The organism is Saprospiraceae bacterium, from assembly GCA_016709995.1.
GTDB lineage: Bacteria > Bacteroidota > Bacteroidia > Chitinophagales > Saprospiraceae > JADJLQ01.
The window spans coordinates 1,153,432-1,211,102 of sequence record JADJLQ010000002.1 but is presented as its reverse complement, the minus strand read 5'-3'; the positions used below and the strand labels follow the sequence as shown (position 1 = coordinate 1,211,102).

Below are 57,671 nucleotides of genomic sequence, written 5' to 3'. Positions count from 1 at the left end.
TGAGCGAAACTTCGCTGCCTAAGTCCAGGTATGAAGAGCAGAAATCAATGTTGTAGTAATTTTGGGGTTTATAACAAAAGCCGGCTAGAACAAAATTAGTTATGCCGGCTTTTTTGCTTCGATAAACCAGGAAACCCTAAAACATTCAAATTACCCTATCTTTGGAACCATGTCAAATTCTATAAAAGTGCTACCCCACTATACCTATGATGAATATCGCAAGTGGGAGGGACGATGGGAGTTATTAGAAGGCATTCCTTATGCCATGAGCCCTACGCCTGCGCCAAAACATCAGCGAATCGTGGCCAAATTGCACCAGACTTTTTTAAATGCACTGGATGTAGCTGCATGTTTGGATTGCACTGTGTATGATTTTATTGATGTCAAGGTAGAAGAAGACACCATTGTTCAGCCCGATTTATTAATTGTTTGCAATGAAATCAGTAAACCCTATCTTGATTTTCCTCCAAATTTAGTGATTGAAGTCCTCTCCCCCGCCACTGCTTTAAAAGACAGAAATAATAAGTTTTACATTTACCAAAACTTTGGAATACAATATTATGTAATCGTAGATATAGACTCGCATGAAGTTGAAGTCTATGTCTTAAATAAGAATGGAAAATATACCTTAGCACTCCCTGGTGATGGAACAAATTCTGAAATTGAATTAACCCAGAATTACCGCATCAGGGTGGATTGGAGTAAGCTTTGGAATTAAGAAAAAAAAGGCAGGGCACACACAATACAACAAAACGTTTAATAGTCAGTTACCTCAAATAAATAGGATCTTATCTTGAATCCAAGATTGTTCTTACCACCCTCCAATCGTACTATTTATTTAGTGATTTTCCTTATCACAAAATAAATCAAAGCGATAGCCAGTAAACCGATCAATAAAAGCCAAGACTGTGGGTAAGAAGCATGGTCAATAACGGCTTCCTCTATGGTTATCATTTGATTGGCCTTTTGGTTGGCCAACACTTGTCGATGGTGTTTGTTCCAAATGACGATCACAGAATCGACGATCGCAGCAGTACCCAATCCAAAATGGACGATCGTGGAATTTTGGGATAAATGGCTGGAACTACCTCCATCCACCTCACGGATCATTCTTTGGTGACCAGCTACGATCTCTACCCGGGAGCCGATGCCGCTGGTCTCAGATTGGGTACCATGCAATTTTATCTGAAACCAATTGCCTTGAGTGGAGTCATTGCGATAAAGGTGGGTGTTTGAATTGACCGGATAGTCCAATACTGGTTTTTGATTGATCACCAGAATATCCAGATCGCCATCATGATCATAGTCAAAGGTGACGGAGCCTCTGCCAATACCATAATCGTTGAGACCCACGAGTCCTGCAATATCAGCAAATCTTCCTCCTGCATTGATATCATTTTTAAAATAAAAGTCAGCCATTGGCACACAATTAGGATTGAGGTCACCGTTGGCTACATAAAGATCCAGGTCACCGTCCTGATCAAAATCGGCGAAGTTTGCTCCCCAACTGATCGAAACAAAATTCATCCCAAAATCAGTCAATTTGTTGATAAAAGGCAGTCCTTCGTTGATATGATTGACCATAAAATAATTGAATCGGATATTGGTCACATAATAATCCATATCCCCATCGTTGTCATAATCGCCTACGGCGGTACCCATGGAATTGATCTTGAGATCCATATGAGTCGTATCGCTTACATCGACGAATTTTTTTTGTGGATATTGATTCTGGTATAAATAATCGGGTATGGCTTTATATCCAAAATCCTGGTTGATAAAAAGGTCCTGGTCACCATCATTGTCATAATCTGTAAATATTCCTCCAAACCCAAATCCTTTGTGATGCATACCGTATTGATCATATACATTTGAAAAGTATTTGCCTTTGTGGTTGAGCAACAAGTATCCCCTGGCCGTCTGATTGGCATTGACGATGGTGGCATCACTGATGGTGCTGAGTTCACCCTGGTATTCATGAAAATAATTTCCAATATACATATCCGGATAGCCATCCTGATTGATATCGCTCACACTGGCTCCGGTAGAGAATGAATTCATTTTATCCAATCTGAATGCGGAGGTAGCGTCTCTAAAAGTACCATCGTGATTGTTCAAAAATAATAGGTTGATGGCACGGGGGATCTGTTTGACACTGTCCCTGGAAGTAATGGTCGTGATGAATAAATCTTCCCAGCCATCTTTGTCAAAATCTGCACTGACCACACCCTGGGTGACAAAATGTTTGGTCAGAGTCAACCCGGATTGTTCGAATATATTTTTAAAGGTCCCATCCCGCTGATTGAGATATAATGCATCATTATTCATACCACTCGTGAGATAGACATCTTCCCAATCGTCATGATTAACATCCAATACACAAGCTCCACCACCAAACATACCTTCGTATACTTTAAACTGATGATCGATACCTGCCTGGTGGGTCACATCCGTGAAAGGTTTTTGTGCCTGTGTCAGAGAGAAATTGATCAGAGTTGTAATCAAGAATAAATAAACCCGCCTCATTGTGCTTTCTTCCACTTTAGTGCTATTATGTTTTGAGCTATTCGAGCACCTTCCTGCAATCCAATATCATTGTCCTGATGCGTATGGATGCCTCCATAAAACCTAGAATCTGCTACCGCCCGGGCAAGCTGAGACAAGGATGTAAAAGACTGAGGGACAAAATCCACGTTCCTCACTTCATCCCTATGACGACCAGCATGGGAGCTATCGACCACCGTGATCTGCTCACCATACAGTTCTTGTAATATAGTAGTGGCAGCTCCTGCATTGATAGCATGACCAGAAGGGAAAGCAGGAAAGGGAGGATCTGGCCAAAACGAAACCCAGTCCTTGTCTATATGCGCCGGTATATAAGTATTAGGACGCTCTGAGAAAAAATGATATTTCCATTTCCAGCAATTGATGAAAGCATCTGCCACAGCCAGTCCAACGCGGGCATAAGTCATAGTTGCAAGTATAAAATCAGGATGAGTTTGATCCATCACTTTCATCGCCAGGTAAAAAGAATGCCCAGGAGGTGTAAAAGTTACATCAGGGTCATCTCCCCACCAGATGGCAGCTTCTTTCTCAGCTTGGGTAAGTGTTTTTTCCTTTTGATAGACTTCGAGATATTGGTGGTAGTAAGCAGAATTTTTGTCCTCACTATAAGGAATCATATCAGGCGTCTTGAGATCAGCATTGGCTTTGACAAAAGTTCTGTTTTTACCCCAATATGGATGTAAAGGAAAATGACTGATCGATTGAGAATACAACGGCGGTTTCCATGAACCCGGAAATTCGGGATGAACCATGGTCTTATCGAAATTGTGCAAATAACCTCGATGACCTCCATCACTCATGGACCAATGAAAAATAGAATCTGCAACTGCGGAGCCAAAATCAACAGATCGCTGAATAGTTTTACGATCAAGCATTGAAGAATACATCTTCAAAACAGCTTTTTCTAAAGAATCGATTCTCAATTTGTTGCTATCTGAAGTCTGGATATAAATGGATCTCAAAATCTGGGCCTGGCCGGCATTGAGTGCCAGCACCCAATCGTAATGCTGATCAGTTGTGCCAGGCAAGACCAATGTACCATTCAATTGATCGGCCACGGAACGGTAATCGGAGAATCCAGGTACTACAGATTCGTACATGGTCAGTCCAATATATCCCATCGCCCGAGAAGCAAACGTAGGAGAGTTAGCAGGGGTGTTTTTGGTGATAAAAAGAGTCATCTCAGCCCATCTGCGCACAATTTCTTCCGGGGCATATTTGGGAGCATGAGATCTGGAACACGATATAGCCAACACACAAAACACTAACCACGAGCCGATATGAAGAGACTTAGTTTTCATCAATTGTTGATTTTATATACAATAGATGGCAGATGATTGATACCAAAGAAAAATGCTCCATCCTGCAAAGGTATGACACATCGCACATCTCCTTTGACCTGCAGGCCGGATTGGATCTGAGGTATATACCTAAAATTACCATCACCATTACCTTTGAGCAAAACACCATAATTGGCATCAGACTTACCGAGCCGGATCTTCATCTGACTGTCATTGCCGCAGAGCAATACATCATCGGAACCATCCTGATCGACATCATAAATCGTGACCGTGTGTACAGGAGCAAACTGGGCTTGCACAGGAAGCTGCCCAAGTTTGTATTTGCCATTGGGTTGACTCAAAAAGCAAGAAGTCTCCAGGTAAGATGCTTGTAAGGTATGCGCATCAGCCAGTTCACCTTTTTTAAACAAATCATTGATATTGACATCACTGTAACTCTCGAAAGAATTAAATCGCGGTTTTAAATAAGTCAATTGTTTTACCAGCTCATCTCGGGTGACATAGGGATACTGTTTGCCCTGGATAAAAGAATTGAGCAAAGGGTCAACCGATCCATTTTGATCAAAATCTTTATACACTAAAGAAATTGGTTGCGAGGCGCTAGCCTTTAATTGAGCATTGGTACCCAGATTGCCAATGATGAAATCAGGTTTTTGATCTCCATTAAAGTCAGCAGTACCAATGGTATTCCACAAGCCTGTATAATTTGAATCAAAATAATCGTTTGTTTTGTTGACAAGTTTACCTTGCTCCTGTATAAAAATAGTGACAGGCATCCACTCACCGACTACGATCAAGTCCTGGATTTTATCTCCGTTGATATCACAAGCCAGCGCATCTGTGACCATACCCAGGTTATTGATTTCTGCAGCGAATTGATTCGTCTGGTCATTAAATTTTCCATGACCATCATTGATCAAAATATAGCTAGCCGGGCACTCCGGATATCTTCCCGGTATCAAACGCCCACCGACAAAAAGATCAAGATGACCATCGCCGGTGAGATCCATCGTTACCACACAACCTTTACTTACAGGCATGGCTGGTAGTGCGTCTGCATGATATTCATACTTCCCTTTACCGTCATTGATATATAACCGATCATTCAATAATGTGTCCTGTGCAGCATATCCATGATATCCACCGGAGGCTATATAGATATCGGGTAGTTGATCTCCATTGGCATCGAATATACAGACATCGGTACCGGTCTGATTTCGGGATGCCTCAAACGAAGAAATGGGATCGGAAATATAAGTATGGTTTTTTTGTTGTAAAAAATGGCAGCAGGCTGGCCCTCTGACCCGGCATACACGATATCATCCAGGCCATCGTGATTGAGATCACCAGAAGTAAAACAGGGTGCAGAGTAGGATGCCTTAGACATCAATAAAGGCTGGCGGTCAAAGTCATTATGCTGGATTTGAAGATGGTCGAATACCAGCGGACTGGGTATTCTTTTAAATATAGTGCTGGAACTCAACGCCACCGGTTTGAAAGGCTTTGCGTTTTTTTCTTCTACAGCGAAAAGTTGGTTGACCGGTACATTAAATAGTTGCTGCATTTTTCCACCCGGCCATAGTATAACCATGGTATCGATGATGGCATTTCTACCTAACCCAAAATGTAAAATGGAAGACACAGAAGATTCGTAGCCCCTGGTGGGATATTGCTCCAGTACTTGTACTCTTCCTTCAGTATATATGGACACCCTGGTGCCGATACCGAAGGTATTAGGTGCATCGCCCCGAAGCAAAATGTTGATATAGTGTATATCCTTTCGGTTATTGCTCTCATTGCGATACACAAAAGCAGGCTCATTGATATTATTGACTACGAGATCGAGATCACCGTCCTGGTCCAGATCGGCATAGACAGCGCCATTGCTGTTGGAAGGTCGGTTCAGACCCCAGTCAGTGGTGAGATTTTTAAAACTAAGATCTCCCTGGTTGGCAAATATATAATTGGACACATTAGATGCCGGCATATGACCGATGATGTCCATCACATCTTCTCTGACCAGTCGACCTTTAGTCTTGACATAGTCATCCATATAATTGATAAAGTCCAGGTTGGTATAGTCTCTTTTATATCCATTGGTCACATGAAGGTCTTTATAACCGTCTTCGTCAAAGTCTGCTAACAAAGCGGACCAACTCCAATCGGTATTGGAGATTCCAGCTAACTGGCCTATCTCAGAAAAACTGCCATTACCATTGTTGAGCTGCAGCATATTGCGCATATATTGGTAATAAAAACCACTACGCACATGCAAGTCAAACTTGGCATAATTATCCGGTGCTAATAATAATTTTTGCCGGTGATTGTCTTCGGGCAACATGTCCAAAGTAAAAATATCCTGCCAGCCATCATTATTGAAATCGACGATATCATTGCCCATAGAAAATTCGCTGATATGTCCCAGGCTAGAGATTTGATTGGTAAAGGTTCCGTCCTGGTTATTGATATATAAATAGTCTGGTACGGCATAATCATTGGAAATATAAAAATCAGGCCAGCCATCGGCATTGAGATCGGAGATGCCGAGACCTAGTCCGTAAGAGAGTGGTGATCCATTGATCCCGGACTGAATCGTGACATCTTCAAACCGCCCATTGGTTTGACGGTACAGGCGTGTACTGCGCAGGGGGTCATCCTGCTTCATCATTTCAGCAGTGCTTTCTTCATTGAGGATAGGTAGATTTTTTGGATTATGATTGAGAAGTAACATATCCAGATCATGATCGTGATCATAATCAAAAAAATAAGCCTGAGTAGAGTGTGCCGGGCTGGCCAACCCATATTTTTCCGCTTCATCTTCAAACAGCGGGATGCCTCTTACATTATTTCCTTTATTGATAAAAAGTTGGTTGGTTCTTTTTGCCTCCGGCAAAGCCCCTGAATAACATATATACAAATCGAGCAGATGATCTCCATTGATATCAACTGCTGTGACCCCGGTCTTCCAGGGACCAGGACGGCCCTGAGCACCTGTCAGAAGGGTGACATCTTCAAACTGTAGATTGCCTTTATTGAGATACATTTTGTTGTCCTCCATATTGGCTGTGAAATACAAGTCTTCCAAGCCATCACCATTAAAGTCACCGACCGCTACTCCGCCACCATTATAGAAGTATTCATACATGAGGATATTGGTGTTCAACCCTTCTGTCAAAGTGTTTTGAAAGTTGATCTTCGTTTGTGCAGCTGGCAGGAGGGTAAACAATGGAGCGGTACTCTGACTATTACTTACCTTTTTTTCTTCAAGATCTGTAGCACAACCTAGCAATTGGACTATGACTCCAAAGAACACCAGTAGCCTTAAATCAGCTTTTATTGCATACATACTTCGTAAAAGTAAGAAATCTACCCCCATCGCTGAGAGTAGACTTCTTTTAGAACAAAAATATTTGATATGATTAAGTACTAATAACCTGGATTTTGAACAAGCAGATTGTTTCGACTGATTTCATCACGATTAATTACACGGAAATACATTTTGTCGTTCCACTTTCGAGTCTCATTTTCGGTATTGTCGACCACAGTATAAGTATAGTCGTATTTAGTCCGGTCAAATTTATAAGGTACGTTTGGAGAGGCTCCTGCTTTTAATTTTGCTTCAATGTTGATCGCTTTGATCCCTCTACCCACGGTACCAGGCGCTATCAACCATCTTCTGGCATCATGATATCGGTGCTCTTCATACACGAGCTCAATGCGTCGTTCATTGCGTATAATCTGTCTCAAGGCATCGCCGGAGGCGGTGACTGCAGGCATACCAGCTCTAAATCGAATTTTATTGATCCATGCTCTGGCTTCAGCATCATTATTGGTCTCATTGCAAGCCTCTGCATAACTTAGTGCCATCTCTGTGACACGGATAAAAGGCCATGGAATCACCTGAGCACTTGATTGATTGTCAGGCAAAGCTGGGTTAGGATCTATGAATTTCCTCACATAATAATGGGTACGACTGCCATTCCAGTTTTCTACCGGACTTTCCCTGGTATCTAAACCATTGATTTTGCCCCCTTTACCATCATCATAATAGCCTGATTGAATCTGATTGGCTGGATCCATACCAGTTACATCAGAAGGTCTGGGCTTCCAGCCGGCTCCGTCATACATTACTGTAGCATAAAATCTGGGGTCACGACCAGCGTAGGGAGCTGCCTTCTGAGCTGGTTTGCTCCAATCAAATTTAGTCCCATCCATCATTTCGTAATCATCTACCAATAATTGGATAGGGGTATTACCGGCCCAATTGTGATAACCATTAGGACCATTATTGATACCATTATGGATACCGCCCAAAGGCCAGTTGTCCTCTTCAGTATACAGTGCAGTATGTGTGCGTTGAAACAACAGTTCTGAACTAGCAGCGGCATCACCAATAGCGCTTTTTCCACCCATGGCGATCGACAGATAATTGGCAGTACCTTCCTCCGGACTAGCAGGAGCAGACAAATTTAATTTATAACCGGCAGCAGCATCTAGCACCGCTTTGGCAGCGTTCTTGGCTGCAGTCCATTTGGCAGCACGATCTCCTGAAGAGGCGAATAAATTTAAATTGGCAAAACCTCCGATGACTGAAGAAGCAGCTTTGACTGCAGTGGCGTCATGCAAATCACTTGCAGCATACAGGAGTTGTCTTGCCTTCAAAGCCATGGCTGCCACCTTAGAGGCCCTACCATCTGTTACTGTTTTGCCGTCGAGAAGGGCAATAGCTTTATCCAAATCAGCTATGATAAAGGTATTACACTCTTCATAGGTATTGCGGGCGATATTGTAATCGTCTGTAAGTCCATAAGGTTTGTCAATGAGAGGTACACCCCCATAAAACCTCACCAACTGATGATAGTAATAAGCTCTTAAAAAATATGCTTCTCCCAGCAATCGATCACGTAAAGTGGTATTGGTAAATGTGGCTATTGGCAATTGTTGTATTGCTGTATTAGCTTGTCTGATAGCCAGGTACATGCGACCCCATTCATAGGTTGAGCTTTGCCAGGCCACATTGCTAGGGCTTTCATTACCTTCTGTAAAGGTGTTGATATTTCTGCCGGCATGAGTGAACATAGCTTCGTCTGTCAGTGTCGCCAGACCCTGCTCTTCAAATCCACCATATCCTAAGAAAGAGTAGACATTGAAGATAAATGCTTCTGCAAGCGGACCATCGGCCCAAGTAGCATCACTGGAGATTTTGTCGAGAGGTCTTGTATTCAAAAAGTCTTCACTACAGGCAAATATACCCAGGAGGACAATAGTTATCGAACCAAGAATTAATTTAAAATTTTTCATTTTCAATTGATTTTTTAGAATGTTATGCTAAGGCCTGTGTTGATCACCCGAGCTTGAGGATAAAATGTGCCACCAGCGTTGGTAGATTCAGGATCGTATACTTCAAGTTTGTCCAAAGTGAGTAAGTTCAGTGCATTTACATAAATCCTTGCATTTCCTAATTTAACCTTATCAACGATATTTTTCGAAAGATTGTAGCCTAACTCGACATTTTTTAATCGAATATAGTCTTTGCTAAACAGGTAATAGGTATTGTTGCCATAGTTACCACCTGTAAAATATGTGTCACCACGGCTAGCCAACCTGGGGTGAACATCCGAAGGATTGTCAATAGACCACCTATTGTCATAGCTATATTTAAGGAAGTTTCCAATATCACCAGACTCTGTCTGCACTCTCAAAGAAGCACCGGTAGCTCCCTGGAACAACATAGAGAAATCAAAACCTTTGTAGCGCATGTCTATGGTAGCTCCAAAATTGAATTTGGGTGTGATACTTTCTTCAAGTCTTACACGGTCATCTCCATTGATCTTACCATCTCCATTGACATCCTGAAATTTCATGTCGCCTGGAATAAGCTGGCCTGTAACTGCAGAATAATCCAGTTTATTGGCATCTACAGCAGCAGCATCTTTAAATACTCCATCTGATTTATAGACCAGGTAAGAACCAATGGGCTTGCCTTCCTGTAATTGGTATTCGGGAGCTCCAGGGATCTCATCCATGAAGACTACTTGATTTTTAGCATAACCTCCATTGATACCTGCTCTGAATTGTAAAACATTGGATGCCTTACCATTGTATCCAATATTGAATTCAAAACCTTTATTGTCCACTTTTCCGGCATTCACAGGAGGAAGTAAAGCATTGATACCAGAAGAAGCCGGTGTAGAACCTGTCTTTTGGATCAAAATCTGATCACGTTTATTTAAGAAATACTCCAGGGTCACATCAAATTTGCCATTTAAAACCGAAGCATCCAGACCAAAATTGTAGTTATTGGCTCTTTCCCAGGTAAAATCAGGATTAGCTAACCTGGTTTCATTTAAAGTGGTCGCTACTGCACCATTGATAGGGTATGAACCGAAACCGTAGGTTGATAAATAGGCATATTCCTGAAGGCTACCATTAAAGGTGACCTGGTCATTACCCATTTGACCATAAGATGCTCTTAATTTAAGGTTGTCTATGCCTGGAACTTTGAAGAAAGATTCGTCAGAGATATTCCAACCCAATAACAAACCTGGGAAAAATCCAAATCTTCCAGATTTAGGGAAAATATAAGAACCATCATACCTCCAGATAAATTCTGCAAGATATTTTTCTTTGTAGTTGTAATTGACACGACCATAATAGCCCAGTCTTGCTCTTTCATAAGCGCTACCTCCTGTGTTTTGAGATAAGGACCCACCGGCAAATAGTTGATCAACTGCCCCAGAGATATAATTTCTCCGGAAGGCAAAGTAGTTTTCACCGGAAAACTCCTCTCGGGTCACCCCAGCCAAAAAGTTAAAAGTATTGCTAGTGCCTAATTTAAAATCATAATTGAGCATAGCTGTCAAATTGGTATTCAAATAGTTTTCGGATCCTTGAGTCAATCGTGGATCACTGAAATTTGATCGCACAGCACCTACCAATTTAGGGGTTTTTCCATCGGCTTCAAAACTAACACGATCCCAGGTATACAGCATCCAGGGTGTCTGCCATACTTTATTTGTTTCGTTGGTTTTATCTACGGCTCCACTCAAAGTAAGCTTAAGCCCACTGATCCAAGGATTGGTGATATCGATGCCGCCATTGGCTTGAAGAAAATCGGTCGGATTGTCCTGATAGCCGGTAGCCTGGGTGGTGATTACATATGGATTTTGACCATTTTCGATGTCAGGTCCAGGTAATCCATTTGGCCAAACTTCTGGTTCAGTAGGTCGACCTCTCATCAGCATCCTGAATATGGAACCTGCAGATTCTGTAGGGAAGTTTCGGTCTTCTCTCCTGGCCAATAAGCCTAAATTGACATTTACATAAGGACTGATTTTGGAGTCTAGATTGACCCTCATATTGTATTGGTTGTATTTGGTCGCTGAGTTTTTATAGTAGGCATCCTGGTGAATGAATCCAAGAGAAGCCATATACCGCATACTTTCTGTTCCACCTGAGATCTGAAGATTGTGCCGGTTTTGAGGGGACCAGGTTTTGAAAGCATCACCAAACCAATCCGTGTTAGGATATCCCCAGGGATCACTACCATCAGTATATTTTTGTACAGCCTGGGGGCTATAGTTGGCATTTAAAGTACTGACACCGGCTGTCGGTGAGTCGTAAGTGCCGGCAGTCTTTATACCACTCCATGCAGCTCCCCATTCGTTGACCGGTATAGTCTTATATATAGGTAGCTCATTCATGATCGCAGCGTACTCAGGAGCACTGGACATATTGGGGATCTTGGTAGGCTGAGCCCAACCATTGTTAAAGTCATAAGTTAAGGTTGGCTTACCGGTTTTACCTCTTTTGGTGGTGACCAGGATCGCTCCATTGGCTGCTCTTGCACCATAGATGGCGGCAGAAGCATCTTTCAGAACAGAGATAGACTCGATGTCCTGTGGGCTGAGTCGACCCAATCCACCTGCACGGTCAGGTATACCATCTATTACAATCAATGGGCTGCTGTTACCAAGGGTATTGGTACCCCTGATGGAGATAGAGGCACCATCATATCCAGGCTCACCACTTTGTTGGATGACCACCAGACCAGGTAAACGACCCGCAAGAGAGTTGGTGATATCTACTGCAGGGGATTTGACAAGTTTGTCTCCCTGAAGTGCCGTCACAGCTCCAGTCACAGTCACTTTTTTCTGGGATCCGTAAGCTACCACGACGACTTCGTCTAAAGCAGCACCCTCATCCAGCGTTATATTCATAACAGGATTGGATCCTACTACTACCTCTTTAGAAGTAAATCCAGTAAAAGAAAATACAAGGGTTTCTCCTTGATTTGCCTGGAGAGCGTATTTTCCATCCAAATCTGTTACAGTACCTCTCCCGGTGTTTTTGACCAGGATATTTACCCCTATCAGAGGTTCCGATTTTCCGTCCAACACAGTACCTGAAATGGACTGTTGGCTGTAAGCACTGGAACAAATTAATGTCCCTAGCAGCAACATCAAATAATTGCAGAATTTTTTAAACATATCAATAAGGTTTTATTTAATACAAATTCAAATCAAACAAACAATTTGCGCAAAATGCGTAATCGTTTGCATAATAATTTTGATGAAAATAGACATTTTTTAATATTATGGAAACGTTTGCTAAAATATTATGTGAAATTTTGTGAAAAAATATTAAAAACTTAGAATTTATCTGATTTTATTAACTTTTTTGACTCAAAGTCAATATCATTGTTTGTAAAATTTGAATCTACCACTGCTATATTCGTTGGGCAAATATTTTTATCAGCCACCAACTTTTAAAGGCAAATAACCGTTTAAAAGGACAATGAAAATAATTCCTGCCTTTTTGTTTTTGATTATATTCTCTTGCGGGGACAAAGGCACCGATCTGAGCGATGAGTTTGTCACTGTCGAAGCTAAACTGGTCAATCAACTACCAGTCGATGGCTGCGGATGGCACTTTACCGTGCCCTTGGGAGATGAATGGGGGCAATATGTAGCTGATGACCATTCTGAAGCAAAAGTCGACAATATTATATCTCAAGTTGCATCCAATAATGGCATCTTTGAGATCAAGGTGAATATTACCTTCCGGTTAACAGGCAAAACCAAAGAGGTTCAGTGTGGTTGGGGGAAAAAGGCTGCAATGGACGAAATAGAGGTCAAGGAACTCAAAGCACTGTAGATCAATGATCATGCTGAGCCCCGACAGCAATACTATTTGTCAGACGGCTTAATTTTTTTTCGATTTGAATTTTATCTGTCTGAGTTTTAGCAAGATTATAAGCCTTCAGTAAGTATTGTTTGGCAATTAAAGGCGCTGCCTCATGGTTTAGTTCTGCTAACAACACAAAATAAAAATGGTTTTTGGTCATTGACAATTTTTCGGCTTCTTCCAACGCTGCCTGACTACCCTTCAATTTATAGAGCGCATAAATTCGGTTAAGGGCCACAACAGGAGAATGGTCAATATTTAGCAGTTGATCGTATAAGTTCAGAATGTTTGACCATTTTAAAAAACTATCCTCTTTAATGGTATGCCAATAAGCGATACTTGCTTCAAGATGGTATTTTGACAAATCTTCCCCACTAGCAGATCTATGCAAATGGAACATTCCTTTGAAAATCATTGATTGATCCCAAAGCGAATGATCCTGGTCATCGTACAAGATCATTTCACCCTGGTCATTTTTCCGTGCCGGAAATCTTGAAGCTTGAAAGCACATCAAAGCATATAGTGCATGAACAACCGGCCTGGAACAACGATCATTTTCAATCAACAAATACGTTAATCGCATGGCTTCATGACATAGATCCTCCCGGAGCACTCCATCGACACTCTCAGAGCTATATCCCTCATTAAATAATAAATAAAGGGTGATCATGACCGTACCCAATCTGCCATTGATAGATTCGACACCCGGGAATTTCAAAGACACCTTTTCTGACTTCAACTTTTCTTTAGCCCTGAGCAATCGTTTGTTAATGGTCTCCTTATTGGTCAAAAAAGCATTGGCTATCTCTTCTATGCCAAAACCACATAAAATGCGCAAAGAAAGCGCTACTTGAGATTGAACAGGAATAGATGGATGACACAAAGCAAATAACATTTGAAGTTGGCTATCCATGATATTTTCTGCTGACCAATCGAAATCTGTATCATCAGACCATTCATCTGATCCTTGCAATTGAGGCGCTATCTTTTGAAGAAAAAGATGATGCCTTTTGATATAATTTTTGGCTTTGTTTTTAGCTACCGCATACAACCAGGCCCTGGGGTTTTCAGGTATTCCCTGATAGGTCCAACTCTCCAGCGCAGCCACAAAAGTATCACTGGCAAGATCTTCAGCAGCTTCGATTTGATCTATGCCAAATCGATTACACAGGACCGCGGTAATCCTGGCAAACTCTGTCCTGAATAAATGGGGTACCCATTCCTGATATTTCATTGATTGGAAGTATTCCCTGCTTCACTACAGGTTTGATTTTTTTTGGATCAAAACGAAATCAGCTATTACCATGATCCTGAGCAATTTTCCTTACTTCAACTGAATTTCCTTCCCCTTGTAGCACAGGGCATCCCATGGCAAACCCGACTGCTTCCTCCATCGTCTCCGCCCGAACTTTGATAAAACCGCCGATAGTCTCCTTAATATCACCAAACGGACCATTGGTCACCATTTTGTTCGATTTGACCACGCACGCATCCTGCATCGGCAATCCTGTACCACCTACAAATTTGTTTTGGGCCGCAATCGTTGAGATCCAGTCCATAGTCTGTTTCATCCATGCTTGCATTTGCTCAGGTGAAGCTATCTTGCTACCATCCTCATGCCGCATAATCAATAAAAATTCATCCATTACATTAAGTTTTAAAAGTGATTTGAATATATGATTGTATACCTATATCAAATGAGTTTGACGAGATAGGACAATTATAATATTAATTTATTCCGAAGTCTACTTTTCAAAAAAGGTTTGGCTGAATTTATGGGAGGTGGTCAAGCTTTTGGCGACCTACTTATTTTCAAGATGGCCTCCCGCAACCTGTCGATATCATCATATGTATTGTAAAAAGCTAAAGAGGGTCGCACACTACTCTCATAACCAAAATGTCTCAAAGCAGGCTGGGCACAGTGGTGGCCGGACCTAACAGCAATACCTTCCCGATTCAGCATTTGCCCCATTGAAATAGTTCGAATTTTGTCCATTACAAAAGATAAGGCACCTGCGCGATGAGTAGGGTGTCCGATGATATGAAGGCCGGGAATGTCGATTAATTTATCGACCATATACTGCATCAAATCTGTTTCATATCTCTGAATGTTCTCAAGACCGATCTTCATAATATAATCTACCGCAGCACCCAAGCCTATAGCATCTCCAATATTAGGCGTGCCGGCCTCAAATTTGGCAGGAACAGGTTTGTAGGTGGTTTCTTCAAAAGTAACCCTGTCAATCATATTACCACCGCCTTGCCACGGGGGCATATCATCCAAAATATGTTTTTTGCCATATACAATCCCAATACCCGTAGGAGCAAATATTTTATGACCTGAAAAAACAAAAAAATCAGCGTCGAGTGCCTGTACATCTATGGGCATATGCTGTACAGACTGAGCGCCGTCAACCATGACCGGCACTCCGTGTCGATGTGCCGTATCGATCATTTCGGCCATTGGGAGCACAGTGCCAATGGCATTGGATACTTGTCCAATAGCGACTATCCTGGTCTTGTGATTAAACAGCTTTTGGTATTCCTCCATCATGATATCACCATGAGAATCGATCGGGATCACGCGCAAAGAAGCCCCTTTATCCTGAGCCAACATTTGCCAGGGCACAATATTGGCGTGATGTTCCAATTCACTGACGATGATCTCATCTCCCCGGCCCACCTGCTGTTTACCAAAAGTATTGGAGATCAAGTTGATACCTTCGGTAGTGCCCCGGATATAGATGATTTCATCTTTGGAGCTTGCATTGATCAGTCGTCGTACTTTTTCCCGGGCATTTTCATAAGCCTCCGTAGCATGTGCGGCAAGTGTATGTGCTCCTCTATGTATATTGGAATTATAATTTTCGTAAAAGTCTGATATACTGTCAATAACGGATTGGGGTTTTTGAGTGGTCGCTGCATTGTCCAACCATACTAAAGGTTTGCCATTGACCGTCTGCCGAAGTACAGGAAAATCTTTTCGTACCGCCTCGACTTGAAAAATCCGGGATTCAGACCTTTCCAGATTTGTTTTTTTATTTTGACTGTTTTCTTCAGTAAAAAGTGATTTTTTTGAATGCAGTGAATCGCTCATTGAATGATAAGTTTACAAAAATTAAACGTTTATTTTCACGCTGAGAATGTATTGAATGTGGTCAAAATATATGGTTGCACTTCTAAATCCTAAAGCTAATACATAGATGACTCATAGCCAAACAAACAAAACCACAATACCATCTCAAACTAGGGAGCAAACGAACAAATTTTCAGTCAAGATCTGCTTAAACCTCTCCAAATAAATCCTGGATGCATCTTGGGTACCATCAGATAGTTTGGGGTCTTCATAAGTGGTTGTAAAACGATGATCTGCTCCAGGTATGTAAGGGCAGTTTGCGTCAGCATCACCACAAGTCATGATCGCGGCAAAACTGACCTTTGGATTTATAACATCATCATATACTTTTGAAAAACAAATACTAAAATTGGAGGGTCCAAAACTCACTTTGTATTTTGGATTTAAAGTGTAATCCAGCTGTTCTACTTTGAACCCAAATTGGTTAAGGGCTGCAATAGCCTGAGGATTGACCGCTGTAGTTTCTGTGCCACCTGAATAAGTAAATACCTGATCTATAGCATAATAATGTGCAGCCAAAGCACCTGCTACCTGGCCAAAATGACTTCGGCGAGAATTGTGCGTACAGATATAATTTAAATGTATAACCTCTTCCCTTTTGTATTTTTGACGAATATAATCTGCCAGATGAGACAAAATCGTTTTTCTAGCAAGGGGAATAGCATCAAATTGACCAACGCAAAGCTGAACAGGGAGTCTTAAATCAAAATACATGAACAAGTTTAGTAATAATGCACCTAAGAGAAAAGCAGATTTTCAAAAAAATCGTGCTTAGCTGCCCTTTTGATTTATTTAACGCTGAACAAGCTGCGTTCAACGATTTTGTAGCCCATAGCAACCTGGAATTCGGGTACATTGCAGGTCTACAACTAATAATATCCATGTATTTATTATTCTTTTCTTTCAAAATTGCATCCTATTTTTTATTATCTGATCCAGGCAAACCTGTTAATGAAGTTTTTGGTTTTGGTGATTTAGTATATACTTTTTCTAACCTGCCCTCTACAAAAGGGTTACTCAGAGTGGTACTATACAATGATGACAAACAGTTTTTAAGTGAAAACGGATGGGCCAGGGCAGATAGTGCTTATATCAGGCCCGATGGCACCGCAGAAGTCCGATTGAAGCAAGTCGCATTCGGTGAGTATGCTGCGGCCCTCTATCTGGATGAAAATCAAAATGGGGTAATCGATCGCAATGTAGTCGGGCTACCTACTGAAGCCTATGGATTTAGCAATAATGTCAGGGCAAAATGGAGTGTCCCGAGCTTTCGGAAGGTTCTTTTTACTTTTAATCAAGCTGCAGAAACTGTACCATCGAGAGTTGCTTATTGGTCAAAACAATAAACAATATTGGCGCATTTGATTGACCGATTTGTTGGACGAGACATTAGAAGCCGGCCCTTCGGGGGCAATACAACGGCAGTTTATATTTTTTTTGCCAGGTCCATCCGCTGGGCCACATTGTCCCAATTGATGATACCAAATAAATTGTCCACAAACTCAGCCCTTCGGTTGCGATATTTGAGATAATAAGAATGTTCCCACACATCGATGACGAGTATTGGTATTACACCCCACTGGGTGAGTTTTTCGTGGTTTTCACATTGCATCACTGTCAATTTGGTTGTAGAAGGATGATAACCAACTATACCCCAACCATTGCCATCAACACCCTTAGCTGTTTTAGCAATAAGTGATTTAAGCTTGTCGTAGGTACCAAAATCTTTTTCTATTTGTTTGAGCAGGTCACCTTGAGGATCTGTTTTTTTATTGGTCAGGTTGGTCCAAAATATGGTATGAAGTATATGAGAAGAAAGATGATAAGCTAATTTTTTTGTCCAATAATCTACGGTATCGAGCTGGCCTTCATCCAGCGCCTTTTGCACCATTTGCAGATCTTTATTGGCTGCTTTTGCTGCATCCCCATGATGAAAAGTATAATGAAGGTGCAAGGTCTCCTGATCCATATGTGGCTCTAAAAAATTCTCGTTATAGGGTAAGGGTTGCAAAGCAAAATTGCCATTAACATCCGTGAGGCGATCCATGCCTGACTTTTTAAGACTTTCTGTAAATACACTTTCAGCGGGCAAGATGGTGGCTCCGCCCAAAATAGCAGATGACCTTAAAAATTCTTTTCGATTCATGACAAATTAAATTTAAGCGTACAAATTACAGGGAATCTCTACCAGCGACAGAAATAATAAAATATGAAGCCAAGAGCTAACTTTTTGAAGTCCAGGTTTTTTTATCTATTTTATACTCAAAATTAGGTTGACTTTGTTCGCCATAGTATTCTACAGGGATTTCTCTCTGTTTTACAGCGCCAAATTTTTCAATCGCCCGTTGCGACCGAATATTGAAAGCTCCGATATGAAAATAGACCTGATCTACAAATTCTAAAGCATATTCCACCATCAATTTTTTGAGAGCCTGGTTGTAAGTACTGCCCCAATGATCTCTTGAAATAAAGGTATAACCGATCAACACGGAGCTAGTGGCAGGATCATAATCATAATATCTTGAACTGCCGATCACAGCTCCGGTATCTGCATCATATATGACAAATGCTCCTTTAGACTCTAAAGCTCCTTTAAAAAAATTCTCAAATACCGCTCGCTGATATCTTTCTTTGTTAGGGTGTTGTTCCCACAGCAAAGGATCTGAAGCCACCGTGTACAACAACTCGAAATCATCTGACTGAAGTGGCCGGATTTTTACGAATTGATTTTCAAGGGTAGGTTGGAGGTCAAATTCGGGCATAGTCAAAAATACGAGTTGGAGTTTAAAAATTCCAACAATGATCGAACAAGATCTGGAAGCCTGTCTGCCAAGTCAGGAATGGTTTTCTTGCGCGAACAAGACCTGGAAGGTTTAATATAGGTTACCGGTATGTAAACCTTCCAGGTCTCGTTGTCTCGTTTCACTCCATAATTTTTAATAGGAGAAAAGGGTAAAACTGTAATAACTGAATAGTCCATTGGTAAAAAAATTGTAAATTATTGTAAAGCCACCCATTTTTGGTGGTATTGCGCTTAGCTTTGCCCCTAATTTGTTATTTCAAACTAAATTTTTCAATATCATACTGATCCTGCTTTGGGGAGCAGGAATTGCTTGGATTGGCATCAATAAGGCTAATCCGGAAGGCCACAATGGGGTTATGGAGGTCAGGCTCCGCAGTATCGGACACGATATATTGTCCGCCATCGGGGATGATAGTTCCAGGGTCATGCCTATTGAAAAAAAATCAGCGTCTGAATATTTGATTCGATTTGAAAACGAATTGGCATTTACGCCTGATTCCATTGTCGATATCGTTAGAAAATATTTGGATGACTCTTTGACCAATAGTTCCTACCTTTTACAGGTCATGGAATGTAGCAATCAGGACATTGTATATAGCTTTTCCATAGCTGTCAATGAAAATAATAATTTAATACCCTGCATAGGCAGAAAGCTACCTACCGCTTGTTACTTCATGAGCATAAAATTTCTCACACCAGCTGCTTCAAAGGGATGGCAGGCGACCGCAATTATTTTACCAACTTTGTTTTTGATTGGATTCCTCTATTTCAAAAAAAGGTTACCACCAAAGAATGAATCCCCGACAGACCATGGTGCTATGGCCACGTTTGGAAAGTTTAAGATAGACTCGCGACAGCAATGCCTTTTTTACCAGGACGAAAAAATTCTTCTATCCGGTAAAGAATATGAACTACTGCAATTATTTATTCAATCGCCCAATCAATTGCTGGAGAGAAATTATTTACTCAAAACCATATGGGAAGATCAGGGAGTGATCGTAGGGCGAAGCCTTGATGTATTTGTCTCCAAACTGAGAAAAAAACTGTCGTTGGATGAAAATCTAAAATTAATCAGCGTCCATGGAAAAGGATATATGTTGGGGGTAGCCCCTCTCGAGTGAGTACTCATGGATATTAATTGACGATTAAAACCGGAATCGACATTCTATGCCTCACTTTGTCAACAGTCTCCCCATACAAGACATCTTTGAGTCCCCGATGTTGATGGGCACCCATAACGAGTAAGTCTGCATTTTCTTCTGTCACGAGCCTGACAATCTCCTCAACCCGGTTTTTATATCCTATTCGACTACTTGCCTGATATCCCAGGGAAATTAATTGCGCTACATAGAGTTCTATACGTTTTTTGTCATCCCGGGTTTCATAGTCATCTGTCGAGGAGCCCAGGAAGGTGGCTGTGGGAGTCTCAACAATATGCAATAAAAAATAGTGTGCCTCCTTTCTTCCCTGGGCCAACGCATAAGCAATGGCTTTTTCATCGCGATCACCAAAGTCCAGCGCAATAGCTATTTTCTGTGGAGGCGACACAAGATCTATGATCAAAGGCTTGTTTTTCATGTGCACCAAAACTTCCGTTTGGGTTTTCCTTTTATTAATCAATGGATACACGGTCATGATAATAAACAAAGCAGCAAAAGCAAGGACACCGACGCCAATGAGTAGCTTTATCCATACTGAAGGGTCCGACATCAGGATGATAGTAATCTCTTCATATAATAATTTCAGATTCAGCAGGACTAAAACAGTAGCAATCAGCCAGGACAAAATTTTAATAGGTAGTTTGATGGCAAAGCTGCCCATGGTTTTTTTATCGCTCACGAAATGGATCAATGGTATCATGGCAAAACCCAACTGCATACTCAATATAACCTGGCTGAATACTAAAAGGTCATCCAATTTATCATTGCCATAAATCAGAATGACTAATACAGCTGGTACAATGGCAATAAGCCGGGTGATAATCCTTCGGATCAGGGGTTGATACGCAAACGCAAATAACCTTCCATAACAATCTGCCCTGCCAGGGTACCTGTTATGGTGGAGCTTTGTCCTGCGGCAATCAGCGCTACAGCAAAAACGATTTGGGCAGTTTTAGTGCCCAAAGCTGCAGGCAATAATTTGTAAGCCTCTTCTATCCTGGCTACATCAGTCTGCCCAGTCGTATAAAAAGCAGCGGCTGCCAGAATAAGGATGGCGGCATTGACAAAAAAAGCTAGGTTGAGTGCTATGGTGGTATCAATAAAATTAAACTTTAAAGCCCGCCTGATGCCTGCCTCATCGTTTTTAATCTTGCGTGTCTGCACCAGAGCTGAATGCAAGTATAGGTTATGAGGCATTACGGTTGCCCCTATGATCCCGATGGCAATGTACAGGGCCTCTCCATGGAGCGGAGTAGGTATAAACCCTGCTGCAATATCACTCAGTACCGGCTGAGCTAATATAATTTCTATAATAAACGAAGCACCAATAGTGGCTACCAAAACAATGATGAATGCTTCCATCCTTCGGATACCATATCGTTGTAGTAGCAAGAGTAAGAAAGTGTCACCAACAGTAATACATACACCAGCTAAAATGGACATACCGGTCAATAAATGCAAACCAATCGCCATACCCAGCACTTCTGCAAGATCGCAGGCCGCTATAGCGAGTTCCGCCAGCACATAAAGACAAAAATTGACCACAGGGGGATAGGTCTCCCTATTGGCTTGTGCAAGGTCTCTCCTTCGGACTATGCCTAACCTTGCACTCAGACTCTGCAGCAAGAGTGCCATCAGATTACTCATCAATAAGACCCAAATAAGCTTGTATCCAAACTGGGCTCCACCCTGGAGGTCTGTAGCCCAATTGCCTGGATCCATATAGCCGACACTGACCAAATATGCAGGACCTATGTAAGGCAAAAACTTTCTTAAACCTTTTTTGGGCACCGTGACATCGACTGTTTGATGGACCTCATTTAAAGAATTGTCGAAATTGTGCTTATCGGACATAAGAGATTGAAGATACTTAAATATAGAAATTAAATATATATAATCAATTGTTAAAGTGTAATATATAATTAAATATTGATAGAATTCTACATCTTAATGATAGAACTCATCAACAAATTTGAATACGCTTTTAAAAATATTTAGACAAATCTAAATATTTATTTAATAGCGTCAAATATTTTTTAAATAAATCCTCTAAATCGATTAAAATAGATCCTACAAGCGCTTAAAATCAAGGTCTTTTACAATTCCAGTTTTTCTTTTAAAAAGACCAATTGTCCATGATGGTAGGATAAATGGTTGGTTCTGTTGAGCAGGAGATTAAGCTTGTTTCTGTGAGGCTCTTTGGCAAAATCTTCTTCAGAAACTGCGCTGTGTTTTTGGAGCCATTCCGCTGGGCTTAGGATGCGGAATTTTTCTTCCAGGAATTGATTGACAGAGCTCCAATATGCTCTCAATTCCTGGACAGAGGGCATAGCTACCGTAGGATCATCAGGATTTTTTAAAAAAGTATCATGCCATGAACCATACATTTGTTCTCCCAGGTACAAAGTGGGGATCATACGATCATGCACTGCGATTAAATGGCCGAGTATATATATTCCCCTGCTTCTGCCTGGAGCCATGGGGAGTAATAAGCGGTCATCACTTAGTGCATGAAGTAGCTGATTGAATCTGGTCAATTGCAAGTCCCAGCTATTCAGGACAAGTTGAGTTAAAGCGGAAGGCGTCTCCATATAGCAAATGATAAAATTTATTTCAAAAAAACGGTTTTGTTGGATTTGGAGGACTGCACAGCTGCATCCAATATTTTCATGGCGACCATATTTATCTTAAGTGAACCCAGTGCACCCTCAGGATTTATATTTCCTTTGACGACACCGGCAAAATAACTGAAAGCATCATTGTATGGATTGGTCAACGGTTTTACCTCTAAGAGTTCTTCCTGAGAATTTCGTTCTCCCACGCGTAGTTTCATTTTATTGGATTTATCTGCCATAATGGTTCCTGTCTGACCATAGATCTCTGTATCTTTTCTATCGAAGGGCCAATTCCATGAAGCCTGGATAATGGCCTGAGCTGAAGGATATTTGACAACGATAGTGGCTTCGTCATCGACTTTAGAATACACCTCGGGTTTGTTTGTCTGCACCGTTGCGGTTACTGATATCGGCTCTTCCCCTTTCATCAACCAGGTCATGATATCCGCACCATAACAGCCAAAATCCATGATAGCTCCTCCCCCATTCTTTATTGGGTCCGTAAGCCAGGACAAGAACTCTTTGGAGCAGCCGATTTCTTTAGGTCCCCGGTGACCATCCATGATCACGACTTTGCGGATATCGCCAATTTTATGTTGATTATAGATCAGGTCATAGGCCTGATGATGACTGCCGTACCAGGTGGTTTCGTAATTGGTGATCAGGTGGATGCCATATTTTTTAGCTAAGGATTCCATTTTCAAGGCATGAATCATATTTACTGCCAGGGGTTTTTCTACCATCACATGGATTTTGAGTGGAGCACATTTTTCAACCGTTTCAAGGTGCTCATAGGTACTGCGAAAATCACAGACAGCTTGAGGTTTGGCTTTGGCTATCATTTCTTCAAGGCTACTGTACCATAGTGATTCAGGCAAATGGTTCTTTTTAAGCAAGCGTATGGCTAATTCCTTGTTTGGCTCTGCAAAACCTACCAGGATCATACCTTCATGCTCCGGCCTGGACAATATACCGTTGACATGATCATGAGTCATGCCTACGATGCCCATCCGTACCAGATCAGATTGAGCAAAAACAGGAAGGGACATAGAACAAAAAATTCCGATAAATAAAATGAAGGCAAACCTTTTTTTCATGGGATAAAAATAGAATTAGATGGACTCATTGTTAGTAAAAATAAGACTAATGGCCTACAAGATATGGCTAAGACAGCAGGAAAGTATATACATTGGCCAGATAAATACAAATCCAGGATATGTCTAAAAAGCTAGTTTTCTTCCTATCTATTCTACTAAGCTACGGCAATTATATAACTGCCCAGACTTCGGACGATCAGGCTGTCGCCGAAGCCGTCGAAAAGCTCCGGAAAGTAATGATCACTCCGGATGAAGTCATCCTGAAAAGTCTCGCTGCTGATGATCTCGTCTATGTCCATTCCAGCGGGACAGTGAGGAATAAACAAGGGTTTGTAGATGAGTTTATGAAAGGATGGTCCGTTTTTAAATCGATCAAGTTGGAAAACCAATCGATCACATTAGCAGGCGATGCTGCCGTCGTAAGACACCGGCTCACTGGTGATTTTTTACATAATAATATCGATGAGAAGATAGATATTATCATCCTGATGGTGTGGCAAAAACAACAGGGTCAATGGAAGTTATTGGCGCGTCAAGCAGCCAAAATACCGAAATGATTTTGCTTAATTGATTTGCTTCAATATCCCTTGAACCGAGGCCAGTTTTAGCAAAATATCCTTCCTAAATCAGTATTGACCAGGCAATTGATCTAAATAGTTTTTGCTCCAAATCTTCAATTCTGTAGCCTGATCTACATTTCCCCCTGACAAGATGATGAGTACTTTTTTCTTGCCGACTTGTTTTTTCAACCATTGGTATGCCGCCTCCATTGGTAAGGCACTGGTAGGTTCAACTCTTATTTTCAACAGATGGCTGAGCCACTGCGTCCAGTACACGATGCGTTCTTCTTCGATCTCGTACATTTCATCCAGGAGTTTGAGATATTCAAAGGTGATATTTCCTACGAAAGGAGTCATCGCACCATCGGCCAGCGTATCGGGGGTAGCAGTCAAAGATTGGATACTACCCATACGAAGTGACTGAGCTGCATCATTGGCATTTAGAGGTTCTGCTCCAATCACCTTAGCTTTTGGCGAAGCTCCATGGGCTGCAATCAATGTACCGGACAACAGTCCTCCTCCCCCACAAGGCGCCAAAACAGCATCTACCTCACCTAGATCCTGAATTGCTTCCAGCGTAGCTGTACCCTGGCCGGTGATGACCTGTTCATGATTATAAGGATGTATCCAATAAGTATCTTTTGCTTCTGCGGCCAGCCTTACCTGTTCGTCTACCATAGCCCGGGTCTCGAGTAATACTGTTTTTGCACCGTAGGCAGCAGTGGCCTGAACTTTCACCTTAGAGGTATAAGCCGGCATATATATGGTAGAATCAATACCAAACCGGCTGGCGGCCCAAGCTACGGCCTGGGCATGATTGCCAGAGCTATTAGCTACGACTTGTTTCACAGGAATGTGTTGTTCTCTGAGCCAGGCAATGGCATTGCAAGCACCCCTTGCTTTGAATGCACCGATTTTTTGCACGCATTCCACTTTAAAAAAGATCTCATGTCCCAACCAGGAGTTTAATAACGAAGAAGACATCACCGGGGTGCGGTGAATGTATGAATCTATACGTTTTTTAGCCGATTCAATATCATGGATAGATAGCATAAGGTAAAATAAGTTAATGCTTAGTTTTTTTGCAAAGATTAGAAAAAATAACGGCAGGCAATCATCAAGCTTTTTCCAGGCTACCGTCAGGGTTATAGATCAGTTCTATAGTTTTACCACCTCGTCTGAATTCTACTTCGTAGTGAGTCCCTCCATCATAAGATTCGATTTTGGCGCTCTCTTTGACCTTGGCTCCAGGGTAAGATGCATTAAATGCCGCTTTGACTTTTTCAGGTAGCTGATCAAACTCAATGGCACTTTCAGTTTCTAACCATTTGCCTGTATGATCGAAATTGGCAGAATATTCCGCACCAGCTATTTTAAATGAAGCTTCGTATTCGTGATTGTTCTCTTTATGCCATTTTAAGTCAGAAATATTTGCAAACCTATGCTCAAAGGCAACCTTAACTTCTGATGGAGGTTGGACTGTAAAAACGAACATAGCAGGTATAAGACTGCCGGAGAAAAAAGCAATTAAACTCATGTTATTCAATTTAAATTAGGTCAAATTACCAATTAATTTACGAATGAATAGAATCCGGCCAACCCTCTTTATATTTATGAAATAAAATTATTTATGATGAAGCCTATCGTTCAAATATCTTTAGACATTATCGAACTGGACGAAGCTTTGAGCACTGCCTCCATGGCCTTGCGCGCGGGAGTTGATTGGTTAGAGGCCGGTACTCCCTTAATTCTGGCTGAAGGCTTGCATGGAGTCAGGGCATTGAGAGCTGCATTTCCTGCCATCCCGATTGTGGCCGATCTAAAAACGATGGATGGAGGATACCTCGAAGCAGAAATGATGGCCAGGGCTGGTGCTACTCATGTAGTCGTCATGGCACGCGCGCACGAGGAAACTATCCGATGTGTGGTCAAAGCCGGTCGCGATTTTGGAATAAAAGTGATGGGTGACAATCTGGGTTGCCCTGACATGGTAGAAGCTGCCATCATGCTTGAAGATCTCGGCTGCGATTTTATAGTACATCATATTGGATACGACGAACGAAGAGGTATTGCAGCCCGGGGCCATCGAATGCCTAGCCCACTCGATCAATTACGTGAAGTAGTGCAAGCGGTAAAAATTCCGGTCCAGGCAGTGGGCGGGCTGAGTATCGAGCAGGCCATTTTATGTCCTACTTATGGAGCGCCATTGGTGGTACTTGGTGCTCCACTTACCATCGACGCTGATACTTTCAAAACAGCCAAAGGTGATCTGGAGTCATCTCTTAGATTGATTTGCGAAAAAATCCATGCTTATTCTTAATCCTGGGCCATGAACCTGGAGTACTATTACTTATCTTGAATGATCAAAATCACCTATCATGAAGTCAGCGGCAGTAGTAAATTATTCACCTGAGCCCGGATCAGTCGAAATCAGAGATGTCGACCGGCCAACGATCGGACCGGAAGATGTGTTGCTCGAAGTTGCCAATGTAGGTGTCTGTGGCAGCGATCTCCATCAGTGGACCTCAGATCATAGCTGGCATGTAAATTATCCGATCATACTCGGTCATGAATTTGGTGGGCATATCATCCAGGTAGGTGACCAGGTGGTTGGTTGGAAAGAAGGTGATCGCGTGGTCAGCGAAACGGCTGCGGTAATTGATCATAATAATCCTATGTCCAGACAAGGGTATTATAATCTTGATCCTACCAGGAAAGGATTTGGATATGGAGTCAATGGGGCAATGACCCGATATGTCTGCACCCCTGCCAGATGTCTGCACAAGATACCGGATCAATTAAAATTTGAACAAGCCTGCCTGACCGAGCCTTGTTGTGTAGCTTATAATGCTGTGGTCGAGAACAGTCATATAAAACCGGGCGACCGTGTAGTGGTGTTGGGTCCCGGTACGATAGGCATTCTATGTGCGGTGATGGCCAAACTATGCGGGGCAGAAGTGGCTATCGTAGGTCTCGAGACCGATCATCATCGCCTGGCTATCGCTCGCCAACATTATGGCTGCGAGACCATCATTGGGGATGCAAGTCCTTGGGCCATGAGCAGGGATGGTATGGGCGTTGATTGTGTGGTCGACGCCGCTGGTGTGAGTGAGACATTGAAGATTGCCTTGCAACTCGTACGACCCAAAGGTCAGATCACCAAGGTAGGATGGGGACCAAAACCTCTTGATTTCTCCATCGACCCACTGGTGCAAAAAAACATCACTTTACAGGGTAGTTTTAGTCATCACTGGGCGATCTGGGAGCGGGTCATAGCCATGATGGCCAGTGGCCAGTTGGATGTAATGCCGATCATCGGTGGTGTATGGGGCGTATCTGATTGGCACGAAGCATTTGAAAAAATGCATCATCGGGAGATTATTAAAAGCGTATTAAAACCTAACTAGAACTTATGCGTCTTCAAGATAAAGTCATCCTCATCACAGGAAGCACTACGGGTATTGGCAAGGCTATCGCCCTTAAATGTGTTCAGGAAGGTGCCAAAGTAGTCATCCATGGACTTGAAGAAAACCTGGGAAATGAGGTATTAGCTATTTTAGGAAAAGACAATGCTACATTACTCATAGATGATCTGGCCAATGAAGAAGCTGCGGGTCATCTCGTGAGCCTGGCAATAGAACGATTTGGAAAACTGGATGCAGTCGTTAATAATGCTGCCCTGGTCATATCCTCCAATATTGATACCACAGATCTACCTTTGTTTAGAAAAGTGATGGAAGTCAATATGCTGGCCCCTTATCATCTTATTCAAACTGCGCTACCATATTTGATACAACAAAAAGGGTGTGTACTGAATATTGGCTCAGTCAATGCATATTCCGGGGAACCCAATCTTTTGGCTTATAGTGTGTCCAAAGGAGCGCTCATGACTTTGACCCGCAACCTTGGAGATACCCTCTATCGTGAAAATGGTGTCAGGGTCAATCAAATCAACCCTGGTTGGGTACTTACTGAAAATGAGATCTTACGCAAGCGGGCACACGGACTGGACGATGATTGGTACAGAAATATTCCATCGGTATATGCTCCCTCCGGCAGGATCATTTATCCATCTGAGATTGCTGCGGCGGCGATCTATTGGTTAGGCGATGAATCCGGACCCATCAGTGGCCAGGTAGTAGAGCTTGAACAACATCCCTTCATAGGTCGAAATCCCCCAAAAGACACTACTACGATTCCCCCTCCAAAATAAACCTGTCAGAAAGCTTCTAATTAATCAAATGTTTTTTCTATGCCTCGATTAGCTGTATTTCCCAAAGCATATATGCAAGCTTTATGCAAAGATGGGTCTATGACAGTATCTGAATGGATTAAGCTCGCCTGCGAGCTTGATGTAGATGGCCTCGAATGGTATGCTGGATTTTTAGAAATGAACGATGAAAATAATTGGGCTCGATTCAAATCAGAAGTTCAATCTATGGGCAAATGTATTCCCATGATGTGTTGCTCGCCTGATTTCACCCATCCTGATCCTGCTTTTCGTAAAAGTGAAATCCTAAAACAAAAAAAGTGGATAGATATGGCTCACGCATTAGGAGCTTCGTATTGCCGGGTTTTGTCCGGCCAGCGCAGACCAGAAATATCGGTGACCCATGGGATAGAATGGACTGTAGAATGTATTAAAACCTGCTTACCCTATGCTACAGAGCGGGGTATCACGCTCAATATAGAAAATCATTATAAAGACGATTTTTGGGTATATCCTGAATTCGCTCAGAAAATGGATATCTTCTGTCAAATCGTAGATGCTATAAATGAACCGGGATTTGGTGTAAACTTTGACCCGAGCAATACTTACCTGGCAGGTGAGGATCCCATGAGCTTATTATATCGTATTTCGCCACGGGTAGTGACCATGCATGCCAGCGACCGTTATCTTCTCTCAGGTACCTTAGAGGATTTGCGCAAAGAAGAAGCAGGGACAGTAGGTTATGCCGGCAGATTGAGTCATGGCGAAATAGGCAAAGGATTAAACGATTATGATGCTATTTTCACTGAACTCAAAAGAGTAGAATTTGATGGATGGATCAGTATAGAAGATGGCGTAGATGGGATGGATCAGCTGAGGCGCAGTGTTGAATTTTTGAGAAATAAAATGAATCAGTATTGGGGTTAAAAAGTAATTAGTCGACCACGCCCTTTGACTAATATTATAGACACTTAATTATTTGAATAAAAAAAGGGAAGCTTCGCTTCCCTTTTTTATATTAGTACAAGTAGAATTAAGCTTACATAGTTGGCATTGGCATGACTTCATTTATCTCAAGTGTACATCCTGCATTGGCTTTTAGGTGTGGGTGACCTTTAAGCAGTTTTTTTGCTTTGTCCATGCTGTCGGCCTGGAGGATAGAATAACCTGAAACATTCTTTCTGCTTTTTTTGCTGGTGCCATCTAAAGCAACTGCCAGTCCTCCTACCAGTGGGGCTCCCATATCCACTAACTGAGCTCCACATTTGGCACCCCATTTCATCCATGCATCCATTCCTTTAGCTTGTTGCTTTGGAGTAGCTGCAGCCATTTCTTTATTGGCTTCTGGTGTAGAGTGATAGATTACGATAAATTTTTTCATTTTATTTGCGTCAGTGATTTAAGTGCTGACTCCGCACTTCTTTGATTTTCTTGAATAATCCTGCAAAGATAATGATCGTAATGCAAATGGCTCATTTCGATTCAGATACGCATGCTCATATCCCAAATTGATTTTAATTTTTTGATCACTATTGTTTTAAAAAAAACGAAACAAAGAAGGGCCGATCAGAAAAAATCATACCCTTAATTTACCTTTTATCACGAGTATAGAAATATACAACTATCAATTAAAAACAATGAATACTTGCGTATACCTGACTTCGGTATTTTATTCTCCAGACTAAAAAATGCACATCGAAAATGCAAATTTTTAAGGCGTTTAATCTATTTATTTTAAAAAAATGCTCAAATCACGGAGCAATTGATTTTAAATAAATAAAAATATAATAATATGTGTTATCGTTTGATTTTTATATACTTAGCTAGCATTTTTATCAATTCCATGTACATATACAAACGGTTACAAACACTTACAATCGAAAGTAATTGATTAAAAAACGAATCCGCCTTGACACTGCCTACAAATTTGCACCGATGATTTGAAGCTGAGGCTAAAGAGTCCGGTAGTCAAATCGAAACAATCAAATAATTAAACAAAAAAAATTATGGAAAACGTAACGAACAAAGTCCTATTATCTGGACACCTGGGACAGGAACCGATCATCAAACAATTTGAGTCAAAAACGGCTTCTGGCAAAAACAATAAGATGGCCAGCTTTTCACTGGCTACTGACGAATCCTATCCGGGCACACATGGAAACAGGATTGAAAATACACAATGGCACAAACTGGTAGCATGGGGTGAGCAAGCGCAAAAGGTAGAATCTCTTTTACACAAAGGGATGAAGGTATCACTGGAAGGTAAGCTTAGTAACAGATCCTACACGGCCAAAGATGGTTCTACCCGTTATACGACAGAGATCATCTTGACACAATTTGAGGTCATAACCAAAACGGAAAAAAACAATTCCCATGATGATGCCAACCAATCAAATTAAAATTCTTCAAGCAAGATTTATGAACACTCCGATTAATACTCAAGTCGAACTCAGCGGATATATGGGTAAAGCTCCACTGCTTAAAATATACGACAGTGGAGTTAAAAGGGCCACCCTTATTTTGTACACCTATTTTTATCACACCGACCCTGCAGGCAAGCAAAAAAGCACCATCAAATGGCAAAGAATCATTGCCTGGGGCAGGACTGCGGATCAAGTCTCCAGGATGTTACACAAAGGGGATAAAGTCCGCATACAGGGGAAACTACAATTCTACACGGTCAACCTCAAAAATGGCAAAACGAGGGAGCAGGAAGAGATCATTTTGGATCAATTTTCCATTGAATTAAAATCTTCCGAAACCACAAGCCTCCGAGCCTGAGACCAGGCGCAGTGTCTGCCGGTAAGGACCTCGCAACAACAGGAGAAAACTGCTGCGAAGTCCTTACCTTTGACAAACATTTAATAACACAATCAATAAAATTTATAACAGCATGATCAATAAAGTAACCCTCATAGGAAATCTTGGTCGAGATCCTGAAATCAAACATTTTGAAGGCGGTTCTTCTGTCGCAAAATTTTCTTTAGCTACCAATGAAAATTATAGAGATAAAAATGGCGAATGGAAAACTGAAACAGAATGGCACGATATCGTAGCATGGAGGCATCTGGCTGAAAGAGCAGTCAAGGATCTTCACAAAGGGAGTATGGTATACATTGAAGGCAAGCTCACCCATAGAAAATGGCAAGATAAGGATGGCCAGGATAGGTATTCCACAGAAATAGTAGCCAATGTGCTTAGATCCCTTGAAAAAAGAGAAGGCGGCCCAAACAGAGGCTTTGGAGAGAATTTCCCTTCCTCTGAATCTGCACCCGCTCACAGAGCTGAAGGAGATAGTTATCAACAAAGTTCTAAAGATGCTCCCGCAAGTGACAACGATGATTTGCCTTTCTAATATTTCCAACCAATCATTGAACCATTGAGAAACTCAAAAATTATCCTCCTATCTATTATTGTTCTTGGTTGGACATTCGGTTGCAAAAGAGAGGTGCTTATACCAAAACCGCATGCTTATCCCCGACTTGATTTTCCTAAAGGCGAAAACAGATTGGTATCAGAAAACTATTGTCCTCTTCAATTTGAATTTCCCACTTATGGCGAAATCAAACAGGAGCAGTCATTTTTTGATGAAAAGCCGTCTGACCCCTGTTGGTTTACTATCTCCGTGCCTGCACTCAATGCCGCTGTGTATTGCAGTTATGGTAAGATCAATGCTCAAAAAGGTTTTGACCAGTATATTGACGACGCCTTCAAACTAGTTGCCAAACATGATATCAAAGCCGAATACCGGGAAGAGCGAAAGATTACAAACGCAGCAAATCAGGTGTATGGTATGGCTTTCGAATTGGACGGTCCCGTCGCTACCCCTTATCAATTTTACCTGACTGACAGCCTCCATCACTTTTTTAGAGCAGCCTTATATTTTAATGCACAGGTCAATCCTGATTCGACCAGGCCAGTCCTTGAATTTATGAGGAGAGACCTGCAGCATATGCAGTCGACCTTTGAATGGAAGAAAGATATTTCCGTAAGGTAGTATCCTGTCTCATAATGGAGTTACAGTCAATACCATTACCAAGCGCTTTGCAGCGGATTGATTTTGATTTTCCCTTTTCATTAATGGTGAAGCGGGATGATCTGATCCATCCGCAAGTATCAGGTAATAAATACCGGAAACTCCAGGGCATTCTGGATCATGTACAATCAAATAACATAAAAGGCGTCCTCACTTTCGGTGGAGCATTTAGCAATCATATCTATGCCACTGCAGCCGCTGCGGCTGCCTATGGACTGGAAAGTATAGGTATCATCCGAGGGGAAGATGATGACGCAAATCCTACATTGAGATTCGTCAGAGCTAATGGGATGAAGTTATTTTTTGTGCCACGGTCAGAGTATAGTCTTAAACTTGATTCAATCCTAGTCAGGTCGATTATAAATCAATACCGACATCTTCAAGTCATCCCGGAAGGTGGTGATGACCCTCTGGCTTATGATGGATTAGGGATGGTGATAACAGAAATGATTGATCAAGGGCATAATCCGGATTATCTTGTAGTAGCAGCAGGAACCGGGACTACCGCCGTTGGGCTGCTCAAAGCCCTTAAAAAGTATCAGCTGGATACCAAACTTTTGATTTTTCCAGCTTTAAAACATCAGGGTCTTCATAAGGACATCATAAAGAAAGCTGGTGTAGATTCAAGTCAGGCTATTTATTGTGATCAATACCATTTCGGAGGATATGCCCGGGCTACAGAGGAGCTGATTGAATTTATGAATAATTTTTTAAAAGTCACCGGCATTCCACTAGATCCGGTCTACAATGCAAAACTCGTATATGGACTCTATCAAATGGGGAAAGAAAAATGGTTTAAGCCAGCAGATCGGGTGATCTGGTTGCATACAGGTGGTATCCAGGGAAGCGTAGCTTATAATTATCTTGCATTGAAGAAAAACAGGATTGCCCCTTTAATGATCGATCTTTAACAGGAGGTCAATGGATAACCAGCTCATCCCCAATTTTGATGGTGCCTGGATTTTTGATTAATACATTCTGACCAAAAAGAATTTTTTTATCAACCAACCGATACGTGGCCAAAGTAGCTGTAGGTTCAGATTTGGAGATGCCGGTATCTTGGTTGATGGTAGGGATATTACATCTGGCACATAATTTTACACCCTTCATTTGGACCTTGTCGATGGTAAAAGATTCGATATCATCTTCCTGGTAGGGTGCGCCTCCGGTAAAAACAAGATTGGGTCGGAATCTATTGATTGGAATGGGATCGGCCATTCTTTGATTTAAATCGTCCAGGGATGCTTGGCCCAAAAGCAAAATTGGATATCCGTCGCTGAATGAAGTGATCTCGCCATCCGCGGCATACCTGGGGTCCACTTTTCTAATACTGTCGTCAGGCATATAAACCAATCGACAATCCATATTTATTTTATTTGAAAACCATTTGTTGATAAAATCGGGATATACAATTGCCTCACAAATATCATCCCATAATGTGACCTCTAATCGTGGACTATTAGACAATTCTTCTGCATTCAAAAAAGGGACTAAAATCTGATCATCTACTTCATCGGTGTGATATACCACCAAACAATCCTTATGTAATTCTATACGCATCAATGCCATCGCACTTGATTCGCGTTGGGTAATACAACGACCTATGACATCAATCAACATCCATCTTCGATCATATTGAAGACCTCTGGACTCAGCTTTTGAAGAGGATAATGAGATGCCTCCACACGATTTGATAGGATAAATTAGGATTTTCGAAAGGATTAGTGCCATGGGTACTGGTTGATTGAGACGGTAAAGGTAGTATACTATCCAGTACGATCCTGGCATGTTAATCATAATAATATAGTATCTCTTAAATTCAAAAACCTGTATTTCAGTGCTGATATTAAATTATTACACCCTCAAAATGTGCTTTTTCAAAAAAAAATTGTAACTTTTCGAACCAATACCTTCAAGAGAGCTAAAACTTTTGTCACCCAAGCAATAAAAAAATGAGACGAATCGAGATATGGTCATCTCCTTTTATGCTGGAAGCAGAGCATATATACGAAATCCTGGTTTCTCATGGTATCCCTGCCCAGCTACTCAATCAAAAAGATTCAGCCTACGTTTTGCTAGGCGAAGCCCGCGTATTGATACCAGAGCAGTTAGAAGAAGAAGCTCGCAAACTATTGACTATCAATGGGTATTTACAAGATCGTCAGTTCCTCAACTAATCCTGCCAAGCTGGGTAGGCTTACAATTTTATATTCCCTACCTTTGACTTCTTATTCACCATGGCTGAAAACACGAAAAAATTGATCTATCCTGAGCTTTTAGAAAGTAAAAAAGCGGGGAAGAAGAAATTGGCCATACTGATAGATCCGGACAAAATAAAACTGGGCAATCTCGATCGAATCTTAAAGTCTTCTATTGATGCCGGGGTAAATTATTTTTATATCGGTGGTAGCCTTATCGTCAATAATATGTTGGATCATTGTCTGGATATCATAAAAGATGCCTGTGATATTCCCATCGTATTGTTTCCGGGCAATTCATTTCAATTAAGTTATAAAGCTGACGCCATATTATTTTTATCGCTGATATCTGGTCGTAACCCAGATCTCTTGATAGGTCATCATGTTATATCCGCTCCCTTCCTCAAGCTCAGTCCGCTCGAGATCATATCGACAGGATATATGCTGATCAATGGTGGTGTGGATACTACGGTGTCCTACATCAGCAATACCAAATCCATACCCGCTGACAAAGATGATATCGCTGTCTGCACCGCAGTGGCTGGAGAAATGTTAGGCCTTAAACTAATCTACCTCGAAGCCGGTAGCGGCGCACGATATCCGGTCAGCAATGATATGATCGAAAAAGTATCCGGTGCGGTCAGTGTGCCGTTGATCGTCGGAGGGGGTATACGCACTCCGGAAAAAGCTTTGTCCAATCTGCAATCAGGAGCCGATATCCTCGTAGTAGGCAATGCGATAGAAAACGAGCCGGGACTGATCAACGAATTGGCAGAAGCGGTGCATACCTATTCTTTTGCAAAGACTACGGGATAAATCATGTTACTCAGAGGGTTAGTCATCAAATCTACCGGCAATTGGTACCAGGTGATGAGTGGAACTGAAACATATCCATGCAGGATTATTGGAAAATTCAGGCTTAATGACAAAGTACTAACCAACCCGGTCGCAGTAGGTGATGAAGTAGATTTTGAGTTGGAGCGAGAGTCTGATCACGAAAAAAAAGGCGTCATCAAAAAAATATTGCCCAGGAAAAACTATATCACCCGGCAATCACCCAGGCAAAAACATCATCTTCACCTCCTTGCTGCCAATGTGGATCAGGCAATCGTCGTAGTTACTTTAGTGGAGCCCAATCTCAAACAAGGGTTTATCGATCGGTTTTTATTGATGACAGAGCCTCACAATATTCCATGCATCATTGTTTTCAATAAATCTGACTTGTTTGAAGCGGAAGACCTGGAGATTTTCAACGAGTATAAAAATATCTATGAAGGAATCGGTCACCAGGTCATCAAAGTTTCAGCACTGGATGGTGACGGCATAGATACGCTCCGAACATTGCTTAAAGATAAAATCACTTTCATCGGTGGACAAAGTGGCGTCGGCAAATCAACCCTGATCAATGCCATCCAACCCGGTCTCGACCTGCGCACCACGGAAATATCTGATTACAGTGGCAAAGGCACCCATACTACTACTTTTGCGGAAATGCACCCACTACTGCAAGGAGGGATGATCATAGATACACCAGGTATCAAGACACTTTCTTTTAATAACCTGGAGATGATGGATGTGGCTCATAATTTTAAAGAATTTTTTGAATTGGCCAAAGACTGCAAATATAGCGACTGTCTACATCGAAACGAACCAGGCTGCGCAGTAAAAAAAGCCGTGGAAAACAATGCCATTCATTCCAGCCGATATGAAAATTATCTTTCTATTTTAGAAGATATCGAGGATCAAAACTTCTGGGAAAGACATAAGGAAATGTAGAGCACTATCATTTGCTTATGTTTATGCTTATTATTGACCATATTTGTAGGGCTTCTAACTTTTTATTAAAAATCTAACTCTTCATAATGATAAAAAAGTTTGGATATATATTGTTTTGCGGGATACTGTTTTATTTACTCTATGCCTGTAAAGAAAAGTCAAGATCCATTGAATACGAAAAAAATGAACTATTAACGCTGGATCGCCGGATGAGTGCCCTGGCTGAGAAAGAAGGATTTAACCACGCTATCCTTTTTTTTGCTGATGATTCTATCGTAAAATTCAATGAAGGAAAGCTGCCTATCCTGGGCAAAAAATCATACGATTCCTCTTTTGATAAGAGCCATGACACCCATGCAATATCCTGGTATCCCTTAGCTGCAGAAGTCGCTGCTTCGTTTGACCTTGGATATACCTGGGGCAATTGGAAGTATGCTGCCATCGATACCACGATGTATGGAAATTATTTTACGGTATGGAAAAAACAAGCTGACGGAAGTTGGAAAGTAAAGTTGGATGGAGGTAATAATACACCAAAACCCGGATTATTGTGATTATATAGGCAACTAGAATTTGGACACAAGGTATTGAAGTAGCAGCTGCTATTCAAAGTAGTGTTTTATCTACCCTGCTGCTTATAAATATCGTTCCAATTTTCTGCAATAGGGTCTCCTAATTTGCCTTCTGATTTTGCAACGATCATAGCACAGGTAGCATCGCTCGTCACATTGGCCACTGTGCGCAACATGTCTAATGGTCTATCTACTGCGAGTATCAAAGCAACACCAGCTTCTGGTATTCCTGCCTGTGACATGACGATGATCAGCATCAACACGCCGGCTCCGGGCACAGCAGCAGTGCCTATACTGGCCAGGGTCGCAGTAAGTATGATACCCAGCTGTGCTCCTACACTCAGATCCATACCATAAGCCTGCGCAATAAATACTGCTGCTACTGCCTGATATAAGGCGGTACCATCCATATTGATCGTGGCTCCAATGGGCAAGACGAAGCTCGATACATCTTCGTGTACTCCAAGGTGTTCATTGACCCGCTCCATGGTCACGGGCAAAGTAGCTGCACTGGAACTTGTGGAGAAGGCAACCAATTGAGCAGGGGCAAAGTTTTTAAGAAAAAAGAAAGGACTTTTACCAGTAAAAAACTTAACTACCAAAGGGTAAAAAATAAATATCATGAATACCAAGCCTGCTACTACTGTCAGCATATACCCCAGCAAAGCGACAAAAATATCTTTGGAAGGAGAGGCTACAATTAGATTGGCCAATAATGCCATCACACCAAAGGGAGCCGCCAGCATGATCAAATCCACCATTTTCATGACGACGGTATTGATCCCTTCAAAAAATGCTATGACAGGCCTGGACTTATCTTCAGGAATCAGTATCAATCCAATGCCAAAAAAGATCACAAAAAAGATTACTTGCAGCATGCGGCTGTTGCTGGAAGTAGCAGCAAAAACATTGTCCGGAACCATATCAACCAAAGGTTGGAGGGGAGAATATTCTCTTTGTTTTTCTGCATCAGATATTCTGGCTCTAGCTTCTTGCTCATAACTCGCTCTGAGCGATTCCCGATTTTCTTCTTTGATCAGATGCCCGGGCTTGCTGAGGTTTACCGCCAACAACCCTACAGAAACTGCTATTGCGGTAGTGACAAGATAAATACCAAAAGTCTTCAGTCCCATAGAGGAAAGCCTGGAAATATCTTTGAGATCTGTGACTCCTTTGATGAGCGAACCTATAATCAGGGGTACAGCGATCAGTTTTAACAAATTGAGAAAGATGTCACCAAAAGGCTTTATCCAATTTTTTATAAAACTTTCAAATCCCAAATTAGTGGCTAGAATACCAAGGACTAACCCAACCATCATACCAATAAGAATCTTCCAATGCAAGGCTAATTTTTTCACGCAGATAAATTGAATTTTAAAATTTTACAATATAGGATAAAAAAGACAGTATCCGCAGAAACACACTAGGATAAAACATGTCTATCCCCAAAGAAATGTGCAGGTTCATTGCTTACTCTCTGGGTATCTACTATCGCTAATCCTCAGACTTCTGTTCATTGGGAACCAAGACTCTTGTAAAGGATATACGTGATATTTTTTCGCCTCTTTTTCAAAAAGCCGAATGAGTGATTTTAGCTTGCCCGGATATTGAGCTGCGAGATTAGTTATTTCATTAAAATCATGCTTCATATCATACAATTCCCATATATCAGTCTCATAGGATGTACCGTAGATATGATATACTGACGCTTTCCAACCTTCCCGATATAATGCACGATGACTGCCTGATTCAAAATATTGTATGGCGTGCCTGTCTTTTGCATTCTCATTATTGAAAGAATAGACAAAGCTGGTGCCTTCCAGCGGAGCTTGATGGTATCCATTGATAGATTTAGGCATTTGAGCAGCTGTCAATTCTGCCACGGTAGGCCATATATCGATCAGGTGAGTATACTGAGTCCTGATCGTTCCGCGATCATGAATATATCCCGGAGCATGGATGATCATAGGATTGCGGGTACCTCCTTCTGCATTGGCATCAGACTTAAATAATTTAAAGGGTGCATTGGTAGCCTGAGTCCAACCCAGGGGAATATCACCTGTAAAATATTTGGTGCCGATTTCATCGATATGCGCATAGGCTGCATTGATTCTGTCTTCTCCTTTCAAGTCCAGCTGATCCTCTGGGAGACCCGGCAAATCGGCGGTATATTTAGTGGCCCCATTATCTCCTATAATTAGAATGATAATAGTATTTTTCATTTTGCCAATTTGTTCAATATAATCGATCACACGGCCGATTTCGTGGTCCGTTTCTGATAGAAATCCTGCATGAGCCTCCATGGATCTGGCCATGATCCATTGCTCTTTTTGAGTCAGATCATCCCAGGCTTTGATCCCTTGATATCGGGGTGGGAGGATTACTTCTTCAGGTACTATTCCCAATTTTTTTTGATGAACCAACACGGTATCTCTATATCTATCCCAACCCATATCAAATCGGCCCTTGTATAAGTCTATCCAATAGGGATCTACCTGCATGGGTGAATGGACTGCACCGGGTGTGTAAAACAAAAAAAATGGTTTGTCGGGACTGGCATTATTTTGAATCCTTATGTATTCAATGGCTTGATCTGCCAAATAAGTATTGAGATGAAACCCCAGTGAGGTATCGATGGGAGCACGTGTATTTCCGCTCCATAATACCGGGTAATATTGGTCCGTCGCAGACTCGTGAAACCCATAAAAGTAATCAAACCCCCTACCTGTGGGCCACCTATTAAATGGTCCTGCAGCAGATCTTTCTTTGACAGGAGTCAGATGCCACTTTCCTACTGCAAAAGTATTATAGCCATTTTCACGGAGTACCTCTGCCATCGTCGCTTTTTCAAAAGGCATATAACCATCATAACCAGGAGCATCAAAAGCAGTCTCCGTAAAATGTCCCATGTGGACTGAATGATGATTCCTTCCTGTGAGCAAAGCTGCCCTCGACGGAGCACAGATAGCAGTCGTATGAAAATTAGTATACTTCAATCCGTTGCGAGCCAGCTTGTCAAAAGCAGGGGTCTCGGCAAGACCACCAAAAGTACTCGAAGTACTAAATCCCACATCATCCAACATGATCACCACCACATTGGGAGATCCCGGTTTAGCCAGCTGAGTGTAATCATGCTGGTATGCTTTGGTGATAGAATCAAACTTGAGATAGTCCGGCTGATATTTCTTTTCAGGACTATACTGGGCAGATAAGGAGTATGAAAAAAAAAGCAGCACCCAGCAAAAAGATCGTACGACCAAAAAGGCGTTTTTAAATACTTTGTTATTGGTCATACTCATTTCTTAGGTTAAGATGCAAATCCTCTCAGGTCATCCAGATTCCTTCGCAACCAATTTTCGGATGGATAGTATGAGTGCCTGGAGATGGTGTGGATGGCATAGGCCTGTCTTGATCTGCCACTCGTATTGGGCATACTATAGTGCGGCAATAATCCATGCAAAACAATACAAGTACCTTGTTTTACCTCCAGGGGGATCATACCTTCGGTAGTATAAGGCCGATCATCGAAAATGATAGATTCTGTACCTCCACCTTCCTTTCGTTTAAACCATGATCTCAAGCTAGTACGATGTCCACCAGGCATAGCCCAAAGACATCCATTATCAATAGTGGCATCTTCCAAAGCAAACCAAAATCCGATACATGACTCAGGCTCCGTGTATAAAAATGAAGAATCCTGGTGAATATCTACCACCCCACCAATCCTGGCATGTTTTAGTATAAGCATACTCTGGATGAGCAAATAATCATCGAGATTAAGTGCATCAGCCAAAGCTTGTAACTGTGGTGATCTGGAAAACTGATTGAACACAGGATCAAGATCGTGCATGGCATGCCCGATTTTATTGAGCGAATGAAAAAGGTCATTTTTTAAATTACCTTGAGCATCAAAGGCATCCTTTTCAAAGAAAAAAGAAATATTGCCTCCTGAATTGAGAAAATAATCATCACTAGTTCTGGTTTGCTCTGAAGTCTGGAAAACAGACGGATGACCACTATAATCGAAGCCGGCAGCCAACTCGGCTCCCCGCTGCATTAATGATTCGCATTCGACAGGCGTTTTGAACCGATCCAGTACAAGGTAGCCATCTTTCAGAAATTGTTGTTTCACCGGGGACATAAACAGGCGATTAGAAAGCAATCATTAAAAATTATTTAAGGCAAAAATATAATTTGAATTGTAATTAAAGTCGATTAAATAGGTTGGGTGGATACCTACCTGATAATATGGATTCGAAATAGCTCCCTGAACTTGCAGATCATACGGTCATGGTCTTGATAAAAGCACACTTTCATAATATCTTAGTAGGACCGACAGAAGGAACTTTGAATAAGGGTTTACATGCATAAGGGGGAAGTCCCAAAATAAGATCATGGTCGTTTTGGAACTCCATACCGGATATCGATTCTTTGGCCCTCTAATCGTAACAAATCAATGAGCTGTTTTCCACTGACCAATTACATAGTCTGGTAAGGGCAGTATCAAATTGATAGGGATAGTTCGATCCGATAATAAATATGAATGAAATATTATTCAGGCTTAATTATTTACATAACTTTGTACAAATGAAAAATAAAACTCTCTATACGCTACTTTCGCTCTGCTTGATCAGCAATATAATTTTTGCTCAGCAACCAAGCACTGTCCCTGCTGTTTCCCCCATGCCGATGAAACCCGAAATGACAGAATTTTGGGAGCCAGAGGTGCCTGTGATCACTCCCGGTAAAACCCTGGGCGAAGCACCATCTGATGCCATCGTTCTATTTGACGGCAAGAATCTTGATCAATGGGCTATGACAAAGGACGGCAGCCCTGCCAAGTGGGTCGTGAAAAATGGATATTTCGAGGTATTGCCAGGCACTGGGGACCTTCAGACTAAGATGAAGTTTGGAGATTGCCAACTACATATTGAATTTTCTGCACCAGATGTCGTAGAAGGCAACAGCCAGGGCCGAGGTAACAGCGGTATTTTTTTTCAGAACCGATATGAATTGCAAGTGCTGGACTCCTATCATAACAGGACCTATCGCAATGGCCAGGCTGGAAGTATTTATAAAGATCATGCACCACTCGTCAACGTGATGAGAGGTCCACTCGAGTGGAATGCCTACGATGTAGTCTATACTGCCGTGCGCTATAAAGCTGATGGTCGTGTAGATGCTCCGGCGCGCATCACCGTATTTCACAATGGAGTGCTGATTCAGAACAATGTAACGATATCGGGCATCACCGAATACATCGGATTGCATCTTTATCCTGCGGCTCATGGTGACGATGCCATACGCCTTCAGGATCATCATAATCCTACCCAATTCAGAAATATCTGGATCAGGAAACTTTGATTCCTAGGGGTTAAAAACCCTGAGTGGTAATTCTACCTCGCTATTGATTTGTTTCTTATTTCCCTGGGAAGGTCGTTCCTCCCTAGTGGTCTAAACTGATATTTAATCAGCTTATCAGTTCAATATCGTTTGACCCATATTGCAAATAAATGAAATTTTCCAATGAATGACCTGTCCACTATAGTCATGTAGAGGAAAATCAGATCCCAACAACTTGACCGGCCATCTACAGGGAATACATTGATGTTGTTCCTCTCAATGATCAAAAAGGCTGATCAATACCTGGCGGGTAATTGATAAATAGCATTGGGCTCCATCCATGCAAAAGGTCGTGTTCACATTACTTCATTCCAGCCAAAAACTCCACTACATCCCGCATATCTCTTTTAGACATCTTATCTATCATCACCGGCATGCTGGAGGGAATGTTTTTACGGGAAGCAATACGATCTATCGGTATACGTAAAGGCTCTGCACTGGCCGTGATCAAAATCAGTTCTTTTGGTGTCTCCTTGTCGAGCTTACCAAATGCTTCAGTCCCATCCTTAAGTTTGAGGGTGACTACTCCGTAGCCTGGAGCCAGTCTGGCAGTAGGTTCGACCATGGCCTGCAGTATCTGCTGTCGTGTCAAAGTACTGCCTATATGAGACAAATCAGGACCCACATCGCTCCCGGAACCATTAAAACTATGACATTTGACACATTGTGCGGTAGTATTTTCTGTAAAAAACCGATACCCGGCCCGGCGATTTCCACCTTCCAGAGCGGCTGCATATTCATCCATGATACTGGCATGAGACTCCATAGATTTAAGTTTATCCTTGAGACTGGCACTACCAGATTGTTCTACAGTTTCTGCCAGGTCAAGAGCCAGATGAGCCGGCAGTTTTTTACTTTTTTGATCATCCAGCAATTTGGAAAGAATGGATTCTGTTTTGGTCAGTGGCATTTTGGCCAGTGCCCCAATCAACCGCTGCTGTTCATTTGCATTTCCCTTTTTCATCAGATCAGAGACCATTTGAGCTAGCATCGCCGGAGCAAGATCGATTTTATTCATCAGCCCAATCGCGGATGCGCGCATACGTGGACTTTTATCATTCATACCCATCGATATTGCTTCGGCTAATTTGGGATATTGGAGTTGATTCAAAGCATCCAATGCTGCCATTCGTACATCGACCGAATCATTTTTGGACATCAACTTCAGGAGATCATCATTGTGATCATTGATTTTCAACTCCCCTATCAATTTGGATACCGCAATGAGCATTGATGGATGCCCTGAGCTGATTAAAGATCCCAGCACGGGCTTTACCCTGTTGGCAACTGTCGCTGCATCCCTGGTGATCACACCCCGATACCTGCCATCTACCCTGTCTGTCTCACTCGGATTGGCCCAGGTGCCGATAGTAGCCATCGCTTCTCCGGCCAGCACAGGATCCACATCTTTACGCTGGGAGTACGTAAGTAGTCTTTGGAGAGAAGCATCGTCTCCAACCCGGAGATTGGCATTGATCGCTCTTCTCACGATAGGCTCCGAAGTGAACCGGTTTTGTTCCAATAATTTAGCTAATTCAGGCAAGGCATCCGGAATAGATTCGTCATCGTTAATTGCTCTGGCCGCTTCAGCTACAATGTAATCATCCTGATCGATAAGGAAAATTTTAATCAGAGGGCTCTTCAATCTTCGCAATGCCAGCACAGCACCGATACGGGCTGACCGGGAATTATGAGAAGCCAACGAAGCTAGTTTCTCAGCATCTCCTATCCTGGACAAAGCCAGTGCAGCCGCATGTCTAATATACACATCCTGGTCATTATTATCGATCAATACTTTTACCAAATCATCAAATGCACCACTCTGCTTCAATCTGCCCATGGCCTGGCAGGCAAAAAACTTGATACGTGGATTGGAACTTATCAGCTTCGGTTGTATAAGAACACCTGCATCATTGACCTTTTGATCCCCAAGCACTTTGATACTTTGAGCCACGATCTCTTCGTCGGTATCATCAAGCAGGGCTTTGAGGTCTGTAGCATATTTAGATGATCCTGGCTTATTCTTGTCCATCAATATACCCAAGCCCCAGATACCGTGCACGCGTGCCAATTGATTATCCTTCTGCCCGACTACCTTTTTGAATAAATCATAAGATCGATCTCCGCGATTGGCGAGTTCTATCTCTGCCCTTTGGCGGATACGCATGTCTGCATGATATAGATAGGTAGAAAGCAGATCTTCCTTGAGACCTGAAAACTTTTGTTTCATTATACTTGCTACCTCAGCCCTTTCAGACTTCAAATCATTTTTATCCGGAGCCACATCCAATTTCCACACTCTACCATAATTTTTTGTGTTCCAACCATTGACCCAGTCAGCAGCATACAATGCCCCGTCCGTGCCGAAACGGATGCCTGTAGGTAAAATGCCACTTACAAAATCTATATCAGTATTCAATTCAAACGAAGCCCCTTTTGGCTTCAGATCAAAAGACCAAATATGTGATGAAGAAGGATTTCCTACAAATTCTACGAGGAAAAATCGATTGAGCCAATCTTTTCCAAGGGCGGTGCCGGGATTAAAAACCATGCCCGTTGGCCCATTGTGAAAGTTTTGTATAGGTGGTATAATGTAAGCAGCTTGTCCCTCCCATCGGGGTACCGACATTTTTTCATCCATCCACACATGATACCGATTATTTTTTGGATCGGTGTATTTACCATACTGCCAGTTTGATCGCCATCCGGCATCGGCACCTTCGACCACATGCACGAGTCGCTCGCTTTCACCACGGTGATCACCATCATTGTCCGAGGAGATCAGATTGCCATAATTATCGAATACAAATTCATGGGTATTGCGTAACCCTTGGGCATAAACTTCAAAATCGCTACCATCAGGATTGCTTCGTAAGATCATGCCTTCATTGGGATGCGGATAATTATTACCAGCCAGATCGGTGATATTCGCTCCTATATCTCCAATATTCCAGTAGATCTTGCCATCTGGTCCTTCTATAATCCCCGACAGATTATGACCACTAAACCCTATATGTACAGAGTATCCGGTGGAGATAGATGTTTTTTTATCCATGATGCCATCCCCATCGGTATCTTCCATATGCCACACATCTGGACCCACTGTAAGAAACATGTCTTTTTCTCTGACCAGTACTCCTGCCAGGATATCCGTCACTTCGTTATTAAAATCGTTGACTACCCTGGTCGAGATATCAGCCATACCATCACCATTTTGATCACTTAAGCGCCATACTTCTTCTTTTTCTACTGCCAGATCATGCCAGTCATGTAAGCTATCGCCATTGAGATCCGGGAGCCAGCTATTTTCTTTTGATTTTTCCGGAGCAAACTCTCCATGCAGGAAGGTCCTGCGGTCCTCTACACTTTTAAATCCTATGGACCGGGTCATCCACTGTGGATAGCCCCGAATATCGAACTCTGAATTTTTTTGCCTATTGGTCCTGGTCAAATAAATATTATTGTTATGATCGATATCCATGCCTACAGGATCAGGAGCCAGCGAATCGGTAGCCCAAAGGCTGATCTGGATGCCCGGAGCCAGCTTGATGGCTGATTGTGCCATGATCTCTGTCGCCAATTTGAAGGCAGAGACAGAATCCTGGGTAATGGTCAGCAGGTCCGGCTGTGCCTCTTTCGAAGGACCCTCAGAAGTACAACTTATGAATACAAATAGTGTGAGCATAGTGCTGAAATAAAGCGCAAGATTTTTCATGAAAGGAAGTTTGAGTAGAAAGTTGCCAAATGTAGGCAAAAGATTACTAAAAAAGATGCTCAGACTGCTAAATCAAGGAATACGATCAAAAGACCTATTACTATACCATTTTTAATTCGGTTTATTTAATTATTATTACATTCATAAGATGAAAAATTTATTAATTATTACATTTAGCTTATTGGCCTTTTGTTCGCTCTCAGCGCAAAAACTACATAAATTATTTGATGGCAAGACGCTTTCAGGATGGAAAGTGCCTGAAAACAATACTTGTTACTCCGCATCAAAAGGCATCCTTTACATCCAGAGTAATGCCGAGAAAAAAGGCTCTAACCTTTGGACTGAAAAGGAATACAAAAACTTTATATTTCAGACCGACTTCAAAATGGGTGATGGCACTGTCGACTCTGGTGTATTTCTCAGAAGTGAATCTGACCAGATACAAATAGGTATCAGTGGATCGCTCAAACGTGATTTGACAGGATCGCCTTATATACCTGGCCTTCGATATCCGGTAGAAGCTACGGGGGTAGCTCAAATACTTAAACCAAAGGATTGGAACACTATGAAAATACGTGTCGTGGATAAAACCTATACCGTATGGCTCAATGGCAAAATGGTCATGACCTATACCTCAGAAAAAATCCCGGCAATGGGTCCTATCGGCTTACAGTTGCACCCCGGCAATGAGATGAGCATCCAGTACAGAAAAATTAAACTGGCAGAAATTTAATCGCACTTGCCCGCATACTATAGAATCTAAGTCGGTGTAATGAATATAAATGTATCTTGACACGGAGCTGTGATTCATAAAAGCGTAGCTAGTTATAATTGAAGACCTACTAAATTAAATAGCCTGGATCCAATCGATCTTGTTTACCCCGTCACTGCATGAATCCTATTATCAGCAATCTTTTGACTTGTATCGAACTCGAGGAAAAAGAACAGGCCCGGCGGTACAGATTGGATCAAAGCCATACGCTCAAACAATTAAAAGCCGAAGGCCTGGCCATCCAGCCAATAAGAATAGTAAAAAAATATTTCGGTTATGCAGACTACCCTGAACTGAGTTTTAGAATACCATATCCTCAGGAAATAAATATGTTTAAAGATGGGGTAGCTATAGAATGTTTTATAACCGGAGAGGAACCCATCAAAGGAGTACTGATCAACCTGGATGGTAAATCAGGCGAACTGCGATTGTTTGCACCGGATTTCCCAGAATGGATAGAGGACGATGGTTTGGGCATCAAGTTGACTCCGGATACACGCACCACTACCCTTATGACTAAAACTTTAAAGGGTATAGAAGAACGTAAAGACCTCAATCGCCTTTTTTTAAAATTGCATGAAAAAAACATTGAGTCCCCAAAAATATTCCTGAATGAGTCAAACGCACTGCACTTTAAAAATGAAAATCTAAATACGAGTCAAAGACAAGCAGTTAATAAAATAGTCCATAACAAAGACCTGGTCATAGTACATGGTCCACCCGGTACAGGCAAAACCACCACCCTGATAGAAGCTATCCAACAATTAGTATTAGCTGGTGAAAAAGTTTTGGTGACGGCTCCCAGCAATACAGCAGTAGACAATATTTCAAAAGGGCTCATCCTGCAGGGAATAAATCTGCTGAGAGTGGGCAATGCCACCAAGGTCGACCTGGATATATATCTCCATACTCCAGAAGGAAAATTACAGAACAGCGCCCAACAAAAAGAAATCAAAGAATTAAAAAAACGAGCTGAAGAATTCAGGCGAATGGCTTTGAAATATAAACGGAGCTTTGGAAAAGCAGAGCGAGAGCAACGAAATTTATTATTCCTGGAAGTAAAAAATATTCGCCAGGAAATAAAAAGATTACAGCGATATTTTGAGGACAAATTATATGAAGAAGCTTCCGTCGTAGCCGGCACACCGATAGGCATCTATGATTCATCCTCCAAATGGGAAAAATTTAGCACCTTAGTCATGGACGAAGCAGGACAATGTCTCGAACCACTCGCCTGGTGTGTTTTTCCATTTGCGGAAAAAATAGTCCTGGCAGGAGATCACTTTCAGCTTCCACCTACGGTGCTTAGTCAGGAGGCTACCAGGCTTGGATTTGACCGGTCTATCTTAGAAGTGGCGATAAAAAATCATCCTCATGCAGAAATATTAGATACTCAATACAGGATGAAGGCTTCCATAGCCGGATTTAGCAGCGAATATTTTTACAATGGACTTTTATTGTCTGCTCCCCATCTTCAGGACATTGCTATCCATATTACCTTCATCGACACCGCCGGAGCAGGATATAATGAAAAAGCAGGTATGGACGGCATGAGTTTGCAAAATGAAGGTGAAATAAATATTGTCCACCAATTGTTTGAACAAGAACAATTGGATAAAAAACATACCGCCATAATTTCCCCATATTCAGGCCAGGTATCTTTAGCTAAAGAGCGACTTCAATCTACCGTGAGGATAAGTACTATCGATAGTTTTCAAGGACAGGAAAAAGAAAATATCATTCTGTCCTTGGTACGAAGCAATGAGCAGGGCGAGATAGGATTTCTAAAAGACTATCGTCGCATGAATGTCGCTATCACCAGAGCCAAAGAAAGGCTTTATGTCATAGGTGACAGTGCTACCATAGGTAATGATCCTTTTTACGCATTGTTTCTCGAATATGTGGAGCGCCATGGAGCATATCGGACTGCCTGGGAATTTGAGTTGTGATACCTGCTTTGTATATCAATATTTACATTCATTCTAGAGTAATAGCCCGAAGACTTTATTATCAACGGGGTCATGTAAAAAAATAAATAATGGCCAGACAAGAGATGCCAGAATAAACACTAAATCCAGATAAAGTTTAAAACCAAAAACGAAACTAAAATACAATAAGTCGGGATAATTGATGAACCAGCAGTGATTGTGGGCGAGCATATTCCATCAAATTATTATTTTTATCATTCCTATTCCTGTTTTAGCCAATATGACTTATCAATGCTTACTCCAAAGGATTAAATCTGTCATCAGAATTATTTTTCTGTGGGTGCTCTGCAACGGTATATTTATTCCTTCAGGCTATGGTCAGTCTACAAAGATGATTGATAGTTTGAGGCAGGCATTTCGTCTTGAGCAGGATCCTATAAAAAAATCAGATATCTATTATGACCTTGCCTTTGAACTGGAAAATCAAGATTTAGAGCTTATCCCTGCTTATGCTGATACGCTTGAAGAGATGTCAAAGAAATCCTTATATCTGAAAGGGGCAGCCAGAGCTTATAGTCTTAGGGGGTTTTACCAAAGTGAAAAAGGCAACTATGATTCTGCTATTGCTATCTACCGCCACGAGCTGCCGCTACGGATTCAAATGAAAGATTCGCTTGGAATCGCCAGGGTGTATAATTTTTTTGGTACCAATTTTAAAGAACAATATAAGTCTGACTCAGCTATACATTACCTGATCAAAGCTACTGAAATCAACGAAACCCTTAAAGAATACAAAAATGTAGCCTCGGGTTATGCCAATATCGGCAACCTTTTTGCTGATCTCAAATTACATGACAAATCCATCGAATACTTAAAGAAAGCTTTAAACATAAGACTTACACATGGAGATGAGAAGGGAGCAGTTTTTACTTACAATAATCTTGCAGTCGCCTTTGGCTCAGACGACCAAACAGACTCAGCACTTTTCTATTATCAAAAAGGGATAGACCTGGCACTCAAGTATGACAATTTTTTTGTGGCTGGCGTAATTCAAGGTGGGATGAGTGAGTTGTATAATAATCAAAGTAAATATGCAGAAGCCATACGCTCTTCGGAGAAATCTTTAGAATTACTAACTAAAGTCAATCGCAAAGCCAATATGGTCTATCCATATATCAATCTGGCCAGCTCCTATAATTTATTAAAACAACCAAAGAAAGCGCTCCAATATGCAGAGGCTGGATACAAAATAATGCAAGAACTCAAACTGCTTTCACCCATAGAAGTATATTATGAGCAATTTGCTTTAGCTCACGAGCTCTTGGGCAATGACAAGGAATCCCTAAGCTGGTATAAAAAATTTGTAGCTATAGATGATTCGTTATATAAAGCTGACAATACCAAATCCCTGGCCGAAGCTGAAGCTAAATATCAAAATCAAATCAAGGAAACTTCTATAGCCCTTCAAAAACTCGAACTCAACACCCAAGCAAATAAACTTTTTAAGCAGAAAACTTGGATTACAGGATTGATTTCGGGTTTGTTAGGTCTTGTATTGTTTAGTACTTTATATTTTCACCGATTCAGGTTAAAGAAAAGACTGAACTGGACGCAGCAATCATTCAGGAACAGAAACAGGGGCTCAATGCCGTCATAGCTGCCCAGGAAGAAGAACGAAAACGCATCGCTAAAGATCTGCATGATGGTATAGCTCAGGAACTCGTAGCTCTCAAATTAGGTGTGAGCCTTGTTGCCCAAAAAATTAAATCCAATGCAACCATCACTCCGGAAAAAATAGACCAGATCTCCCGTCAACTGGACGACACCACCAAAGAAGTAAGAAACCTCGCGCACACGATGGTCCCTCCTACGCTTGAACAGAAAGGATTGGCGCCTACTTTAGAATTATTATTGGACAATACCCTAAAAAATGCAGGGGTAGATTACAAAATTTCAATCGATGGGATCACCACAGGACTAAACGATAAAATCAATATAGGTATCTATCGCATCGCTCAGGAAATGATCAATAATATCATCAAGCATTCACAGGCAAAAAATGTTTTATTTATCCTGGCTTTGACCGGCAACCAGCTTACACTCCAGGTTCAGGACGATGGGCTAGGCTTTAAAGAAGATGAGCTAAAAAATAAAACCAGCATGGGTATACTGAATATAGTGAGCCGAGTAGCTACTTTGGGGGGGAGTTATAAATTTGAAAACATTCAACCACACGGCACGAATAGTACCATCACGATCCCTATCGAACAAAAATAAATGGAAACCAAGCTACCTGAACCTAAAATCAAAATATTTGTGGCGGATGACCACCAATTAGTTCGTGAAGGGCTGGTCGCCTTGTTAGAAACGGTCGATCACTTTGACCTCATCGGAACAGCGGTCAATGGCCAGGATCTCGTACATCAGTTACGCTTTGGTGTCAAGCCTCATGTAGTCCTCGCAGATCACGATATGCCACAGCTTACCGGATTAGAAGCGCTTCAAATCATTAAAAAAGATTTTATTGGCATAAAATTTATCCTGCTCACCATGATGCAATCCAGAGAATTGATTGAGTCCTGTTTACAGCATGATGTGGATGGATTTCTTTACAAAAACTCATCGCTAGATGAATTAGTGACCGCTATAACGATGGTAGCCAGGGGACAAAAATACTTTACCGGAGAAGTTACGATGGCACTTGCTCATAAGACTCCGGTCTCTGCAAATCCTGAACTCACCAAGCTCTCAGAAAGGGAGATAGAAATACTAAAACTGGTAGCCAAAGGTCTATCCTCTACCGCCATTGGACATCAACTGTATATCAGTCCGCGTACAGTAGATACTCATCGCAACAATATTATTCAAAAACTGGAGGTGAATGGCATCGCCGGCTTGACACAATTTGCGATTAAAAATAAATTGATTTGATAAAAATGAAAAAAAGTAGATATTGAAAAAAAATTCCTTTTATCATCTTATTAAATATTAGTTTTTTTTACCTTTAAAGAAAAAAGTTTAAGTATAGTGAACTAAACTATGTAGGGCCCATGAATATTAACCCAAAAAATCATTTAATTTAAAAAACCATGGCAAAGACTTTAAAATGGATCGGGATTTCTCTCGTCGGCTTAGCTATAGTTATTAGCGCTGCTATTTTTTATCTAAAATCAAAATTTGAAAATCTAGCAGGGCGTATCTATACCCCAAAGGTTGAAGCAATCACTATACCAGGTGATAGTGCATCTATTGAAAGAGGCAAGGTGTTATCAGTTGAGTGCAGAACTTGTCATGGACATGATCTGGCAGGAAGTGATTTTTTTAATGACCCAATGATCGGATACATGTCCAGTCCAAACCTTACCCGGGCTCTAGGAAGCGCAACAGAAAAATACTCCGACCTCGATTACGTACGGACACTACGCCACGCACTTAATCCTACTGGAAGAACCTTGATGGTGATGCCGTCAGAAAATATTGGCCAGATGAGTGACCAAGACCTTGGCTGCCTTATAGCATATCTAAAAACGGTAGATCCTATTGAAAAAAAGCAGGGACCTACTAATTTTACATTCACTGCTAAGGTGATGGCTGGTGCCGGCATGTTTGGCAATTTATACCCATACGATGTCATTGATCACGATGCAGTCCATCATATTTCAGCACCTAATATTTCTACTGATCCTGCTTATGGTGAATACTTCTCTAAATTTATAGGATGCAAATCGTGTCATGGTGCCCAATTAAATGGAGGTATATCTCCTGACCCTGTTTCGCCTCCAGCTCCAAATATTACTGGCGGCGGAAATCTAGGCAAATGGACTGTCACCCAATTTGTGGAGACCATGCGCAACGGCAAGACTCCCGAAGGCAAGGTGTTGAAAGCGGAGTTTATGCCCTGGCCCGGCATCGCAGCCCACAGTGAGGTTGAACTCGAAGGATTATATAATTATCTTAAGTCATTACCGGCATTGCCTACCGATCCTGGAGTACAGAAAAAGATGGACAAACTGGCTTCATCAACCCAAGAATAAACAACCACTCTGTCGGAGTGTCGTTATCTTCAGTTTTTTAAAATTTAAGCAGATCTGCGTAGTCAGATTAAGTAGTTCTTAGAATCCAGTTCATTAAATGTCGATGGTAATTTTGATGTCATAAAACCATCAATCATGAAAAAGATATTAAAATGGACTGGCATTATCTTAGGTTCTTTGCTTTTGATCCTGGCTATAAGCGCTTTTTATTTAAAAACAAAAGCTGAAAATTTAGCCAACAGGACTTTTGATCAAAAAGTGGAAGCAATCGTAATACCCACTGACAGCTTATCTCTGGTACGGGGAAAATTACTTTCTGTAGGGTGCAGAGAATGCCATGGCCATGATCTTGCCGGAAAAGATTTTTTCAATGATCCAATGATAGGATATATGTCTAGTCCTAACATCACCAGGGCCAAAGGAAGTGCCACCGAACATTATTCAGATATTGATTATGTGCGCACCTTCCGGCATTGTCTCAATCCTCAGGGCAAAGCACTAACGGTGATGCCTTCGGAGTCTATAGGCCTCTTAAGTGACGAAGACCTTGGCTGTCTTATAGCTTACTTGAAAACATTGGACCCGATTGAAAAAACCCAGGGGCCCACTAATTTCACTTTGATGGCTAAAATAATGTCCGGTGCTGGCCTTTTTGGTGATTTGTACCCATATGACATCATCGATCACAATGCCGTCCATCATTTAAAATCGCCACCTAAAAGTATTAAAGCAGAATACGGAGCCTATATGGCGGGATTTCATGGATGCAAAACTTGCCATGGTACACAATTGGCCGGAGGGATATCTCCTGACCCATCTTCACCTCCGGTGCCCAATATCACACCAGGAGGAAATGTTGCCAAATGGACGGTCAATCAATTCAGAGAATCCATGCGCACCGGTAAGACGCCGGAGAACAAAACACTCGACGCAAAATTTATGCCCTGGCCCGGAATTGGAGTGCATGATGATGAAGAGTTGGAAGCTTTGTACAATTATTTAAAATCTTTGCCAGCTACACCAACCGATGCGAAGTTGCAAAAGAAACTAGATGAAATGAACGCTGCCATTACCAAGTAAATAGCACTAATGAAATTGTCCAGGCAATTTATCCGACAAACCAACTGATTCTTATCTCTCAGGAAATGCAAAAGAATAAAAAATTATGAAAACTATAAACAACAAAATTATGCGAGTGCTCGAAGTTTTAGCAAAGACTATATTAATCGTGTTAACTCTTGGCATCTACTGGGCATACTCAAAATAAGTCAAACCAAAGTGCATCGAAAAAATTAAATAATTCCACAAATCGAAAATACATTTTAAATCCTTTCACATGAACTTAGCACTAATAATATTCACCTATTTCTCAGGGATAGGCTTCATCTTCAGCATAGTCTGGAGTTTTAAAATCGAAACTGCGTACAAAATGTTGAGCCAAGCCGCTGGAATCAATTTAGGGCAAATAGCAGAATCTTCGCCTGAACCCTCAAAAGCCATGAAATTTCTGCTAATGGATTTTACAAGCCAAATGTTAGGCATGAATTTGTTTGCATTGTTGATCATCTGGATCCCCTTTCGCAATGGAGAATTGTGGGCCTGGATGGTACTTTGGTTTTACCCTATCATGTTTGCATGGCATTATTTACACTATGCCAAAGGCACTAAATTTTCCTTAGTTCAGCTTGTCTACTGTGCGCTGAGCAGCTTGACTTTGATACTCAGTTTTAAGCATTTTCACTAATCATAAAATTTCTTATACAATATTTAATTAAAAAAAACAGGCATGAAAAAACTTACGTGGTGGATGCGGCTCGTCGGCTCCTTTTACACTTTACTCACTTTAATGAATCTATATGGGTTATTTATTAATCCTGATTTCTTCGCACAAAATTTACCCCCTAAATACCAGGGGAATTATCTGGCAGCTCAATCATTCTCCGATGCCTGGATGGTCTTTGTATTCGAGTTGGGCGTGATTGGGGTGATGCTTTTGTTGGCATCTGGTCAAGGGGTTAAAGCCAGGTGGCTGGTGCTTGTGGTGATTTGGGCAGAGGTATTCAGAGGAGTAGTTTGTGATTCGATTTGGATCTTGAGAGGATATGATTACCTCAGTTATCTTGTATTCATTCTCATTCACTTACTGATCATCGTCACCGGATTTATGTTTTTAAAATCAGCCAAATCAGTATTTCCCACAAATAAATAAAATCAACCTATGAATTTTAACTTGCCACACACTATCGAAAACGGATTGGGGGAAAAAATTGTCTTCCAGGAAATTACCCCGGAGCACGGCGTTGAAAAACTAATTGTAAAAGGATATTGCGCACCGGGAGGAGGTCCTGCCATGCACGTTCATTATCTTCAGGATGAGGGTTTCACCGTGGTCAAAGGAAACTTAAGCTATGAGATTCAAGGAAAAAAACCAGTGCAGGTTTCTGTAGGGCAATCGGTAGTTTTCCCCAGAGGGGTACCTCACCGTTTCTGGAACGATGGCAAAGAGGAATTGGAAATCCAGGGTTGGTTACAACCTGCCAATAACGTAGTATTTTTTCTTTCGACTTTATATGCTGCTCAGAAAAAAGCGGGTTCAGACCGCCCTGAACTCTTTGATGCGGCTTTCCTTTCAACTCAATACAAATCTGAATTTGAAGCAACATCGATTCCTTTATTTGTAAGAAAAGTGATCATGCCTTTAACTTATATAATTGGAAAACTTAGCGGGAAGTACAAAAAATTCAAAAATGCTCCGGCACCATTTAAAAAATAAATTAAACTGAAATACACCCTATCAAATTTAGTATCATGAAAACTTCAACCAAACGAATCGTTAAATGGTTTATATTTGCCGTTTCTTCCCTTGTGGTCATCGCACTGGCTATTGGCGGATATATTTATTCCCTCATTCCTAAACCCCTTGGTCCCATTCCTGAATTGCAGGAAGAGTTGTTTCGTCCGACCCTTTCGTCTCATGGTGGCAAATTCGCATATCAAAATGCTACGGACCTGGCAGCTGACATTCGAAATAAAAAAGTCAGCTCAGTAGAAGTGGTACAGGATGTGATTGGCTACATTAAACAAAACAATTATAAATACAATGCGCTGGTCTGGCTGTTTGAAGAAAAGGCTTTGGCAGAAGCAAAAAAAGCAGACTCCCTGCTTGCACTGGGCATTGTGATGGGTCCCTTACACGGAGTACCAATGACCGTCAAAGAACAATTTTTTGTTGAAAATGCTTATTGTACCTTGAACGCAAAGATGGTAGGAGGATTCAAACCTGAAAAAGATCAAGCACTTATAACCCAATTGCGCAAGGCAGGTGCTATCATTATCGGCACTACCAATGTTCCATATATGCTCATGGACTATCAAACTTACGGGGAGATCTATCCTCCAGCCAGCAATCCTTATGACACTACACGTACTCCTGGCGGCAGCACTGGAGGAGGCGCCGCTGCATTGGCTGCTGGTTTCGTTCCATTAGAACTGGGAGGAGATATGGGCGGCAGTGTCAGGGCACCCGCCGCTTACTGTGGACTGTATGGTTTGAAGACTACGGAAAAAGCGCTGGACTTATGGGATGCGGACTTTCCTGGCTATGATTTTGATAAAAAATATTCTTCTTTGGCAGTTGCTGGTCCTTTGGCTCGCACCCCTGAAGATATTGAATTGATATGGAAAGTACTGAAAGAAACTCCCAACCAATTCTCAACACATATCTCATACCTTTATGATTCTTCGAAAACCCTAGACCAATACAAAATAGCTTACACAGATCACTTAAAAATCGGTGGCAAATTGTTTCCGTCGAATCGGGATATACGGCAAAATATCGAAACCTTGATTTCTCGGCTCGAAGGTTTAGGAACCCAAACTACTGATACTATCCCTGCTACTTTTGATGATCAATTTGTACTATTTATGGCATTGATGGGATGTATGAATACTAGCGGTCAGCCCTGGCTCATGCGGCAATTGATTATGCAAGGATTCAAAGAGTTCGATGATGGTTCGATCGATTTGTCCCGTTCTTTTGATCTCGCTACCAGCCTGGATCAAGGTAAATGGCAGGATATGGAAGCTTTAAGAAAAAAAACGATTCAAACCTGGGATTCATTTTTTGATAGTTATGATTTTTTGATCACGCCGGTCATGCCCACAGAGGCTATCAAAAAATGTCCGCGTGGTACTCCCATTCCTTTAGACGGATCCACCGTGGGTTACTGGCAGGCAGGTTCATTTTCACTCATGGTCAACGCTACCGGTCATCCTGCGATAACCATTCCCTTAGGATTAAATAAACAAGGATTGCCTATAAGCGTACAGATAGTTGGAAAATATTATTCTGAGCCACAATTGATCCGACTAGCAAAACAATTGGAAGAGATTACACCTGGATTTATCCGTCCAGCCAATTCAATGCTCTAAACGTGTCCTAGCTCAAATTTATCATTGTCAACAGCCTTAGGTTAAAAGGCATGATGATACATTCGCTAGGACCTTAGCCAAACGGGACTCATTCACAAGTGACCGCATCTAAAGTGGCCTTTAATATCAATTTGACATTTCCACTGAACAGCTGACCGGTAGGAATCAGTCCA

At 41.6% G+C, this 57,671-nt stretch carries 52 protein-coding genes and 2 pseudogenes (2 of these 54 only partly in view); 31 read left to right on the top strand and 23 right to left on the bottom strand.

The window, feature by feature from the left end:
* Together IPJ09_19160 and IPJ09_19155 are read left to right on the top strand one after the other, a co-directional pair.
* Positions 1–56, top strand: partial view of an MBL fold metallo-hydrolase gene (locus IPJ09_19160; protein ID MBK7373511.1) — the 3' end only. It extends 1,366 nt beyond the left edge of the window; the window shows 56 of its 1,422 coding nt (coding positions 1,367–1,422); its start codon lies off the left edge, out of view; the stop codon is at positions 54–56.
* Between the two features lie 113 nt (positions 57–169).
* A complete protein-coding gene (locus IPJ09_19155; protein ID MBK7373510.1) occupies positions 170–718 on the top strand; it encodes a Uma2 family endonuclease in 549 nt (182 codons plus the stop codon).
* Positions 719–834: 116 nt separating this feature from the next.
* On the opposite strand, the gene IPJ09_19150 is transcribed toward IPJ09_19155, so the two are convergent.
* The 5 genes and pseudogenes from IPJ09_19150 to IPJ09_19130 form a co-directional block, all read right to left on the bottom strand.
* Positions 835–2,526, bottom strand: coding sequence for a CRTAC1 family protein (locus tag IPJ09_19150; GenBank protein ID MBK7373509.1), 1,692 nt, complete (start codon positions 2,524–2,526; stop codon positions 835–837).
* Complete coding sequence (locus IPJ09_19145; GenBank protein MBK7373508.1) at positions 2,523–3,866, bottom strand: vanadium-dependent haloperoxidase; 1,344 nt, start codon at positions 3,864–3,866, stop codon at positions 2,523–2,525. Before IPJ09_19145 ends, IPJ09_19150 begins: the two co-directional genes overlap by 4 nt.
* Positions 3,866–7,212 (bottom strand): annotated as a pseudogene (locus IPJ09_19140) (VCBS repeat-containing protein). Before IPJ09_19140 ends, IPJ09_19145 begins: the two are co-directional and overlap by 1 nt.
* An 80-nt stretch (positions 7,213–7,292) precedes the next feature.
* Positions 7,293–9,167: a RagB/SusD family nutrient uptake outer membrane protein gene (locus tag IPJ09_19135; GenBank protein MBK7373507.1), complete on the bottom strand. Its 1,875-nt coding sequence runs from the start codon at positions 9,165–9,167 to the stop codon at positions 7,293–7,295.
* Positions 9,168–9,181: 14 nt separating this feature from the next.
* Positions 9,182–12,355, bottom strand: a complete 3,174-nt coding sequence (locus IPJ09_19130) for a TonB-dependent receptor (GenBank protein ID MBK7373506.1) — start codon at positions 12,353–12,355, stop codon at positions 9,182–9,184.
* Positions 12,356–12,662: 307 nt separating this feature from the next.
* Between IPJ09_19130 and IPJ09_19125 the strand changes: the two genes are divergently transcribed.
* Positions 12,663–13,022, top strand: coding sequence for a hypothetical protein (locus tag IPJ09_19125; GenBank protein ID MBK7373505.1), 360 nt, complete (start codon positions 12,663–12,665; stop codon positions 13,020–13,022).
* A 1-nt stretch (position 13,023) separates the two neighbouring features.
* Here IPJ09_19125 and IPJ09_19120 read toward each other — a convergent pair whose 3' ends face one another.
* The 4 genes from IPJ09_19120 to IPJ09_19105 form a co-directional block, all read right to left on the bottom strand.
* Positions 13,024–14,286 (bottom strand): sigma-70 family RNA polymerase sigma factor, encoded by a 1,263-nt coding sequence (locus tag IPJ09_19120; protein ID MBK7373504.1) that lies wholly within the window; start codon positions 14,284–14,286, stop codon positions 13,024–13,026.
* Between the two features lie 58 nt (positions 14,287–14,344).
* Positions 14,345–14,698: a transcription initiation protein gene (locus IPJ09_19115; protein MBK7373503.1), complete on the bottom strand. Its 354-nt coding sequence runs from the start codon at positions 14,696–14,698 to the stop codon at positions 14,345–14,347.
* A gap of 140 nt (positions 14,699–14,838) precedes the next feature.
* Positions 14,839–16,149, bottom strand: a complete 1,311-nt coding sequence (locus IPJ09_19110) for a cysteine desulfurase (GenBank protein MBK7373502.1) — start codon at positions 16,147–16,149, stop codon at positions 14,839–14,841.
* A 144-nt stretch (positions 16,150–16,293) separates the two neighbouring features.
* Entirely contained in the window at positions 16,294–16,902 is a 609-nt protein-coding gene (locus IPJ09_19105; protein MBK7373501.1) for a protein-tyrosine-phosphatase, read from the bottom strand.
* Positions 16,903–16,955: 53 nt separating this feature from the next.
* Between IPJ09_19105 and IPJ09_19100 the strand changes: the two genes are divergently transcribed.
* A complete protein-coding gene (locus tag IPJ09_19100; GenBank protein ID MBK7373500.1) occupies positions 16,956–17,534 on the top strand; it encodes a DUF2141 domain-containing protein in 579 nt (192 codons plus the stop codon).
* Between the two features lie 80 nt (positions 17,535–17,614).
* Here IPJ09_19100 and IPJ09_19095 read toward each other — a convergent pair whose 3' ends face one another.
* Both IPJ09_19095 and IPJ09_19090 read right to left on the bottom strand, forming a co-directional pair.
* A complete protein-coding gene (locus IPJ09_19095; GenBank protein ID MBK7373499.1) occupies positions 17,615–18,334 on the bottom strand; it encodes a superoxide dismutase in 720 nt (239 codons plus the stop codon).
* Between the two features lie 76 nt (positions 18,335–18,410).
* Entirely contained in the window at positions 18,411–18,950 is a 540-nt protein-coding gene (locus IPJ09_19090; GenBank protein MBK7373498.1) for a GNAT family N-acetyltransferase, read from the bottom strand.
* Between the two features lie 289 nt (positions 18,951–19,239).
* Here IPJ09_19090 and IPJ09_19085 point away from each other — a divergent pair, with 289 nt between their 5' ends.
* Entirely contained in the window at positions 19,240–20,112 is an 873-nt protein-coding gene (locus IPJ09_19085; GenBank protein MBK7373497.1) for a winged helix-turn-helix transcriptional regulator, read from the top strand.
* 13 nt (positions 20,113–20,125) lie between these two features.
* Here IPJ09_19085 and IPJ09_19080 read toward each other — a convergent pair.
* The 3 genes and pseudogenes from IPJ09_19080 to IPJ09_19070 all read right to left on the bottom strand — a co-directional run bounded on the left by IPJ09_19080 (position 20,126) and on the right by IPJ09_19070 (position 23,863).
* Positions 20,126–22,005, bottom strand: a pseudogene (locus IPJ09_19080) (Nramp family divalent metal transporter).
* 242 nt (positions 22,006–22,247) lie between these two features.
* A complete protein-coding gene (locus IPJ09_19075) occupies positions 22,248–22,742 on the bottom strand; it encodes a DinB family protein (GenBank protein ID MBK7373496.1) in 495 nt (164 codons plus the stop codon).
* A gap of 17 nt (positions 22,743–22,759) precedes the next feature.
* Complete coding sequence (locus tag IPJ09_19070; GenBank protein MBK7373495.1) at positions 22,760–23,863, bottom strand: Gfo/Idh/MocA family oxidoreductase; 1,104 nt, start codon at positions 23,861–23,863, stop codon at positions 22,760–22,762.
* Positions 23,864–23,982: 119 nt separating this feature from the next.
* Here IPJ09_19070 and IPJ09_19065 point away from each other — a divergent pair, with 119 nt between their 5' ends.
* Positions 23,983–24,420: a nuclear transport factor 2 family protein gene (locus IPJ09_19065; GenBank protein ID MBK7373494.1), complete on the top strand. Its 438-nt coding sequence runs from the start codon at positions 23,983–23,985 to the stop codon at positions 24,418–24,420.
* Between the two features lie 69 nt (positions 24,421–24,489).
* Here IPJ09_19065 and IPJ09_19060 read toward each other — a convergent pair whose 3' ends face one another.
* Positions 24,490–25,476 (bottom strand): serine/threonine dehydratase, encoded by a 987-nt coding sequence (locus IPJ09_19060; protein ID MBK7373493.1) that lies wholly within the window; start codon positions 25,474–25,476, stop codon positions 24,490–24,492.
* A gap of 64 nt (positions 25,477–25,540) precedes the next feature.
* Positions 25,541–25,960: a PepSY-like domain-containing protein gene (locus IPJ09_19055; GenBank protein MBK7373492.1), complete on the bottom strand. Its 420-nt coding sequence runs from the start codon at positions 25,958–25,960 to the stop codon at positions 25,541–25,543.
* Between the two features lie 96 nt (positions 25,961–26,056).
* On the opposite strand from IPJ09_19055, the gene IPJ09_19050 reads away from it, so the two are divergent.
* The 4 genes from IPJ09_19050 to IPJ09_19035 are packed head-to-tail and all read left to right on the top strand — an operon-like array spanning position 26,057 to position 29,560.
* Positions 26,057–26,743 carry an orotidine 5'-phosphate decarboxylase gene (locus IPJ09_19050; protein MBK7373491.1) on the top strand — a complete coding sequence of 229 codons (687 nt, stop codon included), beginning with the start codon at positions 26,057–26,059 and terminating at the stop codon, positions 26,741–26,743.
* 58 nt (positions 26,744–26,801) lie between these two features.
* Positions 26,802–27,830 (top strand): zinc-binding dehydrogenase, encoded by a 1,029-nt coding sequence (locus IPJ09_19045; protein ID MBK7373490.1) that lies wholly within the window; start codon positions 26,802–26,804, stop codon positions 27,828–27,830.
* Positions 27,831–27,835: 5 nt separating this feature from the next.
* On the top strand, positions 27,836–28,636 hold the full coding sequence (locus tag IPJ09_19040; protein MBK7373489.1) for an SDR family oxidoreductase: 801 nt from the start codon (positions 27,836–27,838) through the stop codon (positions 28,634–28,636).
* Positions 28,637–28,675: 39 nt separating this feature from the next.
* Positions 28,676–29,560, top strand: coding sequence for a TIM barrel protein (locus tag IPJ09_19035; GenBank protein MBK7373488.1), 885 nt, complete (start codon positions 28,676–28,678; stop codon positions 29,558–29,560).
* 112 nt (positions 29,561–29,672) lie between these two features.
* Here the strand turns inward: IPJ09_19035 and IPJ09_19030 are convergent, their stop codons facing one another.
* Positions 29,673–30,014 (bottom strand): hypothetical protein, encoded by a 342-nt coding sequence (locus tag IPJ09_19030; GenBank protein ID MBK7373487.1) that lies wholly within the window; start codon positions 30,012–30,014, stop codon positions 29,673–29,675.
* Positions 30,015–30,639: 625 nt separating this feature from the next.
* Here IPJ09_19030 and IPJ09_19025 point away from each other — a divergent pair.
* The 5 genes from IPJ09_19025 to IPJ09_19005 all read left to right on the top strand — a co-directional run bounded on the left by IPJ09_19025 (position 30,640) and on the right by IPJ09_19005 (position 33,580).
* A complete protein-coding gene (locus IPJ09_19025; GenBank protein ID MBK7373486.1) occupies positions 30,640–31,032 on the top strand; it encodes a single-stranded DNA-binding protein in 393 nt (130 codons plus the stop codon).
* 19 nt (positions 31,033–31,051) lie between these two features.
* On the top strand, positions 31,052–31,414 hold the full coding sequence (locus IPJ09_19020) for a single-stranded DNA-binding protein (protein ID MBK7373485.1): 363 nt from the start codon (positions 31,052–31,054) through the stop codon (positions 31,412–31,414).
* A 112-nt stretch (positions 31,415–31,526) separates the two neighbouring features.
* Positions 31,527–31,988 carry a single-stranded DNA-binding protein gene (locus IPJ09_19015; protein MBK7373484.1) on the top strand — a complete coding sequence of 154 codons (462 nt, stop codon included), beginning with the start codon at positions 31,527–31,529 and terminating at the stop codon, positions 31,986–31,988.
* A 93-nt stretch (positions 31,989–32,081) separates the two neighbouring features.
* Positions 32,082–32,630: a hypothetical protein gene (locus tag IPJ09_19010; GenBank protein ID MBK7373483.1), complete on the top strand. Its 549-nt coding sequence runs from the start codon at positions 32,082–32,084 to the stop codon at positions 32,628–32,630.
* A gap of 14 nt (positions 32,631–32,644) precedes the next feature.
* Positions 32,645–33,580, top strand: a complete 936-nt coding sequence (locus IPJ09_19005; protein ID MBK7373482.1) for a pyridoxal-phosphate dependent enzyme — start codon at positions 32,645–32,647, stop codon at positions 33,578–33,580.
* Positions 33,581–33,587: 7 nt separating this feature from the next.
* Here the strand turns inward: IPJ09_19005 and IPJ09_19000 are convergent, their stop codons facing one another.
* A complete protein-coding gene (locus tag IPJ09_19000) occupies positions 33,588–34,400 on the bottom strand; it encodes an MOSC domain-containing protein (GenBank protein MBK7373481.1) in 813 nt (270 codons plus the stop codon).
* 221 nt (positions 34,401–34,621) lie between these two features.
* Between IPJ09_19000 and IPJ09_18995 the strand changes: the two genes are divergently transcribed.
* From IPJ09_18995 to IPJ09_18980, 4 genes are all read left to right on the top strand, one after another.
* Positions 34,622–34,846 (top strand): DUF2007 domain-containing protein, encoded by a 225-nt coding sequence (locus IPJ09_18995; protein MBK7373480.1) that lies wholly within the window; start codon positions 34,622–34,624, stop codon positions 34,844–34,846.
* Between the two features lie 60 nt (positions 34,847–34,906).
* Complete coding sequence (locus IPJ09_18990) at positions 34,907–35,683, top strand: geranylgeranylglyceryl/heptaprenylglyceryl phosphate synthase (protein MBK7373479.1); 777 nt, start codon at positions 34,907–34,909, stop codon at positions 35,681–35,683.
* Between the two features lie 3 nt (positions 35,684–35,686).
* Entirely contained in the window at positions 35,687–36,643 is a 957-nt protein-coding gene (gene rsgA / locus IPJ09_18985; GenBank protein MBK7373478.1) for a ribosome small subunit-dependent GTPase A, read from the top strand.
* Positions 36,644–36,729: 86 nt separating this feature from the next.
* Positions 36,730–37,197 (top strand): hypothetical protein, encoded by a 468-nt coding sequence (locus IPJ09_18980; GenBank protein MBK7373477.1) that lies wholly within the window; start codon positions 36,730–36,732, stop codon positions 37,195–37,197.
* Between the two features lie 65 nt (positions 37,198–37,262).
* Here the strand turns inward: IPJ09_18980 and IPJ09_18975 are convergent, their stop codons facing one another.
* From IPJ09_18975 to IPJ09_18965, 3 genes are all read right to left on the bottom strand, one after another.
* Positions 37,263–38,573 (bottom strand): dicarboxylate/amino acid:cation symporter, encoded by a 1,311-nt coding sequence (locus IPJ09_18975; GenBank protein ID MBK7373476.1) that lies wholly within the window; start codon positions 38,571–38,573, stop codon positions 37,263–37,265.
* Between the two features lie 105 nt (positions 38,574–38,678).
* Positions 38,679–40,508: an arylsulfatase gene (locus IPJ09_18970; GenBank protein ID MBK7373475.1), complete on the bottom strand. Its 1,830-nt coding sequence runs from the start codon at positions 40,506–40,508 to the stop codon at positions 38,679–38,681.
* 14 nt (positions 40,509–40,522) lie between these two features.
* Positions 40,523–41,356 carry a phytanoyl-CoA dioxygenase family protein gene (locus IPJ09_18965; GenBank protein ID MBK7373474.1) on the bottom strand — a complete coding sequence of 278 codons (834 nt, stop codon included), beginning with the start codon at positions 41,354–41,356 and terminating at the stop codon, positions 40,523–40,525.
* A gap of 446 nt (positions 41,357–41,802) precedes the next feature.
* On the opposite strand from IPJ09_18965, the gene IPJ09_18960 reads away from it, so the two are divergent.
* Positions 41,803–42,579, top strand: a complete 777-nt coding sequence (locus IPJ09_18960; GenBank protein MBK7373473.1) for a DUF1080 domain-containing protein — start codon at positions 41,803–41,805, stop codon at positions 42,577–42,579.
* A gap of 340 nt (positions 42,580–42,919) precedes the next feature.
* Here the strand turns inward: IPJ09_18960 and IPJ09_18955 are convergent, their stop codons facing one another.
* Positions 42,920–46,333, bottom strand: coding sequence for a HEAT repeat domain-containing protein (locus IPJ09_18955; protein ID MBK7373472.1), 3,414 nt, complete (start codon positions 46,331–46,333; stop codon positions 42,920–42,922).
* A 148-nt stretch (positions 46,334–46,481) separates the two neighbouring features.
* Between IPJ09_18955 and IPJ09_18950 the strand changes: the two genes are divergently transcribed.
* The 11 genes from IPJ09_18950 to IPJ09_18900 all read left to right on the top strand — a co-directional run bounded on the left by IPJ09_18950 (position 46,482) and on the right by IPJ09_18900 (position 57,498).
* A complete protein-coding gene (locus IPJ09_18950; GenBank protein ID MBK7373471.1) occupies positions 46,482–47,066 on the top strand; it encodes a DUF1080 domain-containing protein in 585 nt (194 codons plus the stop codon).
* A 158-nt stretch (positions 47,067–47,224) separates the two neighbouring features.
* A complete protein-coding gene (locus IPJ09_18945; protein ID MBK7373470.1) occupies positions 47,225–49,054 on the top strand; it encodes an AAA family ATPase in 1,830 nt (609 codons plus the stop codon).
* A gap of 319 nt (positions 49,055–49,373) precedes the next feature.
* A complete protein-coding gene (locus IPJ09_18940) occupies positions 49,374–50,690 on the top strand; it encodes a tetratricopeptide repeat protein (GenBank protein MBK7373469.1) in 1,317 nt (438 codons plus the stop codon).
* The gene (locus IPJ09_18935; protein MBK7373468.1) at positions 50,603–51,310 is read left to right on the top strand and encodes a sensor histidine kinase; all 708 of its coding nucleotides are present in this window, start codon (positions 50,603–50,605) and stop codon (positions 51,308–51,310) included. Before IPJ09_18940 ends, IPJ09_18935 begins: the two co-directional genes overlap by 88 nt.
* Positions 51,311–51,964, top strand: a complete 654-nt coding sequence (locus IPJ09_18930; protein ID MBK7373467.1) for a response regulator transcription factor — start codon at positions 51,311–51,313, stop codon at positions 51,962–51,964.
* A gap of 158 nt (positions 51,965–52,122) precedes the next feature.
* A complete protein-coding gene (locus IPJ09_18925; protein MBK7373466.1) occupies positions 52,123–53,067 on the top strand; it encodes a c-type cytochrome in 945 nt (314 codons plus the stop codon).
* Positions 53,068–53,202: 135 nt separating this feature from the next.
* A complete protein-coding gene (locus tag IPJ09_18920; GenBank protein ID MBK7373465.1) occupies positions 53,203–54,147 on the top strand; it encodes a hypothetical protein in 945 nt (314 codons plus the stop codon).
* 256 nt (positions 54,148–54,403) lie between these two features.
* Positions 54,404–54,811 (top strand): hypothetical protein, encoded by a 408-nt coding sequence (locus IPJ09_18915; GenBank protein ID MBK7373464.1) that lies wholly within the window; start codon positions 54,404–54,406, stop codon positions 54,809–54,811.
* Between the two features lie 42 nt (positions 54,812–54,853).
* A complete protein-coding gene (bphX, locus tag IPJ09_18910) occupies positions 54,854–55,276 on the top strand; it encodes a BphX family protein (GenBank protein ID MBK7373463.1) in 423 nt (140 codons plus the stop codon).
* A 9-nt stretch (positions 55,277–55,285) separates the two neighbouring features.
* The gene (locus IPJ09_18905; GenBank protein MBK7373462.1) at positions 55,286–55,840 is read left to right on the top strand and encodes a cupin domain-containing protein; all 555 of its coding nucleotides are present in this window, start codon (positions 55,286–55,288) and stop codon (positions 55,838–55,840) included.
* A 35-nt stretch (positions 55,841–55,875) separates the two neighbouring features.
* The gene (locus IPJ09_18900; GenBank protein MBK7373461.1) at positions 55,876–57,498 is read left to right on the top strand and encodes an amidase; all 1,623 of its coding nucleotides are present in this window, start codon (positions 55,876–55,878) and stop codon (positions 57,496–57,498) included.
* Positions 57,499–57,586: 88 nt separating this feature from the next.
* On the opposite strand, the gene IPJ09_18895 is transcribed toward IPJ09_18900, so the two are convergent.
* Positions 57,587–57,671, bottom strand: partial view of a hypothetical protein gene (locus IPJ09_18895; protein ID MBK7373460.1) — the 3' end only. 323 nt of this gene lie beyond the right edge of the window; 85 of the gene's 408 nt are visible here — the last part of the coding sequence; the start codon falls outside the window, past its right edge; it ends in the stop codon at positions 57,587–57,589.

Bases quoted from the DNA above. Each gene is read 5' to 3' on its own strand.
- IPJ09_19155 (MBK7373510.1), top strand. From the start codon at position 170: ATGTCAAATTCTATAAAAGTGCTACCCCACTATACCTATGATGAATAT.
- IPJ09_19150 (MBK7373509.1), bottom strand. From the start codon at position 2,526: ATGAGGCGGGTTTATTTATTCTTGATTACAACTCTGATCAATTTCTCT.
- IPJ09_19145 (MBK7373508.1), bottom strand. From the start codon at position 3,866: ATGAAAACTAAGTCTCTTCATATCGGCTCGTGGTTAGTGTTTTGTGTG.
- IPJ09_19135 (MBK7373507.1), bottom strand. From the start codon at position 9,167: ATGAAAAATTTTAAATTAATTCTTGGTTCGATAACTATTGTCCTCCTG.
- IPJ09_19130 (MBK7373506.1), bottom strand. From the start codon at position 12,355: ATGTTTAAAAAATTCTGCAATTATTTGATGTTGCTGCTAGGGACATTA.
- IPJ09_19125 (MBK7373505.1), top strand. From the start codon at position 12,663: ATGAAAATAATTCCTGCCTTTTTGTTTTTGATTATATTCTCTTGCGGG.
- IPJ09_19120 (MBK7373504.1), bottom strand. From the start codon at position 14,286: ATGAAATATCAGGAATGGGTACCCCATTTATTCAGGACAGAGTTTGCC.
- IPJ09_19115 (MBK7373503.1), bottom strand. From the start codon at position 14,698: ATGGATGAATTTTTATTGATTATGCGGCATGAGGATGGTAGCAAGATA.
- IPJ09_19110 (MBK7373502.1), bottom strand. From the start codon at position 16,149: ATGAGCGATTCACTGCATTCAAAAAAATCACTTTTTACTGAAGAAAAC.
- IPJ09_19105 (MBK7373501.1), bottom strand. From the start codon at position 16,902: ATGTATTTTGATTTAAGACTCCCTGTTCAGCTTTGCGTTGGTCAATTT.
- IPJ09_19095 (MBK7373499.1), bottom strand. From the start codon at position 18,334: ATGAATCGAAAAGAATTTTTAAGGTCATCTGCTATTTTGGGCGGAGCC.
- IPJ09_19090 (MBK7373498.1), bottom strand. From the start codon at position 18,950: ATGCCCGAATTTGACCTCCAACCTACCCTTGAAAATCAATTCGTAAAA.
- IPJ09_19075 (MBK7373496.1), bottom strand. From the start codon at position 22,742: ATGGAGACGCCTTCCGCTTTAACTCAACTTGTCCTGAATAGCTGGGAC.
- IPJ09_19070 (MBK7373495.1), bottom strand. From the start codon at position 23,863: ATGAAAAAAAGGTTTGCCTTCATTTTATTTATCGGAATTTTTTGTTCT.
- IPJ09_19065 (MBK7373494.1), top strand. From the start codon at position 23,983: ATGTCTAAAAAGCTAGTTTTCTTCCTATCTATTCTACTAAGCTACGGC.
- IPJ09_19060 (MBK7373493.1), bottom strand. From the start codon at position 25,476: ATGCTATCTATCCATGATATTGAATCGGCTAAAAAACGTATAGATTCA.
- IPJ09_19055 (MBK7373492.1), bottom strand. From the start codon at position 25,960: ATGAGTTTAATTGCTTTTTTCTCCGGCAGTCTTATACCTGCTATGTTC.
- IPJ09_19050 (MBK7373491.1), top strand. From the start codon at position 26,057: ATGAAGCCTATCGTTCAAATATCTTTAGACATTATCGAACTGGACGAA.
- IPJ09_19045 (MBK7373490.1), top strand. From the start codon at position 26,802: ATGAAGTCAGCGGCAGTAGTAAATTATTCACCTGAGCCCGGATCAGTC.
- IPJ09_19040 (MBK7373489.1), top strand. From the start codon at position 27,836: ATGCGTCTTCAAGATAAAGTCATCCTCATCACAGGAAGCACTACGGGT.
- IPJ09_19035 (MBK7373488.1), top strand. From the start codon at position 28,676: ATGCCTCGATTAGCTGTATTTCCCAAAGCATATATGCAAGCTTTATGC.
- IPJ09_19030 (MBK7373487.1), bottom strand. From the start codon at position 30,014: ATGAAAAAATTTATCGTAATCTATCACTCTACACCAGAAGCCAATAAA.
- IPJ09_19025 (MBK7373486.1), top strand. From the start codon at position 30,640: ATGGAAAACGTAACGAACAAAGTCCTATTATCTGGACACCTGGGACAG.
- IPJ09_19020 (MBK7373485.1), top strand. From the start codon at position 31,052: ATGAACACTCCGATTAATACTCAAGTCGAACTCAGCGGATATATGGGT.
- IPJ09_19015 (MBK7373484.1), top strand. From the start codon at position 31,527: ATGATCAATAAAGTAACCCTCATAGGAAATCTTGGTCGAGATCCTGAA.
- IPJ09_19005 (MBK7373482.1), top strand. From the start codon at position 32,645: ATGGAGTTACAGTCAATACCATTACCAAGCGCTTTGCAGCGGATTGAT.
- IPJ09_19000 (MBK7373481.1), bottom strand. From the start codon at position 34,400: ATGGCACTAATCCTTTCGAAAATCCTAATTTATCCTATCAAATCGTGT.
- IPJ09_18995 (MBK7373480.1), top strand. From the start codon at position 34,622: ATGAGACGAATCGAGATATGGTCATCTCCTTTTATGCTGGAAGCAGAG.
- IPJ09_18990 (MBK7373479.1), top strand. From the start codon at position 34,907: ATGGCTGAAAACACGAAAAAATTGATCTATCCTGAGCTTTTAGAAAGT.
- rsgA (MBK7373478.1), top strand. From the start codon at position 35,687: ATGTTACTCAGAGGGTTAGTCATCAAATCTACCGGCAATTGGTACCAG.
- IPJ09_18980 (MBK7373477.1), top strand. From the start codon at position 36,730: ATGATAAAAAAGTTTGGATATATATTGTTTTGCGGGATACTGTTTTAT.
- IPJ09_18970 (MBK7373475.1), bottom strand. From the start codon at position 40,508: ATGACCAATAACAAAGTATTTAAAAACGCCTTTTTGGTCGTACGATCT.
- IPJ09_18965 (MBK7373474.1), bottom strand. From the start codon at position 41,356: ATGTCCCCGGTGAAACAACAATTTCTGAAAGATGGCTACCTTGTACTG.
- IPJ09_18960 (MBK7373473.1), top strand. From the start codon at position 41,803: ATGAAAAATAAAACTCTCTATACGCTACTTTCGCTCTGCTTGATCAGC.
- IPJ09_18955 (MBK7373472.1), bottom strand. From the start codon at position 46,333: ATGAAAAATCTTGCGCTTTATTTCAGCACTATGCTCACACTATTTGTA.
- IPJ09_18950 (MBK7373471.1), top strand. From the start codon at position 46,482: ATGAAAAATTTATTAATTATTACATTTAGCTTATTGGCCTTTTGTTCG.
- IPJ09_18945 (MBK7373470.1), top strand. From the start codon at position 47,225: ATGAATCCTATTATCAGCAATCTTTTGACTTGTATCGAACTCGAGGAA.
- IPJ09_18930 (MBK7373467.1), top strand. From the start codon at position 51,311: ATGGAAACCAAGCTACCTGAACCTAAAATCAAAATATTTGTGGCGGAT.
- IPJ09_18925 (MBK7373466.1), top strand. From the start codon at position 52,123: ATGGCAAAGACTTTAAAATGGATCGGGATTTCTCTCGTCGGCTTAGCT.
- IPJ09_18920 (MBK7373465.1), top strand. From the start codon at position 53,203: ATGAAAAAGATATTAAAATGGACTGGCATTATCTTAGGTTCTTTGCTT.
- IPJ09_18915 (MBK7373464.1), top strand. From the start codon at position 54,404: ATGAACTTAGCACTAATAATATTCACCTATTTCTCAGGGATAGGCTTC.
- bphX (MBK7373463.1), top strand. From the start codon at position 54,854: ATGAAAAAACTTACGTGGTGGATGCGGCTCGTCGGCTCCTTTTACACT.
- IPJ09_18905 (MBK7373462.1), top strand. From the start codon at position 55,286: ATGAATTTTAACTTGCCACACACTATCGAAAACGGATTGGGGGAAAAA.
- IPJ09_18900 (MBK7373461.1), top strand. From the start codon at position 55,876: ATGAAAACTTCAACCAAACGAATCGTTAAATGGTTTATATTTGCCGTT.